General features: G+C 65.8%; 47 protein-coding genes, 1 other RNA gene, 1 pseudogene and 1 riboswitch (2 of these 50 running past the window's edge). Of the genes and pseudogenes, 11 read left to right on the top strand and 38 right to left on the bottom strand.

Annotation, left to right across the window (positions count from 1 at the left end; genetic code table 11):
* Both rsmH and mraZ read right to left on the bottom strand, forming a co-directional pair.
* Window positions 1-902, bottom strand: the 5' portion of a protein-coding gene (gene rsmH / locus ACCQ06_RS04650) for a 16S rRNA (cytosine(1402)-N(4))-methyltransferase RsmH (RefSeq protein WP_316692499.1). It extends 154 nt beyond the left edge of the window; the window shows 902 of its 1,056 coding nt (coding positions 1-902); its start codon is at window positions 900-902; its stop codon lies off the left edge, out of view.
* Window positions 903-916: 14 nt separating this feature from the next.
* Window positions 917-1,363 carry a division/cell wall cluster transcriptional repressor MraZ gene (mraZ, locus tag ACCQ06_RS04645; protein ID WP_033006748.1) on the bottom strand — a complete coding sequence of 149 codons (447 nt, stop codon included), beginning with the start codon at window positions 1,361-1,363 and terminating at the stop codon, window positions 917-919.
* A 323-nt stretch (window positions 1,364-1,686) separates the two neighbouring features.
* Between mraZ and ACCQ06_RS04640 the strand changes: the two genes are divergently transcribed.
* From ACCQ06_RS04640 to ACCQ06_RS04630, 3 genes are read left to right on the top strand one after another with little or no spacing between them, the layout of a single operon-like run.
* The gene (locus ACCQ06_RS04640) at window positions 1,687-2,454 is read left to right on the top strand and encodes an NRDE family protein (RefSeq protein ID WP_316690475.1); all 768 of its coding nucleotides are present in this window, start codon (window positions 1,687-1,689) and stop codon (window positions 2,452-2,454) included.
* 50 nt (window positions 2,455-2,504) lie between these two features.
* Complete coding sequence (locus tag ACCQ06_RS04635) at window positions 2,505-2,756, top strand: type II toxin-antitoxin system CcdA family antitoxin (RefSeq protein ID WP_055850909.1); 252 nt, start codon at window positions 2,505-2,507, stop codon at window positions 2,754-2,756.
* Window positions 2,753-3,070: a CcdB family protein gene (locus ACCQ06_RS04630; protein WP_316690472.1), complete on the top strand. Its 318-nt coding sequence runs from the start codon at window positions 2,753-2,755 to the stop codon at window positions 3,068-3,070. The genes ACCQ06_RS04635 and ACCQ06_RS04630 overlap by 4 nt, the downstream gene beginning before the upstream one ends.
* Window positions 3,071-3,475: 405 nt before the next feature.
* Here the strand turns inward: ACCQ06_RS04630 and rnpB are convergent.
* Together rnpB and rsmI are read right to left on the bottom strand one after the other, a co-directional pair.
* Window positions 3,476-3,828, bottom strand: an RNA gene (gene rnpB / locus ACCQ06_RS04625) — RNase P RNA component class A.
* Between the two features lie 144 nt (window positions 3,829-3,972).
* A complete protein-coding gene (gene rsmI / locus ACCQ06_RS04620) occupies window positions 3,973-4,794 on the bottom strand; it encodes a 16S rRNA (cytidine(1402)-2'-O)-methyltransferase (RefSeq protein WP_228324420.1) in 822 nt (273 codons plus the stop codon).
* A gap of 82 nt (window positions 4,795-4,876) precedes the next feature.
* Here rsmI and ACCQ06_RS04615 point away from each other — a divergent pair, with 82 nt between their 5' ends.
* From ACCQ06_RS04615 to ACCQ06_RS04600, 4 genes are read left to right on the top strand one after another with little or no spacing between them, the layout of a single operon-like run.
* Entirely contained in the window at window positions 4,877-6,607 is a 1,731-nt protein-coding gene (locus ACCQ06_RS04615) for a penicillin-binding protein activator (RefSeq protein WP_228324421.1), read from the top strand.
* A 3-nt stretch (window positions 6,608-6,610) separates the two neighbouring features.
* Window positions 6,611-6,979, top strand: a complete 369-nt coding sequence (locus tag ACCQ06_RS04610; RefSeq protein WP_104615830.1) for a YraN family protein — start codon at window positions 6,611-6,613, stop codon at window positions 6,977-6,979.
* A gap of 29 nt (window positions 6,980-7,008) precedes the next feature.
* Window positions 7,009-7,548, top strand: a complete 540-nt coding sequence (locus tag ACCQ06_RS04605) for a metal-dependent hydrolase (RefSeq protein ID WP_372365142.1) — start codon at window positions 7,009-7,011, stop codon at window positions 7,546-7,548.
* Window positions 7,545-8,930 (top strand): FAD-binding oxidoreductase, encoded by a 1,386-nt coding sequence (locus tag ACCQ06_RS04600; protein ID WP_316690464.1) that lies wholly within the window; start codon window positions 7,545-7,547, stop codon window positions 8,928-8,930. Before ACCQ06_RS04605 ends, ACCQ06_RS04600 begins: the two co-directional genes overlap by 4 nt.
* 13 nt (window positions 8,931-8,943) lie before the next feature.
* Here ACCQ06_RS04600 and ACCQ06_RS04595 read toward each other — a convergent pair whose 3' ends face one another.
* From ACCQ06_RS04595 to ACCQ06_RS04540, 12 genes are all read right to left on the bottom strand, one after another.
* Complete coding sequence (locus tag ACCQ06_RS04595; protein WP_228324425.1) at window positions 8,944-9,660, bottom strand: response regulator; 717 nt, start codon at window positions 9,658-9,660, stop codon at window positions 8,944-8,946.
* Complete coding sequence (locus ACCQ06_RS04590) at window positions 9,650-12,310, bottom strand: DUF4118 domain-containing protein (protein WP_316690461.1); 2,661 nt, start codon at window positions 12,308-12,310, stop codon at window positions 9,650-9,652. Before ACCQ06_RS04590 ends, ACCQ06_RS04595 begins: the two co-directional genes overlap by 11 nt.
* A 90-nt stretch (window positions 12,311-12,400) precedes the next feature.
* On the bottom strand, window positions 12,401-13,054 hold the full coding sequence (kdpC, locus tag ACCQ06_RS04585) for a potassium-transporting ATPase subunit KdpC (protein WP_316690459.1): 654 nt from the start codon (window positions 13,052-13,054) through the stop codon (window positions 12,401-12,403).
* 3 nt (window positions 13,055-13,057) lie between these two features.
* Window positions 13,058-15,106, bottom strand: a complete 2,049-nt coding sequence (gene kdpB, locus ACCQ06_RS04580; protein ID WP_104615860.1) for a potassium-transporting ATPase subunit KdpB — start codon at window positions 15,104-15,106, stop codon at window positions 13,058-13,060.
* An 8-nt stretch (window positions 15,107-15,114) separates the two neighbouring features.
* On the bottom strand, window positions 15,115-16,929 hold the full coding sequence (gene kdpA, locus ACCQ06_RS04575; RefSeq protein ID WP_316690458.1) for a potassium-transporting ATPase subunit KdpA: 1,815 nt from the start codon (window positions 16,927-16,929) through the stop codon (window positions 15,115-15,117).
* A gap of 15 nt (window positions 16,930-16,944) precedes the next feature.
* Entirely contained in the window at window positions 16,945-17,037 is a 93-nt protein-coding gene (locus tag ACCQ06_RS04570; protein WP_006452907.1) for a potassium-transporting ATPase subunit F, read from the bottom strand.
* A 1,163-nt stretch (window positions 17,038-18,200) separates the two neighbouring features.
* Entirely contained in the window at window positions 18,201-19,781 is a 1,581-nt protein-coding gene (locus tag ACCQ06_RS04565; protein ID WP_316690368.1) for a CocE/NonD family hydrolase, read from the bottom strand.
* Between the two features lie 215 nt (window positions 19,782-19,996).
* Entirely contained in the window at window positions 19,997-20,971 is a 975-nt protein-coding gene (gene thiL, locus ACCQ06_RS04560; protein WP_316690366.1) for a thiamine-phosphate kinase, read from the bottom strand.
* Between the two features lie 109 nt (window positions 20,972-21,080).
* Window positions 21,081-21,563, bottom strand: coding sequence for a transcription antitermination factor NusB (nusB, locus tag ACCQ06_RS04555; protein WP_316690364.1), 483 nt, complete (start codon window positions 21,561-21,563; stop codon window positions 21,081-21,083).
* Window positions 21,560-22,024 carry a 6,7-dimethyl-8-ribityllumazine synthase gene (ribH, locus tag ACCQ06_RS04550; RefSeq protein WP_055850871.1) on the bottom strand — a complete coding sequence of 155 codons (465 nt, stop codon included), beginning with the start codon at window positions 22,022-22,024 and terminating at the stop codon, window positions 21,560-21,562. Before ribH ends, nusB begins: the two co-directional genes overlap by 4 nt.
* Window positions 22,025-22,265: 241 nt before the next feature.
* Window positions 22,266-23,405: a 3,4-dihydroxy-2-butanone-4-phosphate synthase gene (ribB, locus tag ACCQ06_RS04545; RefSeq protein ID WP_228324139.1), complete on the bottom strand. Its 1,140-nt coding sequence runs from the start codon at window positions 23,403-23,405 to the stop codon at window positions 22,266-22,268.
* Window positions 23,402-24,004: a riboflavin synthase gene (locus ACCQ06_RS04540; RefSeq protein ID WP_316690362.1), complete on the bottom strand. Its 603-nt coding sequence runs from the start codon at window positions 24,002-24,004 to the stop codon at window positions 23,402-23,404. The genes ribB and ACCQ06_RS04540 overlap by 4 nt, the downstream gene beginning before the upstream one ends.
* Window positions 24,005-24,172: 168 nt before the next feature.
* Window positions 24,173-24,346: riboswitch (FMN riboswitch) on the bottom strand.
* Between the two features lie 221 nt (window positions 24,347-24,567).
* Here ACCQ06_RS04540 and ACCQ06_RS04535 point away from each other — a divergent pair.
* Window positions 24,568-25,194 (top strand): outer membrane beta-barrel protein, encoded by a 627-nt coding sequence (locus ACCQ06_RS04535; RefSeq protein WP_316690360.1) that lies wholly within the window; start codon window positions 24,568-24,570, stop codon window positions 25,192-25,194.
* A gap of 199 nt (window positions 25,195-25,393) precedes the next feature.
* On the opposite strand, the gene ACCQ06_RS04530 is transcribed toward ACCQ06_RS04535, so the two are convergent.
* The 8 genes from ACCQ06_RS04530 to ACCQ06_RS04495 all read right to left on the bottom strand — a co-directional run bounded on the left by ACCQ06_RS04530 (window position 25,394) and on the right by ACCQ06_RS04495 (window position 32,036).
* A complete protein-coding gene (locus ACCQ06_RS04530) occupies window positions 25,394-26,374 on the bottom strand; it encodes an IS5 family transposase (RefSeq protein WP_316689989.1) in 981 nt (326 codons plus the stop codon).
* Between the two features lie 313 nt (window positions 26,375-26,687).
* The gene (locus tag ACCQ06_RS04525) at window positions 26,688-27,137 is read right to left on the bottom strand and encodes a methyltransferase family protein (RefSeq protein ID WP_316690359.1); all 450 of its coding nucleotides are present in this window, start codon (window positions 27,135-27,137) and stop codon (window positions 26,688-26,690) included.
* Between the two features lie 84 nt (window positions 27,138-27,221).
* The gene (locus ACCQ06_RS04520; RefSeq protein WP_316690357.1) at window positions 27,222-27,653 is read right to left on the bottom strand and encodes a hypothetical protein; all 432 of its coding nucleotides are present in this window, start codon (window positions 27,651-27,653) and stop codon (window positions 27,222-27,224) included.
* Between the two features lie 189 nt (window positions 27,654-27,842).
* Window positions 27,843-28,937, bottom strand: a complete 1,095-nt coding sequence (ribD, locus tag ACCQ06_RS04515; protein ID WP_316690355.1) for a bifunctional diaminohydroxyphosphoribosylaminopyrimidine deaminase/5-amino-6-(5-phosphoribosylamino)uracil reductase RibD — start codon at window positions 28,935-28,937, stop codon at window positions 27,843-27,845.
* Window positions 28,934-29,410 (bottom strand): GNAT family N-acetyltransferase, encoded by a 477-nt coding sequence (locus ACCQ06_RS04510; protein WP_316690352.1) that lies wholly within the window; start codon window positions 29,408-29,410, stop codon window positions 28,934-28,936. Before ACCQ06_RS04510 ends, ribD begins: the two co-directional genes overlap by 4 nt.
* Before the next feature lie 4 nt (window positions 29,411-29,414).
* Window positions 29,415-29,939: a transcriptional regulator NrdR gene (nrdR, locus tag ACCQ06_RS04505; protein WP_005997276.1), complete on the bottom strand. Its 525-nt coding sequence runs from the start codon at window positions 29,937-29,939 to the stop codon at window positions 29,415-29,417.
* A 144-nt stretch (window positions 29,940-30,083) separates the two neighbouring features.
* Window positions 30,084-31,337: a serine hydroxymethyltransferase gene (gene glyA, locus ACCQ06_RS04500; protein ID WP_316690345.1), complete on the bottom strand. Its 1,254-nt coding sequence runs from the start codon at window positions 31,335-31,337 to the stop codon at window positions 30,084-30,086.
* A gap of 192 nt (window positions 31,338-31,529) precedes the next feature.
* Window positions 31,530-32,036 carry an RcnB family protein gene (locus ACCQ06_RS04495; protein ID WP_316690344.1) on the bottom strand — a complete coding sequence of 169 codons (507 nt, stop codon included), beginning with the start codon at window positions 32,034-32,036 and terminating at the stop codon, window positions 31,530-31,532.
* 226 nt (window positions 32,037-32,262) lie between these two features.
* Here ACCQ06_RS04495 and ettA point away from each other — a divergent pair, with 226 nt between their 5' ends.
* Window positions 32,263-33,924 (top strand): energy-dependent translational throttle protein EttA, encoded by a 1,662-nt coding sequence (ettA, locus tag ACCQ06_RS04490; protein ID WP_104615807.1) that lies wholly within the window; start codon window positions 32,263-32,265, stop codon window positions 33,922-33,924.
* A 555-nt stretch (window positions 33,925-34,479) separates the two neighbouring features.
* Here ettA and def read toward each other — a convergent pair.
* Window positions 34,480-34,995, bottom strand: a complete 516-nt coding sequence (gene def / locus ACCQ06_RS04485; protein ID WP_104615806.1) for a peptide deformylase — start codon at window positions 34,993-34,995, stop codon at window positions 34,480-34,482.
* Between the two features lie 353 nt (window positions 34,996-35,348).
* Window positions 35,349-35,770, bottom strand: a pseudogene (arsC, locus tag ACCQ06_RS04480) (arsenate reductase (glutaredoxin)).
* A gap of 726 nt (window positions 35,771-36,496) precedes the next feature.
* Here arsC and ACCQ06_RS04475 point away from each other — a divergent pair.
* Both ACCQ06_RS04475 and ACCQ06_RS04470 read left to right on the top strand, forming a co-directional pair.
* Complete coding sequence (locus ACCQ06_RS04475) at window positions 36,497-36,907, top strand: post-PEP-CTERM-1 domain-containing protein (RefSeq protein ID WP_104615804.1); 411 nt, start codon at window positions 36,497-36,499, stop codon at window positions 36,905-36,907.
* On the top strand, window positions 36,900-38,558 hold the full coding sequence (locus ACCQ06_RS04470; RefSeq protein WP_104615803.1) for a PA domain-containing protein: 1,659 nt from the start codon (window positions 36,900-36,902) through the stop codon (window positions 38,556-38,558). Before ACCQ06_RS04475 ends, ACCQ06_RS04470 begins: the two co-directional genes overlap by 8 nt.
* Window positions 38,559-38,914: 356 nt before the next feature.
* Here ACCQ06_RS04470 and ACCQ06_RS04465 read toward each other — a convergent pair whose 3' ends face one another.
* The 12 genes from ACCQ06_RS04465 to ACCQ06_RS04410 all read right to left on the bottom strand — a co-directional run.
* Complete coding sequence (locus ACCQ06_RS04465) at window positions 38,915-43,429, bottom strand: cellulose biosynthesis protein BcsC (RefSeq protein ID WP_316690341.1); 4,515 nt, start codon at window positions 43,427-43,429, stop codon at window positions 38,915-38,917.
* Window positions 43,411-44,592, bottom strand: coding sequence for a cellulose synthase complex periplasmic endoglucanase BcsZ (gene bcsZ, locus ACCQ06_RS04460; protein ID WP_104615801.1), 1,182 nt, complete (start codon window positions 44,590-44,592; stop codon window positions 43,411-43,413). Before bcsZ ends, ACCQ06_RS04465 begins: the two co-directional genes overlap by 19 nt.
* Window positions 44,589-46,889, bottom strand: coding sequence for a cellulose biosynthesis cyclic di-GMP-binding regulatory protein BcsB (gene bcsB / locus ACCQ06_RS04455; protein ID WP_316690337.1), 2,301 nt, complete (start codon window positions 46,887-46,889; stop codon window positions 44,589-44,591). Before bcsB ends, bcsZ begins: the two co-directional genes overlap by 4 nt.
* Window positions 46,890-46,933: 44 nt before the next feature.
* Window positions 46,934-49,078, bottom strand: a complete 2,145-nt coding sequence (gene bcsA, locus ACCQ06_RS04450; protein ID WP_316690335.1) for a UDP-forming cellulose synthase catalytic subunit — start codon at window positions 49,076-49,078, stop codon at window positions 46,934-46,936.
* Between the two features lie 85 nt (window positions 49,079-49,163).
* Window positions 49,164-49,682 (bottom strand): hypothetical protein, encoded by a 519-nt coding sequence (locus tag ACCQ06_RS04445; RefSeq protein WP_316690333.1) that lies wholly within the window; start codon window positions 49,680-49,682, stop codon window positions 49,164-49,166.
* A gap of 28 nt (window positions 49,683-49,710) precedes the next feature.
* Window positions 49,711-50,166 carry a cellulose biosynthesis protein BcsD gene (bcsD, locus tag ACCQ06_RS04440; protein WP_104615797.1) on the bottom strand — a complete coding sequence of 152 codons (456 nt, stop codon included), beginning with the start codon at window positions 50,164-50,166 and terminating at the stop codon, window positions 49,711-49,713.
* Window positions 50,167-50,356: 190 nt separating this feature from the next.
* Window positions 50,357-51,538, bottom strand: coding sequence for a nicotinate phosphoribosyltransferase (gene pncB, locus ACCQ06_RS04435; protein WP_316690331.1), 1,182 nt, complete (start codon window positions 51,536-51,538; stop codon window positions 50,357-50,359).
* A 261-nt stretch (window positions 51,539-51,799) separates the two neighbouring features.
* Window positions 51,800-52,768 carry a glycoside hydrolase family 113 gene (locus tag ACCQ06_RS04430; protein WP_316690330.1) on the bottom strand — a complete coding sequence of 323 codons (969 nt, stop codon included), beginning with the start codon at window positions 52,766-52,768 and terminating at the stop codon, window positions 51,800-51,802.
* Window positions 52,750-54,045 (bottom strand): hypothetical protein, encoded by a 1,296-nt coding sequence (locus ACCQ06_RS04425; protein ID WP_316692498.1) that lies wholly within the window; start codon window positions 54,043-54,045, stop codon window positions 52,750-52,752. Before ACCQ06_RS04425 ends, ACCQ06_RS04430 begins: the two co-directional genes overlap by 19 nt.
* 46 nt (window positions 54,046-54,091) lie before the next feature.
* Entirely contained in the window at window positions 54,092-56,002 is a 1,911-nt protein-coding gene (locus ACCQ06_RS04420) for a glycosyltransferase family 2 protein (RefSeq protein WP_104615793.1), read from the bottom strand.
* A gap of 13 nt (window positions 56,003-56,015) precedes the next feature.
* Window positions 56,016-57,050 carry a hypothetical protein gene (locus ACCQ06_RS04415; RefSeq protein WP_316690328.1) on the bottom strand — a complete coding sequence of 345 codons (1,035 nt, stop codon included), beginning with the start codon at window positions 57,048-57,050 and terminating at the stop codon, window positions 56,016-56,018.
* Between the two features lie 130 nt (window positions 57,051-57,180).
* Window positions 57,181-57,671, bottom strand: the 3' portion of a protein-coding gene (locus tag ACCQ06_RS04410; RefSeq protein WP_316690326.1) for a glycosyltransferase family 2 protein. It continues 349 nt past the right edge of the window; the window shows 491 of its 840 coding nt (coding positions 350-840); the start codon falls outside the window, past its right edge; its stop codon occupies window positions 57,181-57,183.

The following is a 57,671-nucleotide window of genomic DNA, read 5'->3' as shown; positions in this document are numbered from 1 at the left end:
ATGTTCAACTCGGCGTCGTCGGCCTTGACCGCGCCGCTGATCAGCTGCAGCGTCGGCACGAACGGCTGCGCTTCGGGCAGGCGGCGATTGCTCGGCGGGGCCTTCGCGTAGCGGGCCATGAACTGCTTGACGATGCGGTCTTCCAGCGAGTGGAAGCTGATCACCGCCAGCCGGCCGCCCGGCTTGAGCGCGCCCAAAGCGGCCTCCAGCCCAGCTTCCAGATCGGCCAGCTCGCGGTTGATGTGGATGCGGATGGCCTGGAAGCTGCGTGTGGCCGGATGGGTCTTGCTGTCGCCGCGCGGCATCACCGAGGCGATCAGGTCGGCCAGCTGCGCGGTGCGCAGCAGCGGTTGCTCGGTACGGCGCGCCACGATGGCGCGCGCGATGCGGCGGCTCTGGCGCTCTTCGCCATAGGTCCACAACACATCGGCGATCTCGCGGTCGCTGGCGTGGGCCAGCCACTGCGCAGCGCTCTGGCCGCTGTCCGGATCCATGCGCATGTCCAGCGGGCCGTCCTTGCCGAAACTGAAACCGCGGCCGGCCACGTCCAGCTGCGGCGAGGACACGCCCAGGTCGAGCAGGATGCCGTCGACGGTCGCAGCGGCGACCACCTGACCGAGCCCGGCGAAGCTGCCGCGATGGATGGACACGCGCGCATCGCCGCCGAACGTCTGTTCGGCCACCGCGATCGCTTCAGGGTCCTTATCCATCACCAGCAGTCGACCTCCCGGGCCAAGGTGTTCCAGCACGCCGCGTGCGTGTCCGCCACGCCCGAACGTGCCATCGAGATAGGTTCCGCCTTCGGTCACCTGCAGGCCATCCAGAACCTGCGTGTACAGCACCGGCACATGGGCCGCCGGCGGCTGCGACACCGGGTGACCGGGCTGCGCTTCACCGCGCATCCGGGCACCCCGGCTCACAACCTGAGATCGAGCAATTCATCGCCCAGATCCCCGTCAGACAATGTCTGCTGGATCAGTGCGCGATGTGCCTGCTCGCTCCAGAGTTCGAATTTGTCGCCCATGCCAAGCAGCACGGCCTTCTTCTCGATGCCGACCGCGTTGCGGTGGCTGGCCGGAATGCTCAGACGGCCATTGGCGTCCAACTCAAGCACGGCAGAGGAACCCACCAGTTTTTGCTGCAGCGTGCGGACCACGCGCTGGGTGTTGGGCTTGGACATCACATCGTCGCGCACCCGCTCCCACTCCTTCTCCGCATACAGCCACAGGCAACCGGCTTCGAACGGGTTGTAGGTGAGCACCAGGCGGTTGCCGCTCACACGCGTGACCAGGTCGCGATACGCGGTTGGTACCGCCATGCGCCCTTTGTCGTCCACCGTGATGGCAGTCTCGCCCTGAAACACCGAATGCAACCTCGAATACCCGCTGGGGGATCATTGAACCACGAAAAACCACAAAACACCTGGTTTTCCCTCCGATGCCCACCTTAGCAGCGCGCCAAAGGTTGTCAACAGTTTTCAAGGTCGTAAATCGCCAGTCGCATCAATGAGTTGCAGCACTCTTTAGAGACTTGTTCAAAGCTTATCCACAAGTTGCTGTTTCGTCTCAGATTTTGAGATTGAACAAAAATTCAGGGGCGTGAAGGCCGCGTAAACTCGACCCGCGTCTCACTTCACACTGCGCCAGCAGCACCCTGCGACTGCGCAGACGGGCGACAATCGCCGGCATGTGCTTAGTCGCTCTTGCCTGGAAAACTCACCCGCGTTGGCGCCTGCTGCTGGTAGGCAACCGCGATGAATTCCACGAACGCCCCACCGCACCGCTCGCGCAGTGGGCGGCGCCTTCCGACAGCGTGCTGGCTGGGCGCGACCTGCGCTCGGGCGGAAGTTGGGTCGGACTGGGCAGCGACGGCCGAGTCGCCGTGGTCACCAACGTGCGCGACCCGATGGCCACCATGTCCGGGCGCTCGCGCGGTCATCTGATTGCCGACTATCTATCCGGCAGTTCCGACGCTACTGCCTATGCCCAGGAACTGGCCGCGGACGGACACGCGTTCCCACCGTTCAACCTGCTGCTGTGCGACGCCGAGCGCTGCGAACACCTCAGCAATCACCCGCCGCTGGCACGCACGCTGGCTCCCGGCATCCATGGAATGTCCAACGGCCCGCTGGACGCGCCCTGGCCCAAGACCGTTGCGCTAACTGCGGTCTTGCATGACTGGTGCGCCACAGGCAGCGAGGACCTGCAACCGCTGTGGACCGCCTTGGGTAACGCTGCCGTCGCTTCCGACGATGCCCTGCCTCACACCGGCGTCGATCTACCCACCGAACGCCTGCTCTCGGCCGCCTTCATCGCCGGCCAGAGCTACGGCACCCGCGCCAGCACCATCGTGGCGGTGGATCATGAAGGCAGCGGCTTCATCCACGAACGCCGCTTCGGCCCCGGTGGAACATTCCAGGGCGAAACACGGCTGGACATTTTCGGTACGCGTTGACACTGGGCAATCATGCGCATAGCGTGCGCATGAACGACAGGAGGCCGACCATGAGCCGTTACTACGACAGTTCCGCGCAAAAGAAACCGCTGAACCTGACCATCAACTCGGACCTGGCCGCACAGGCACGGGCGATGACCGGCAACCTGTCGGCAAAGGTCGAAGAACTGCTGGCCGACTACGTCACCAAAGAGCGCGACAGCCATAGCGCCAGAGCGATGGAGTTGCAGCGCGCCGCAAGCGAATGGAAGACCTTCACCGACACGCACGGCTCCTTTGCCGACGAGTTCTCCACCTTATGACCGACCAGTTCGATGTCTACGCAAACGTCGGACAGAACAAGAACATTCCCTACGTGGTCGTGGTCCAGTCGAAGATCTTCGACGCCGCCCCCCGTCGCGTCGTCGTGCCCTTGGTGATCAAATCCAAGCACTCGCCGACCCCGTCTCGCTTCACCCCGGAATTCACCGTCGCCGGCCAACGCGTCATCCTGCAACCCCTGGAAATGACCTCGGTGCCGCTCGCAGTGCTCAACAACCCTGCCGGCTCCCTCAAGGACCAAGGCCAGACCATCATCGACGCCCTGGACGAGCTGTTCACCCGCTCCTTCGGCTAGCCATCTCGCCAATACGGGCAAGCGAGCGCAGCGCGCAAGCGCCTCGACCAACTACCTAACTGCAAGCCCCCTTGAGTCAAGGGGGCGCGGCGACAGCCGCGGGGTTCTGGCATGCCCATCAAATCGCTGGACGCGCCATTCAACCAGTCACTCGGCTAACCATTCCGCAATTGGGGCAAGCGAGCGCATCGCGCCAGCGCCTCGACCAACCACCTAACTGCAAGCCCCCTTGAGTCAAGGGGGCGCGGCGACAGCCGCGGGGTTCTGGCATGCCCGGAGCGGGGCCCGCGTTTTGTACTGCCGCAGGCGGTACGAAACGTGGGTGTCTTCTTGGGGCGAACGCCCAAAGAAGGCAGCGACACAGCCGCGGGGTTCTGGCATGCCCGGAGCGGGGCCCGCGTGAGGCGGCGGAGCCGGCCGATAAGCCGGGTTCTGTCGTGGACAGTCATTCGTCTAGGCGCTACGTCACCGCAGCGCTCAAGCAACCTACCCGGATCCAGCGCGGGCCACGCCAATGGATCCCTATTTGGTCTTGCTCCAGGTGGGGTTTGCCGTGCCGGTCCGTTACCGGACTCGCGGTGCGCTCTTACCGCACCATTTCACCCTTACCACGCGCCTCTTGCGAGACCGTTCGGCGGTATCTCTCTGTTGCACTTTCCGTCGGCTTGCGCCGCCCAGGCGTTACCTGGCACCTTGCCCTATGGAGCCCGGACTTTCCTCGGCACCCTTGCGAGTGACGCGACTGTCTGGCCGACTCCGCCGGGGCGCATTCTACGCTATCGCCACAAGCCAGAACGGCGCAGCGTTTCCAACCTGCCATTGACCGTAGGAGCGCACCCGGGCGCGAGCAGCGTTACCGATAACGCGTCATCGCCGATCACAGTGCGCTCGCGACGACCACCCTAGCCGCCATACAACGCCTTGCGCGGCGCACCGGTCAGCTCGGCGGCGAGCTTGGCGGCGGTGGAGGGCGGCAGGTGTTCGGCGAGTTTGGCGTAGACACGGCGGCCTTCGGCGAGTTGGCCTTCGGCGGCGTCGGCGGCGCCCTGCACCATCACCACAAACTCGCCCTTGCGCTGGTTGTCGTCGGCTTCGACCTTGGCCTGCAACTCGGCCAGGCTGCCGTCGAGCACGGTTTCGAACAGTTTGGTCAGCTCGCGGGCGATCACCGCCGGGCGGTCCTCGCCGAAGGCCAAGCGCAGGTCGGCCAGCGAATCGACGATGCGGTGCGCCGATTCGTAAAACACCAGGGTGCGGGTCTCGCCAGCCAGGTGCGCCAGGCGCTCCCGGCGCGCAGCGCTCTTGGCCGGCAAAAACCCCTCGAAGCTGAAGCGGTCGCTGGGCAGACCGGCCACGCTGAGCGCGGCAATCGCCGCGCAGGCGCCCGGCACCGGGCTGACCTTGATGCCGGCGACGCGGGCGGCGCGCACCAGCTTGAAGCCGGGGTCGCTGACCAGCGGGGTGCCGGCGTCGCTGACGATGGCCAGCGACTCGCCCTCGCGCAGGCGCGCCACGATGCGCTCGGACATCGCCTCTTCGTTGTGGTCGTGCAGGGCCAACAGCGGGCGGTCGATGCCGAAATGGCTGAGCAATTGGCGGGTGTGGCGGGTGTCTTCGGCGCAGATCGCGGCCACGCCACGCAACACCTCCTGCGCGCGCGGCGACAGGTCGGCCAGATTGCCGATCGGCGTGGCGACCACGTGCAGGGTTCCAGGGGACATCATCAGCGGTCTTCCGGGGGCAAAGGGTAGAATCGTAGCGGTTTTCAACGGACCGCCCTGGCGGCCCCTGTCCAATGGATCTGAAATGAACAAGCGTGTTGCAAGGATCTCCGCCCTGTCGTTGCTGGTCATGCTGGCGGCCGGCTGCGCCACCAGCAGCATCACCCAAACTGCCTCGCCGACGCAGAGCGCGGCGCTGGCGTTGCTGGACCAGGGCAAGCCGCGCGAAGCGGCGCAGCAGCTGGAAGCCGAAGCCGCCGGTGCCAGCGGTGCGCAGCGCAGCCGTCTGCTGGCCGCGGCCGCATTCGGCTGGCACGACGCCGGCGACGATGCCCGTGCACGCACGCTGCTGGCGCAGGTCAACCCGCGCCATCTGAGCGGCGAAGAGCGCGCCCGCTTCGCGCTGCTCACCGGCGAGCTGGCGGTGATCGACAAGCAGGGTGCGCAGGCGCTGCAGGCGCTGGGCGACAGCCCGCAGGGGCTGACCCAGCCGCTGCAGACGCGCTGGCTGGTGGCACGCGCCGCCGCACTGGAAGCCACCGGCGACCTGTTCGGCGCCGCCGCCGACCGGGCACGCGCCGATGCCAGCCTGACCGGCACGCCGCGCAGCGACAACCAGCGCGCCATCGTGCGTCTGCTGGCGGCGCTGGACGATGCCACGCTCAAAGGCCGCACCGCCGCGCTACCGGCCGGCGACCCGCTGTACAACTTTGCCGGCCGCGCGTTGATCAGCCGCGGCCTGGCGTTGCCGCGCGCATTCGATCGCGATGCGCAATGGGGCTTCGACACCAGCAAGCGTCCGCCGGCCGAGCGCGACGGTTACCGCCCGCCGGTCAAACTCGCAGTGCTGTTGCCGCTCACCGGCAATCTGGCCACCGCCGCCGCGCCGGTGCGCGATGGGCTGCTGGCTGGCTACTACGCCGAAACCCGCCGCCGCCCGGAGGTGCAGTTCTTCGACACCGCCGGCACCGCTGCCGGTGCCAACGCCGCCTACGACAAAGCCGTGGGCGCCGGTGTCGATTACGTGGTCGGCCCGCTCGGTCGCGACGAAGTCAGCGCGTTGTTCGCGCGCGGCCAGCTCGCCGTGCCGGTGCTGGCGCTCAACCGCCCCACCGACAACAAGGCGCCGCCCGCTGGCAGCGCGGGTTTCTCGCTGGCGCCGGAAGACGACGGCATCATGGCCGCCGAATATCTGCTCTCGCGCGAACGCCGCAACGTGCTGATCGTGGGCACCGGCGACGACAACGGCAAGCGCACCATCAAGGCCTTCCGCGACCGCTTCACCGAGCGCGGCGGCAAGGTCGCCGGCAGCATCAGCGTGGCCGATGCACCGGGCGACATCGGTGCGCAGCTGCGCAACTACGGCACTGCCGATGCGGTGTTCCTGGCGGTGCGCGGCAATACCGCGCGCGCGCTGGCGCCGCAGCTGGCCTTGAGCGGGTTTGCCGGCAAGTCGCGCGTGGGCACCTCGCAGCTGGTGGCCGGCACCGGCAAGGTCGAAGACGACCTGGCGCTGGACGGCATCATCTACCCCAGCGAAACCTGGACCGCGCTCGGCGTCTCCGGCCTGCCGGCGGCCAGCCAGGTCGCCAGCACCCTGCCCAGCGCACGCGGCCCGGCCGCACGCCTGTTCGCGTTCGGCTACGACGCCTGGAAGATCAGCGCATACCTGGAAAAACTCGCCACCGGCACCGACGGCGGCCTGCGCGGCGCCACCGGCACCTTGCATCTGGACGGCTTCGGCAATGTGCTGCGCACGCCGGCATGGTCCACCTTCAACGGTGGCCGCCCGGTGCCGATCGCCGACGGTCGCTGAGCCATGCCGGCAGCGCGCCAGCAACGTGGTGCGGCAGTGGAAGCGGCCGCACGCGTGATGCTGGAGCAGGCCGGCTTGCGCCTGGTGGTGAGCAATGCCAACTACCGCGGCGGCGAGCTGGATCTGGTGATGCGCGACGGGCCGGCGCTGGTGTTCGTGGAAGTGCGTTACCGCCGCGACATCCGCTTCGGCGGCGGCGCGACTTCGGTGGATGTGCGCAAGCGCCGCAAGCTGGTGTTGGCGGCGCAGTTGTTTCTTGTCTCTCACCCCGCGCTGGCAGCGCTGCCGTGTCGCTTCGACGTGGTCGAGGCCAGCGGCGAACCACCGGTGCTGCACTGGATCCGCGACGCTTTCCGCGCCGACGATTGCTGATGCTTCAGAAGTTCGACTAACGACGTTCGATGCCGACCATCATGACCCACGCCGCAGTGCCGTTGGCACTTTGGTACGCCAGCGACCGCGGACGCATTTCGCCGCGTCTGCTCGGTGCCGGCATCGTGGCGGCGATGTTGCCCGACGCGGACGTGCTGGCGTTTGCGTTGCACGTTCCGTATGCCGATGCATTTGGTCACCGCGGTGCCAGCCATTCGTTATTGTTCGCCAGCGTCATCGCACTGCTAGGCGCGGTGGCACATCGCAGCCTGCGTGCGGATGTCGTGCAGGCAGCGGTGTGGCTGTTTGTCTGCAGCGCATCGCACCCGATCCTGGATGCGATGACCTCCGGCGGGCTCGGCGTGGTGTTGGCCTGGCCGTGGAGCGAAACGCGCTGGTTCGCGCCGTGGCGGCCGATTCGCGTCTCGCCGTTCGCCAACGGGTTTTTCAATGCGCGCGGCTTGAACACGCTGCTCTCCGAGCTGCGTTGGGTCTGGCTACCGCTCACCGTCGCCGCACTGGGGTTTCGATGCATCCAGCGCGCCGCACCACAGGATCACCCGCAATGACCGATGTACTTCCCACCGCGCTAGCCGAGCTGTTGGCCGCGCGACTTGGACCCGATGGCTGGTTGACCGGTGCTGATGCGCGCCGCCGTTATGGCGAAGACGATTCGCATCGCTGGGCACTGCCCGCCGCGGTGGCGTTGCCGCGCGATACCGACGATGTGGTGGCGATCGTGCAGGCATGCCGCGCGCATGGCGTGCCGATCGTGGCGCGCGGTGCGGGCACCGGCACCACCGGCGCGGCGGTGCCGTTTTCCGGCGGCGTGGTGGTGTCGATGGCGCGCATGAATCTCATCGTGGCATTGCGCCCGGAAGACCGCTGCGCCGTGGTGCAGCCTGGCGTGCTCAATGGCGATCTGCAGCAGGCCTTGCAGCCGCATGGTTTGTTCTGGCCGCCGGACCCGTCCAGCGCGGAGATCTGCAGCATCGGCGGAAATTTATCCACCAACGCCGGCGGACCGCGCGCGGTGAAGTACGGCGCCACCCGCGACAACGTGCTCGGACTGGTCGCGGTGACCGGCACCGGCGATGTCATCCGCTGCGGCGGTGCGTACACCAAGAACTCCACCGGCTACGACCTCACCCATTTACTGGTTGGCAGCGAAGGCACGCTGGCGATCATCGTCGAAGCGACCTTGAAGCTGACCCCGCGCGCAGTTGCGCAAGCCGGGCTGCGCGCGTTGTACCGCGATGCTGCCAGCGCTGCGGCCGCGGTGTCGCGGCTGATGGCGCAACCCACCACGCCGACCATGCTGGAATTCATGGATGCCAGTGCGATCGCGTTACTGCGCCGCAATGGCAGCGACGTGCCCGAGGCTGGCGCCATGTTGTTGATCGAAGCCGATGGCGATCACGACACGCTGCCTTACGCATTGCAGGCCTTGCACGATGCCGCCGATGGCGATGGCGTGCTCAGCCTGGACATCGCCGCCGATGGCAGCGCGCGCGACAAACTGTGGGCGGCACGCCGTGCGTTGTCTCCCGCATTGCGCACCATCAAGCCCGGCAAGATCAACGAAGACGTGGTGGTGCCGGTCTCGCGCATCCCGGAGCTGGTTGCAGGCGTGGAAGCGCTGGCGGCGGAATTCGCGCTGCCGATCGTCGCCTTCGGCCATGCCGGCAACGGCAACCTGCACGTCAACATCATGTACGACCCGGACGATGCCTACGAAGACGCGCGCGCGCATGCGGCATTACCGCGGGTCTTCGCGCTGGTGCTGTCGCTGGAAGGCACGCTCTCCGGCGAGCACGGTATTGGCGTGGCCAAGCGCGATTTCATGGCCCAGGCCTTCAGCGCACCGACGCTGGCGGCGATGCGCGCGATCAAGGCCGCGCTGGATCCGGATGGGATCTTGAATCCGGGCAAGGTGCTGCCGCCGGCCTAGTGCGGGTATTGCTTCAACGCGTCACACCGATAAAGCGCAGCCCCACACCCGGTTCGGTGACGATGTAATGCGGGTCGGCAGCGTCGTCGTGCAGTTTCTGGCGTAGCTTGCCGACCAGGATGCGCAGGTAGTGGGTGTCTTCTTCGTGGGTGGGTCCCCACACTTCGCGCAGCAATTGCGGTTGCGTCACCACGCGGCCGGCATGTTTGAGCAGCAACGCGAGCAAGGCGTATTCCTTGCGACTCAGCGGGATGGCTTCGCCATTGAGGGTGACTTCGCGCAGGCCCAGATGGATATGCAGGCGGCCATCGTCGAAGACGCTTTCTTCCACCGTGGTGCCGGCGCCGGCCTGACGCAACAGCGAGCGGATGCGCGCCATCAGTTCCTGCACGCCGAACGGTTTGGTGACGTAGTCGTTGGCGCCGGCATCGAGGGCGGCGACCTTTTCGGTTTCGCCGGCGCGCACGGTAAGCATGATCACCGGCACGTTGGACCATTGACGGATCTCGCGCAGCACTTCATGGCCGTCGCGATCGGGCAGGCCGATATCCAGCACCACCAGTTCGGCGCCCTGCCCGGCCAACAGCGCCAGCCCTTCTTCGCCGGTGCCGGCCTGCAGCACGCGGTATCCCTGCGCGCGCAGGCTGATATCGAGAAAACGGCGGATCTGCGGCTCGTCGTCGACGATCAGCACGCGGGCGGGCGGGATGGCAGGGGTGTCAGTCGGCATCGGGGCGAGGCGGCGCGGCAGGAACGAGCAACGGCAGCGTAATGCGGATCGTGGTGCCGTGACCATGTCCCCCGGCCAGCGCCTCGACGCTGCCACCGTGCGCGCCGATCATGCCTTGGCAGATGGTCAGCCCCAGGCCGGTGCCGTGACGGCCGCGGTCGCCGCGTTCGACGCTGTAAAACATGTCGAAGATGCGCGCGCGCTCGTCTTCGGGAATGCCCGGCCCCTGGTCGCCGATATCGATCTGCAAGGCGCCGCTGCGCAGCTGCGCCTGCACGGTGACGGCCATGCCCGGTGGCGAAAACTTCGCCGCATTTTCCAGCACGTTGAAGATGGCTTGTTCCACCAGCGCCGGGTGCACCCAGATCGCCGGCAGGTCGGCGGCCAGGTCCAGTTGCAGGCGCACATCCGGTTGGTAGCGCTGCAGGCGGCGGGTGGCCGAGCCGATCAACTCGTCCACGCCGATCCAGTCGCGATTCAAGGTCAGCCCGGTGTGGCCGAGCTTGGTCATGTCGAGCAGGTTCTGGATATAGCGATCCAGCCGCTCGCCTTCGAGCTGGATGGTGTCGAGCAAGGCATGGCGATCCTGCGCATCCATCGCATCGCCATAGCTGGCCAGGCTGCTGGCCGAACCGATCATCGAGGCCAGCGGCGAGCGCAGGTCGTGCGAGACGGACGACAGCAGCGCCGAGCGCAGGCGCTCGGTTTCGCCGCTCACGCGTGCGCCTTCCAGATCCGCGACCAGCCGCGTGCGCAGCGCGGCCTGGCCGATGTCGTCCACCATCGCTTCGGCCAGCCGACGTTGCTCCAGGCCAGGACGCTGCACGGCCTGCCGGAAGCGCAGCGCCGCCACACCCAGGCTGCCGCGCTCGTGGCGTACCGGCAGGCACCACCATTGCGCACCGGCCAGCGTATCGGTGAAGCGGCCCGCAGGTTGCCCATGCCGCTGCGTCCACTCCGCCGCGCTGCGGTCGAGTCCGCCGAAGCTGGCCGGTGCGTCGCTTTCGCGCTGCTCCAGGCGCAGCCAGACCTCGGCATCCAGTGCGGTGGTCAATGCACGGCGGCCGGCTTCCAACACCTGGCCAAGATCGGCGGCCGTGCTGAGCTGGCGGCCCAGCGCCTGCAGCGCGTTGGCATGCGCATTGGCCGCACGCAGCGCCAATACCTGGCTACGCAGCCGCGAGGCCAGGCGCCCGGCAACCAGTGCGGCAATCAGGAACAGACACACCGTTACCACGCCCTGGCGCGCACTGATGTGCAAGGTGAAGCGCGGTTCGATGAAGAAGAAGTTGTAGGCGACAAAACTCAGCAATGCCGCGATCACCGCAGCGGCCATGCGCGTGCGCGAGGCGACCAGCACCACGGCGACGATGAACACCATCGACAGATCGTCGATATCGGTCCAGCGCTGCAACAGCCACGCCACAGCCACCGCACCGGCGGCGGCGATGGCGGCAAAAGCCAGGTCGTAGCCCTGCAGCCAATGGCGTGGATTGCGCCAGCGCTGACGCGCACGTGCACGCGCATCGGCGGAGCTGACGATGACCAGTTCGTAATGCGCGCCACGTTGCAGCAATTGCTGGGTCAAGGTGCGGTTGAACATGCGCGCCAACGGACGCTCGCGGGTCCGCCCGAGCACCAGGGTCGAGATGCCGTTTTGCGATGCGAAATCCAGCAAGGCCTCGGCGACATTGGCGCCATGCAGCAACGCGGTGTCGCCACCCAGGCGACGCGTCAGTGCGAAGGCGCGGTCGATCTCCAACTGCCAGCCGGCATCGGCCACGGTGCGCGTCTGCACGGTGACCACGGTCCACGGTGCATCGCGGCGTTCGGACAATCGCCGCGCCACCCGCACCAGATACTCCGAGCTGCCACGCCCATCGATGGCCACCACCACACGGCGGCGCAGTGCGGCGGTACCGGGCAACCCACGCGCGGCCTGGGTATCGCGCAGATCGCTGTCGACGCGGTCGGCGGCGGTCTGCATCGCCAACTCGCGCAGTGCGGTCAGATTGGATGGCGAAAAAAACGCCTGCAAGGCCTGCGTCGCCTGTTCCGGCAAATAGACCTTGCCCTGCTGCAGGCGCTCGATCAGTTCGCGTGGCGGCAGATCCACCAGCACGATGTCGCGCAAGCGATCGAACACCGCATCGGGCACCGTTTCGGACACGCGCACGCCGGTGATGCGCAGCACGATGTCGTTGAGACTTTCCAGATGCTGGATGTTGACCGTGGTGTAGACATCGATGCCGGCATCCAGCAGCTCGACGATGTCCTGCCATCGCCGCTCGTGACGGCTGCCGGGCACGTTGCGATGGGCCAGCTCGTCGATCAGTGCCAGGCGCGGTTTGCGCGCCAGCAGCGCATCCAGATCGAGTTCTTCCAGTGTGCGGCCCTGGTAGCTCACGCGTGTGCGCGGTAGCAGCGGCAAGCCGTCCAGCAGCGCGGCGGTTTCGCTACGCCCGTGGGTTTCCACAATGCCGGCCACTACGTCCATTCCCTGCCGCAAGCGCTCGCGCGCCCGTGACAGCATGGCGTAGGTCTTGCCCACGCCGGGCGCCGCGCCCAAAAACACCGTCAGGCGCCCGCCGTGTTCGCGTTGCAGTTCGCCGATCAGCGCGTCGGCTTGTTGGGTGCGGGCGTCAATCATCGGGAATGGGGAATCGGGAATCGGGAATCGGGAATCGGGAATCGGGAATCGGGAATCGGGAATCGCAAAGCCTACAGTGGCCTGATGCGCTTAGCGCTTTTGCTTCACCCCATTCTCTATTCCCGTTTCTCCATTCCCAGCCTGATCCAACGCAAGATTCAACGCCAGCACATTCACCCGCGGCTGGCCAAGCAGACCGAACTGTGGCGCTTCGGTGGCGCTTTGCAGCAGTGCGGCGACGCGTTGCTCTGGCCAGCCGCGCGCGGCGGCGACGCGGCGCACCTGCACCTGCGCGCCCGCAGGGCTCAGATGCGGGTCCAGGCCGCTACCGGATTGGGTGAGCAACTCGCTCGGCACCGCATCCGGTGCAATCCCGTCGCGTGCGGCGACCTCCGCGCGCGTGGCGGCGATGCGTGCCTGCAGGTCGGGATTGGAGCGCGCCTGGTTGCTGCCGGCGGCCGCAGTGAGGTCGTACTTGGCGGCCGATGGACGCGGCTGGAAATAGCGCGCAGCGGTGAACGGCTGCGCGACCAAGGCCGAGCCGACCACGCGCGTGTCCTGGCGCAGCAACGAGCCGTGCGCCTGGGCCGGAAACAACGTGCCGGTGATGCCGGTGGCGATCAGCGAATACGACAGGCCCAAACCGAACAGGATGAACAGCGCGAGGATCACCGAGGCGCGTAACGCACCGTCGTCGCGCAACGGCAGCGCAGTGGAACGCGTATGAGTAGAAGACGTGGTCATGACTCAGGCACCCAGGGTGGCGACAAGCGCCAGATCGATCAATTTGATGGCGGCAAACGGCAGCACGATGCCGCCCAGCCCGTAGATCAGCATGTTTCGGCGCAACAAGGCGGTGGCGCTGGACGGACGAAACCGCACGCCGCGCAAGGCCAGCGGAATCAACGCCGGAATGATCAGCGCATTGAAGATCAGCGCCGCCAGCACCGCATGGCGCGGGCTGGACAACTGCATCACGTTGAGCGCGGCCATCGAGGGAATCGCCGCGGCAAACAACGCCGGCAGGATCGCGAAATACTTCGACACGTCGTTGGCCAACGAGAAAGTGGTCAACGCACCGCGCGTGATCAACTGCTGCTTACCCACTTCGACCACCGCCAGCAGCTTGGCCGGATCCGAATCCAGATCCACCATGTTGCCGGCTTCCTTGGCCGCCTGCGTCCCGGAGTTCATCGCCAGGCCCACATCGGCCTGCGCCAGCGCTGGAGCATCGTTGGTGCCGTCGCCCACCATCGCGACTAGCCGCCCGCCGGCTTGCTCGGCACGGATGCGTGCCAGCTTGTCTTCCGGGCGCGCCTGCGCGATGTAGTCGTCCACGCCGGCTTCTGCGGCAATGGCGGCAGCGGTGAGCGGGTTGTCGCCGGTGATCATCACCGTCTTGATGCCCATCGCGCGCAACTGCGCGAACTTTTCCTTGATGCCCTGCTTGACCACGTCGCTCAATTCGACCACGCCGAGCACATGCCGGCCTTCGGCGACCACCAGCGGTGTGGCGCCGCCGCGTGCCACTTCTTCGATACGCCCGTTCAACTCCGGCGACACCGTGGCGCCCTGTGCCTGCACATACGCCACGATTGCATCGCCGGCACCTTTACGAATTGCGCGACCGGCCAGATCGACCCCCGACATGCGCGTCTGCGCGGTGAAAGCGATGAAATGCGCAGCTTCCGGTTCGACGGCCACGGCACCTTGTTGGCGCGCGAGCTTGACGATGGATTTGCCTTCCGGCGTGGGGTCGGCCAGAGAGGCCAGCATCGCGGCATCGCGCAGCTGCGCACGATCGATACCGGCCAACGGATGAAACGCGGTGGCCTGGCGGTCGCCGTAGGTGATGGTGCCGGTCTTGTCGAGCAGCAGCACGTCCACATCGCCAGCCACTTCCACCGCCTTGCCGGATTTAGCCAGCACATTGGCCGACAACGCGCGGTTCATGCCGGCAATGCCGATCGCCGGCAACAGGCCGCCGATGGTGGTCGGGATCAGGCACACCAGCAATGCGATCAGCAGCAGCGGATCCAGCGTGACGCCGACAAAGCCTGCGATCGCCGGCAGCGACGCCACCACGATCAGGAAGGTCAATGTCATTGCGGCCAGCAACAAGGTCAGCGCGATTTCGTTCGGCGTCTTCTGTCGATTGGCGCCTTCCACCAGCGCGATCATGCGATCCAGAAAGCTGTGGCCGGGTTCGGCCGTGACCTTGAATACGATCTCGTCGGACAGCACCCGTGTGCCGCCGATCACGCCACTGCGATCGGTGCCGGCTTCGCGCAGCACCGGTGCCGATTCGCCGGTCACCGCCGCTTCGTTGATGGTGGCAAGGCCGCGCACGATCTCGCCATCGGCCGGGACGAATTCGCCTTCGGACACCATCACGTAATCGCCCGGACGCAGCTCGGCCGCCGGCACGCGGGTTTCGCGCCCACCCAATGCGGTTTCGACGCGGCGCGCGATCAGGTCCTTGCGCGCACGGCGCAACGATGCCGCCTGCCCACGGCCACGCGCTTCGGCAATGGCTTCGGCAAAATTGCCGAACAGCACGGTGACAAACAAGATCACCGTCACTGCCCAGCCAAAACCGGCATTGCCATAGCCACTGGCGGTGATCACCGCTGCCAGCAGCGTGCCGCCCATCACCACCGCCATCACCGGGCTACGCAGCAGATGCCGGGGCGAAAGCTTGATAAAGGCCGCACGCATCGCTGCGATCAGCACCGCAGCATCGAACAACGCTGCGTCACCGCGCTCGCGTTTTTCAGTTGTATCGATCGTAGACATGCTCATTCTCAGGACGCCGCCAGGGCGAGGTGTTCAGCGATGGGACCCAGCACCAGTGCCGGCATGAACTGCAGCACGGTCAGCACCAGCACGATCGCCATCAAGGTCAGCGCAAAGGTGGGTGTTTCCACCTGCAGGCTGCCGGCCGATTCGGGCGCGCGCCGCTTTGCCGCCATGCGCGCGGCCACCATCAACGGCAGGATCAAGGCCGGGTAGCGGCCCAATGCCAGCACCACCGAGCAACTCAGATTCCACCAATAGGTGGCATCGCCCAGCCCTTCAAAACCCGAGCCGTTGTTGGCGAAAGCCGAGGTGTACTCGTAGAACACCTGGCTGATGCCGTGGAAGCCCGGATTGGAATTACCGGTCAATGCCGGCACCGCAAATGCCACCGCGGTAAAGCCCAGTACCACCAGCGGCTGCAACAAAATCAGCAGTGCCAGCAACTGCACTTCGCGCGCTTCGATCTTGCGGCCGAACAATTCGGGCGTGCGCCCGGTCATCAAACCGGCCAGAAACACGCTCAATAACAGGTACACCACAAATTGCTGCAGGCCACAGCCGATGCCGCCCCAGATGGCGTTGATCAGCATATCCACCAACGTGACCAGACCACTCAGCGGCGCCAGCGAGTCGTGCATTGCATTGACCGAGCCATTGGACGTCTGCGTGGTCAACGCCGCCCAGAGCGCGGAAGCATCGGCGCCGATGCGTACTTCCTTGCCTTCCATCAGGGCTGGCGAGGCGGCACTTGCCGAATGCGCTTCGGACCACACCAACAAGGCCGTGGATGCCGCCGACATCGTCAGCATGGTGCCGAACACCAAGGCCGTGAGTCGCTTGCGCCCGGTCAGATAGCCGACCATGAACACCACGCTCATCGGCAGCAGCACCAGTGCCAGGGTTTCAAGCACGTTGCTCAATGGCGTGGGGTTTTCCAGCGCCACCGAACTATTGGGGCCATACCAGCCACCGCCATTGGTGCCGAGCTGCTTGACCGCCACCATCGCCGCCACCGGTCCCACCGGAATGGTCTGCGTGGTCATGCCGGCGCTGCTGTCCAGCGGTGCGGCAGTGGCCGCGCCTTGCAGCGTGGATGGCACGCCTTGCCAGCCGAGCAACAACGCCCACAGCAGAGACAGCGGTAACAGCACGCGCACGCTGGCACGGATGACGTCGGCCCAGTAGTTGCCGACGTCGGCCTCGGGTAGCGCCTCTGCGCTTGACGTTGGCGGGTGCCCTGCATGGCGCGCCAGCGCCGTCTCCAGCTCGTCCTGGCCGGCCACCAATGGCCGGGCGCTCGCCGTCGCGTCCGATAGCAACGCGGCATCGGACACGCGTGCAGCGGCGCGCCCACCGAACAACGCGCGCAAGGTCGCCACCGCCAACGCCAGACCCATCATCGGCGTTACCACCTGCAGGCCGACGATGCCGGTCATCTGCGCCAGATACGACAGCTGCGCCTGGCCGGAATAATGCTGTTGATTAGTATTGGTGAGGAACGACACCGTGGTGTGCAACGCGGTATCCCAACGCATGTTGGGGATGCCATCGGGATTGAACGGCAGCCACGCCTGAGTCATGAACACGCCCCAGGTCAACAGCCCGATCACCAGATTGCTGAGCAAAAACGCGATGGTGTAGCCGCGCCACGACATGCCCTGTTGCGGGCGGGTGCCGAGCAATGCGTACAACGGCCGTTCGACCCAGCCGAACAACGCATCGCCCCGCATCGGCGCACCACGCATCACCGCCGCCAGATAACGACCCAGGGGCCACGCCAGCACGATGGCCAGCGCATAAACAAGAAAGGTTTCACTCATTGGAGCGCACTCGCATCAGAAGTCTTCGGGCCGCAGCACCACGTACAGCAGGTAGGCGGCGGCAACGAGTACGGCCACGCCGCACAGCAGGGACAACCAGGCAGGCATGTCGGCTACTCCCCGTGGTGCGCACAAGGGCGCAAGGCCGCTGCGCTGCGCGAGGGCGCATGCGGCAGCTGCATGACAACAAGGCAAGGCGCTGCCGCACCGCGCGCGCAGCGCCGATGGAGCAGACAGGTCAAGGGATGCATCAGGATCGTCCACGGCGGAACCGCTCCGCCACTGCGCGCAGTCTCGTCCCGAGCTGCGTAAAGTCGCTATGGACGTGCCATGGGCGTCGCGTAAATTCCGCATAAAAGCGGTCGAGCGGTGGTTGGTCGATGCCTGGAGTGTTTGCTTGCCTTGGTGCGGTTACGGCTTGGAAGCTGGCGATTGGTTGGTTTGGCTGAGGGTGGGTGATCGAGCGGGGGTTAGTCGAGGCGGTTGGTCGAGGGCGCACTGCCCTGGCCGGTTCCGGGACACGCCGTGAATCCGTCCGTGGAGGCTCGGTGGCGGCATCCATGCCGCCACACGGTCCCGGAACCGGCCAGGGCAGTGCGCCTGTCGAGTTGGTTGCGTGCGGACGGAATGGCGTGCAGCGGTGAAGAAAGGTGAGGCTGGCGGATTCATCAAACTGGCACCACTGTAGTTCAAACAGCGCTATAGGCGGCGCCGTCTTTGCTTATGCGTAGCGTTATTCAATGACAAGAACGCGGTGAGTAAATTCATCTGCGCGCACAGCATCCACACGCGAACGATGCACTGCTTTTTAACCATGCATGCCTAGATCTCGAATGGCCCTTGCCCGCCCACCGTCGCAGGACCTTATGCGGCATGGATGCCGCATAAGAGCCTACAGGGACGTACTTGCGGCGTGTCCTGCGATGGTGGGCGGGCAAGGGCCCTGCAGCGACCGCACAGATCAGCGGCTTCTCGCCGTCGCTCATCGAACGCAACGACATGCAAAAGTGCGAGCACGCTTTGGCAGCATCTGAAAACCCAAGCCAGCGTGATCGCAGGGCGCGTTGCCCTACCCGCTTGCGAAGTACGCCATCAACCGATTACTCAGAGCTCCCTAGCGGCATCCATGCCGCATTAAGGCCAACGGGAAAATCCCACTTGTTCGCAATCTGCACAGCAGTCACGCAAGTGCAATGGCAAGGCGAACACAGGTCATGGCAATCATCCACCGCTGATGTAAGCAAACGAAGGCTCGGTATTTCCCTGATGCACTACCGCAGCGGTACGTTCAACACCGATGGCGTTGCCACCGGCGAGGTAAACGTCACCGTGCCGCCACCATCGCTTGCGTCGGTGTAGCGCGCATCGTGCGTATCGATGACCAGCACCAATCGCTGACCTGCTGGGATTTCGGCGGCGGCGGCCTGCAGCGACCAGTCCAGGGTCACCGCGCGGCCGGGCGTTGCATCGCGCAGCGAGTACGGCGCATGCGTGATCAACGAGGCAACGCCCAACGCGTCCATGCGGTACAGATACGCAAACAGGCTCACCTTCGATTGCGTGGGCACCACCGTGATGCGTAACGATGGACTGCCCGCCAGCTGACGCACACCGCTAGCCGGCGACCCGACCCACACCGCCGCGCCAGCGCGCGTGACCAGCGGAATCGAGGTGGTCACCGGCAAGCCGATGCCTTGCAACAGGCCGCTGACCAGCACCACGCCCGAGTCGGCCAGGGTCGGCACGTCGGTGGCAATGCGCGATTGCCACCCGCTGGCCGTGCCAGCGATCAATCCGCCGGTAGGGCTGAGCAGCCCGGCCGGTGCAGACAGACCCAGGCGCGTGGTGCCTTGCTGCACCGATGCCCAATCCGGATACGTCAGCCATTGCCCGGCGCGCGGCGATAGCCGCACCGGCGCTTCGGCATCCACGCCATTGCGCACTTGCTTCAGATAGCGATCGAACCAACGCGTGGCCGCGGTGTAAACCTCGTTGGGCAGGCCCAAAGCGCCGGGCAGTTCCGTGGTGGCGTGATCGCCCTGGCTCAGCAACAGTTGCTTGGGCCCGCGCAGCTGATTGAAGAAGGCAATGGTCTGATTCGGCGGGAACAAGCCGTCGTTGAAGGCATTACCCAGCAGCACTGCGGTGCCGCGCGCGTTGAGCGCGGCCACGTCGGTGACCGGGCTGCGCGAGGCCGCCTGCGGCAGGAAGCCCTGCACCGCACCATCGAAATCGCCCTGCGCCACCTTCGTACCGATCTGCGCCAGATCCGGGCCAGCGCGTCCGGTCAATGCGCCCGCCCCGACCAGCAACCCGACGCCCTGCTGGCTGACAGTGCGATTGGAATACAGCGAGGCCTCCAGATCGGCCCAGCCACTGAGCGCAGCCACTGCCTTGATGCGCGGGTCGCGTTCGGCGGCCAGCAGGCTGATGCCCGCGCCATAGGAGATGCCGGACGCGCCGATCGCATTCGGGTTGGCCGGCGTATGCGCCAGCGCCCAATCGATGACCGCACTGACGTCTTCCACGGTGTCCGGCCCGGCGATGTCGATCTGCCCGGCCGAATCCCAGAACCCGCGCGAGGTGTAACTGACGACAACGTAGCCATCGCTGGCCAGCTGAGTGGCGCGGCCCAGATATTCCAGATTGGGCAACGACCAACTGGCCGGCATCACGATCAGCGGAAACGGTCCGCTTCCCTGCCCCTGCGGCACCAGCACCAGCGCCCCCATCAGCGCGCCATCCCAGCCGGGGATGCGCTCATAGGTCTTGCTGAAGGCGCCTGCCACGGCCGATGCCGACGACACCAGCAACGCCACCGCGGCGATGCCACGGATCCAAACCTTGTTCATGCTGCCTCTCCCACGCAAGGCCGGGCTGGGATAGCCCAGCGGCAATTGCCATGCATCCGTGGTTCGGGGGGAGAACGCCGCGAACGTACCAGACGGTACGGTATGGGTTCAAGGTCGGGAGTCGGGAGTCGGCGGCTGGCGTTGAAAAACCGCGTACAGCGTCCAAGCACCAGTCGTCGAGGACCGTCAGCGCAGCAGCACCAGCCGCCACACCCTCAACCGACGAAGTGCTGATACCCACGCTGTGGGGGTTGCCAGGGATGGCCGTCGGCGTCGTGTACCACCACGCCCGGTGCGGCAACGATCTGGCCGATGCGCGTGGCAGCCACGCCGGCAAACGCCATCGCCTGCAGCACCGCATCGCGGTGCTGTGGGGCAGCGGTGAAACACAGTTCGTAGTCGTCGCCGCCGCCCAATTGCCAGCCGATGCACTGCAACGCGCTGATTCCGTCGCTGCACGGCATCCGCGGCAAGTCAGTCAACGTCAGGTGGCCGCCCACACCGCTGCGCTCGCACAGATGGCCAAGATCCGCTAGCAGGCCGTCGGAGACATCCACGCAGGCATGGGCAAGCCCACGCAGCCGCAATCCTGCCTGCACGCGTGGCTGCGGACGCAGCAGCCGGCCGCGCCATGCTTCATGCAGCGGATCCGCCGCCACATGCGTGACATCCAACGCGCCGGCCTGCCACAGCGACAACGCCGCCGCCGCTTCGCCCAGCTGGCCGGTCACCCACACGTCATCGCCCACGCGCGCGCCATCGCGTCGCAACGCAGCCCCCGGCGGCACGCTGCCGATCGCGGTGACCGCGCACGACAATGGCCCGCGCGTGGTGTCGCCGCCGACCAACGCGATGCCATGCGCATCGGCAAGCGCGAAGAATCCATCGGCAAATGCGTCCACCCACGCCAGATCGTCGTGCGGCAAGGACAGCGACAAGGTGCACCAGCGCGGCTGCGCGCCCATCGCGGCAAGGTCGGACAGGTTGACCGCCAGCGTCTTCCAGCCCAGATCGTCGGCGCGCGTTTCGTGCGGAAAATGCACACCGGCATTGAGCGTGTCGGCCGTGATGGCCAACTGCTCGCCAGCCGGCGGCTGCAGCAACGCCGCGTCGTCGCCGATGCCCAGCGGCACATCGGCACGCGCGGCGATGCGCGTGCGCAGACGCGCAATCAGATCGAATTCGGGCATGGCAACTGGAATCGGGAATGGAGAATGGAGAATCGCAAATGCGGCGGGTGGTCGCGAGCAGCGGGGCTCTTTACGATTCCCCATTCCCGACTCCCGATTCCCGCGGCGCTCAGGCGCCGCTGACGCCGCCCAACTCGACCTTGCGCCACTCCACTGCAGCGCGATCCAGCACGCCGTTGACGTAGGTGTGCCCGTGTTCGGAGCCAAAGCGCTTGGCGGTTTCGATCGCTTCGTTGATCACCACGCGGTATGGCACGTCCTGCCGATGCAGCAGCTCAAAGGCGGCCAGACGCAGCACCGCACGCTCGATCGCATCGACCTCTTCCACGCCGCGATCCAGATACGGCGTCAACGCAGTATCCAGCTCGGCGCGATGGGTGAGCACGCCTTCCACCAGGCTTTCGAAGTACGCCAGGTCGGCCACTTCGTGCGCCTGCTCATGCGCAAACTGGCCGATCACCTGCCTGGCGAAACCACCCGAGATCTGCCAGGCATACACCGCCTGCAAGGCGCGGCGGCGCGCGCGCGAGCGCAGCACCGGGTCGATGCCGTCGCGACGGCCGTGGCGGGCATGTCCACCGGACTTGCTCATGGCAACAACTCCATCAAATTCACCAGTTCCAGAGCGGCAAGCGCGCATTCCTCGCCCTTGTTGCCATGGCTGCCGCCGGCACGCGCCTCGGCATCTTCCACCCGCTCGACCGCCAGCACGCCATTGAGCACCGGCACGCCGGTCTGCAATTGCACGCTCATCAGGCCTTCGGCACACAGGTCGGCCACATGTTCGTAGTGGCGGGTATCGCCACGGATCACGCAGCCCAGCGCGATGATCGCGCCGTGCTGGCCGGACTGCGCCACGCGGTTGGCAGCGATCGGAATTTCCCAGGCGCCCGGCACGCGGATCACGTCGATGGCGTCCTCGCCGACGCCGTTGCCGGCCAGGCTCTGGCGCGCGCCGGCAACCAGCACGTCGGTGATACGGGCATTCCAGCGGCTGGCGATGATCGCAAAGCGCGCGGTGGTGGGGCGAAGATCGCCTTCGTAGTGGGTCATGCGGGTCGGCAACTCGAGGGGGCGGGAAGTTTAACAGCTGCCGGGCCCAGGCCCGGCCGACATCTGAGGCAGCGGCCCGCCGAAGCAGGCACTGCCGGGCGTCCTGGACGACAGGGCGCGCCACCTGCAGCGCGGTGTGCCATCGGCATGCGGTTGCCGATGAGCCACGGGAGACATCACCGCCGCCCGCTCCTTCGACGCCCGCACGCCCTGCAACCACGCGCTACCCGGACTGGATGCGCTACGGCACCGCTGTCGGCAGCACCGAATGCACTGCTTGGCCCGCGTGGCATTCCAGATACTCCACCACCTCCAGCCCGAAGCCGGCCAGGCCGACCTGGCGGCGCGGGGTTCCCAGCACGCGCAGCTTGCCCAGGCCCAGCTCGGCCAGGATCTGCGCGCCGGCGCCATTGCGACGCCACTGGCTGACGTCCTTGGCATTGGTGGCGGCCTCGGGCTGCTGGCGCAACCGCGCCAACAACGATTCGCTGTCGCGCGGTGCCGACAGCACCACCATCACGCCCTGCCCTTCGGCGGCGATCGCACGCAAGGCATCGGTGGCGGCCACGCCGAAATCATCGCGCTGCCAATGCAGCAGATCGGCCAACGGGTTTTCCACCTGCACACGCACCAGGGTAGGCGTGTGCGGCTCAGCGGCGCCGCGCACCAAGGCAAAGTGCAGATCGTGGGCGATGCGGTCGCGGTAGGTCACCAGTTTGAACGGGCCGAACTCGGTGGTGATCTCGCGCTCGTCCACACGCTCGACCGTGTGCTCGTTGGCCAACCGATAGGCGATCAGATCGGCGATCGAGCCCATCTTCAGCCCATGCTCGCGGGCGAACACTTCCAGCTGCGGGCGGCGCGCCATGCTGCCGTCCGGGTTGAGCACTTCCACCAGCACGCCGGCCGGTTCCAGCCCGGCCAGCATCGGCAGATCGCTGGCGGCTTCGGTGTGCCCGGCGCGGGTCAGCACGCCACCGGGCTGCGAAATCAGCGGGAAGATGTGACCCGGCTGACTCAGGTCCTGCGGCTTGGCATCCGGGCGCACCGCGGTCCGCACCGTGTGCGCACGGTCGTACGCCGAGATACCGGTGGTGACGCCCTCGGCCGCCTCGATGCTGACGGTGAAGTTGGTCTGAAACTGCGCGGTGTTATTGCGCACCATCGGCGCCAGGCCGAGTTGCGCGCACCGCTCGCGGGTCAGCGACAGGCACACCAGCCCGCGCGCGTGGGTCACCATAAAATTGATGTCCGACGGCTTGACCAGCTCGGCGGCCATAATCAGATCACCCTCGTTTTCGCGCTCTTCGTCATCGACGATCACCACCATGCGCCCGGCACGCAACTCTTCGATCAGCTCGGGAATCGGCGCGAAATTCATGCCGCACCCCGCGTGCCGAGCAGGCGTTCGACATAGCGCGCGACCAGATCGATTTCCAGATTCACCGCAGCGCCCACCGCAGTGGCCGCAAACGCGGTATTGGCGACCGTGTGCGGAATCAACGCCACTTCAAAGCCGACCAGGTCCACGTCGTTGACCGTGAGGCTGACACCATCCACGCAGATCGAGCCCTTCTTGGCCACGTAGCGCAACACCGCCGGTGGCGCCGCAAACCGCCAGCGCTGCGCACGCGCATCCTCGTGCACCGATTGCACCTGACCCAGCCCATCGACGTGGCCGCTGACGAGATGCCCGCCAAGGCGATCGGTCGGGCGCATCGCACGTTCCAGATTGATCACCGCGCCTTCCGGCAACGCGCCCAAGGTGGTCAGCGACAGGGTTTCGGTGGACGCATCGGCCTGAAAACTGGCCGCGTCGAACGCGATCACGGTCAGGCAGACACCGTTGACGGCGATACTTTCGCCGAGCTGCACCGCCTCGAACGGCAAGTTGCCGACAGCGAAGGTAAACCGCACATCGCCACCCTGCGGTTGGCGCGCCGCCAGACGGCCGACGCCTTCGATAATTCCGGTAAACATCAGCGCGCCCCCGTGTGCAGCAACGATCGGAGAGATTCAGCGCGGTAAAAGGTCGCGATGCAACGCGACAGGTGATGCAAAGACATAGTCGTTTCTCGCAGGAGTTGAGCGAAAAACGCCGCAAGGCAAAGCAAACAGGCGCGCGCACAGCCGCAAGGGCTGCGCGTTGGCCGTCTTCTTTCATCCGGACTATACCGTCGGCTCCGGCATCGGACCGGATCTGCTGACCTTCGCATCACGCCAGCAATGACATGCCGGACACCGCTGCGAAGCGCTCGCGGGCTCGCACGCTTGCACGTGCCTACCGCCGGTGGGGAATCGCACCCCGCCCTGAAGACGTTCGTAAGGACCGGCGAACCGGCCGGCGCAGTTTAACAGCGCGCATCGGCGACATTGCTGACCACCAGCTAAGGCCAACAGGACGCTGTGTCGTGTCAGGAATTTCCCCATAGCCAGTTTTGTGAAGAGTCTGTTAAATTGCGCGCCGCGGCGGGAGACGTCGCGCTTTTTTCCAGCCTGCAACAGGCCGGAAGACACGGACATCAATTCGGAGAGAACATCTAATGCGCACCACCCTGATTCTGGCTGCCCTGTTGGCCGCCACCCCGTTTGCAGTCGCTGCTGAAGGCCTGAGCTACAGCTACGTCGAAGGCGGCTGGAACCGCACTGAAATCAACGTCAACGGCGATTCCGACGACATTGATGGCGGCTACATTCGCGGCTCGTGGCAGATTGCCGAGCCGGTTTACCTGTTTGCGGGCTACCAGCGTGCGTCAAACGACTACGGCTTTCCAAACGACATCACTCTGGAAGCGACACTGCAACAGGCCAATTTGGGTATCGGCTACCGTCAGGAAATGACCGAGCGCGTCGATTTCATCGCAGATGCCAGTGTGCTACGTACGAAGATCGAAGCTGAAGCGAAACAGGCAGGCAGCCGCATCTACTCGGCTTCATCCGCCGACAGGAACTTCGGCATGGTCAGTGTTGGTCTACGCGGCAAGCCTTCGCCGCGCACGGAGGCATGGATCAAGGCTGGCTATATCGATGGCAATGATCTCGACCAAGGCGAATTTGCCGGCACCCTGGGCGGCCAGGTCAACTTCACCCCGACCTGGGGCCTGGTCGGCGAGGTCGAATTCATCGACGATGCCAACCAATATAAGGTCGGCGTGCGCGCAAGCTTCTGATCGATGCGCTGCAGCTCTAGAAAGGCTCCGCTTGCGGAGCCTTTTTTGTGTCCTCGACTGCTGGCGGGATCAGCTTGTCCCTTAAGGAAGGTCTGAACAATGAGGCCTGAGAGTGCGGGATGTCGCGTCGTTCCGGAGAGTCGCGTTTGGATCTTCGGAGTTTCGCCATTTCTGGCGCTTTCCGTGGGAATTCCACGGATCACAGGCGCACGCTCCCCATCGCAGGCAGTAATTGCTTTCGCTTCATCCACAGGTTTGACAGCGCAAACAAGGTCAGCACGTGTGCGGTGTTCTTGGCCAGGCCGCGATAGCGGACCTTGGTGTAACCGAACTGGCGCTTGATCACCCGGAATGGATGCTCCACCTTCGCGCGCACGCTGGCCTTGACGTGTTCCAAACGCTGTGCCCGAGCACGCTCGCGCTTCTTGCCGATGGCTTGGATCGTCCAGGGCCTGGCGGCGATGAAGAATGCAGCGTCGCACGCCTGCAGTTCGTCGCGTTTGTCCGCGCCGGTGTAACCGCTGTCGCCGAACACGCTGTCTTCTTTGCCATGCAGCAACGTGTGCATCACCGTGACATCGGCGACATTGGCCGCTGTGCAATGGACGTGGTGCACCAACCCGGAAAACTCATCCACGCCGATGTGCGCCTTCATCCCGAAATACCACTGATTGCCCTTCCTGGTCTGATGCATCTCAGGGTCGCGCGCATGGTCGGCATTCTTGGTCGAGCTGGGTGCAGCGATCAGGGTCGCATCGACGATCGTGCCGGAGCGCAGGCTCTGGCCCTTGCGCGCCAGATGTGCGTTGACCGCTTCCAGCATCCGTGCGGCAAGGCCATGGGTCTCCAGCAGGCGCCGAAAGTTGAGAATCGTGGTCTCATCCGGAATGTCGTCCAACCCACCGAGCTGGGCAAAGCGCCGCAAGGTCGGAATCTCGTGCAGCGCTTCTTCCATCGCCGGATCGCTCAACGCATACCACTGCTGCAGCAGATGAATCCGCAACATCGTCGCCAGTGCGTACGGCTGCCGACCTGGCCGTCCCGACACCGGATAGTGTGCAGCGATCAGACCGAGCAATTGCTGCCACGGAACGACCTGCTCCATCTCGGCCAGGAAGATCTCGCGCCGGGTCTGCTTGCGCTTGCCCAGGCCCTCAGCGTCACCGAACGTCAGTTGCATGGATGATTCCTCAACACGAGGCGGGTAGTGTCGCGCATCTGCCGTGCTTTGTTCAGAGGTTCCTTAAGGCAAAAGCGCTTCGCCACGCTAGATCCATACCGATAGCGTGCTGCCAGATGGGAACGCCGCTTGCGCACCGTTCGCAGCATGGCCAGCGCACCCCGAGGGAATTCCACAAATCAGGTTCGCAGCTGAAACAATCTCCGACACCTCAGCAGCAGCCTTATGTGCCAGTAGCTAACGAGCAGGACAGACACAGCAAATCAGAGGGCGCCAGGCCAAGTACACCATCCATCGACTTGCGGGAAGCGATTCAAAGCCAGCGGCGCACCGCCGCGCGGTACACCGCATACTGAGCCTGGAAGCGTGCCGACAGGCAGCGCTCCTCGGGCAGTATCTGAAAAACCGTTATGTAGCCGATAAACAGCGCAACTGCGAACAGGCCAAGCACCTGACCACGGCACATGACCCAGCCCAGCAATACCAGGGCATAGCCCAGGTACATCGGGTTACGCGAGTAGCGATACAGCCCGGATGTCACCAACGCAGAGGACCGTTCCGGGTGCAGTGGATTGACCGTGGTATGCGCAGACCGAAACATGACTTTCGACCATGCATTGATTGAAAGGCCAAGCGCAAGGCACAGCACGCCAACGGTAATGCACACACGCGAGTAGAACGCTCCGGGCAATAGCCACACCACGGCTGCAAGCACAACCAGCAGAATGGGCGATGGAAACCGCGTCTCTAGCGCCTGCAACATCGCACGCACGCCTGCTGCGATTTGCATCCAGAAACGTCCAGAAGCCGGAGCATGCCGCCGACCACGACACCACACCGCATCCTGCTATTGATTGAGCGTGGTTTCGATGACATCGACGATCTCACTGACGGGGATCGTGAAAACTCCAGCATTGCCCTCTTCAAAAGCAGTCCGCCAGGTTGTGTAGCCCTCCAGATACTCCGGGTTCACCGCGGCCTGGCCGACAAGCGTCGTCACCGAGCTTTCGAGTGTCGTTCTGGACACCGGAGAGTGCGGCAACTCCGTTGAGATGGCGTTGGGCGCACGCGCATTTTTTACCCGAACGTCGCGAATGCTGATATGGAACACTTCGCCAATCTTCGGTTCGATCTCGATCCTGTTGATCTGCAGCGTCGAACCTGGCTCTTCGGCCCTGTTGCGATACTCCCAGACTTGCCCTTCCGCAAACTGCCGGGCGTGTGCAGTGTCCATGGTCATAGTGAGAAATCCGATGACAAGAAGGGAAGTGAGCTTCATCTAAAGAGGCTTAAGAGCACGTGTCGGTCGGTAGTGTCTAACCGTCACCTGCATCGCTGGTCACTTCGGACCCGCCCTGCCCCGGCAGGCGATGCATTCGGTAAGGTCACCCTCAGGCCTCAAGGCTTACAGAACACGTGAGTTACAGAATCAGCAGCCTGCAACGTTCTCTTGTACCAAAGCCAGCGCTCATTCAACGGCACCAGGCAGATAGCGCAGCCGCAGGTCCTGGCCAAGTTGGCGCACATCGGCCAGATGCAGCGTGCGACGCTGCGCCATGGTGTCGATGCCAAGCCCGGCCAACAGCGGTCTGGCGGCATCGCCCAGCACCACCGGCGCCAGATAGACCAGCAGTTCATCGACCAGACCGGCTTGCAGCAGCGCACCGCTCAGGGTTGCGCCGGCTTCGGCGTGCACTTCGTTGATACCGCGCTCGGCCAGCAGCGCCAATACCGATCCCAGATCGGAGCGACCGTCGTGCAGTGGCATCCCGACGAACTCGGCGTTGTGCAGCGACGGCGCTGGTGCAGCGTTGCCATGTAGATAGAGCGTCGGTGCATCGCCCTGACGAATGTTCCCGCATTCCAGGGTGCGCAAGCGCACATCCAAGACGACCCGCAACGGCGGCTCAAAAGGTGTGTCATCGCCCAATCGCACGGTCATCGCCGGATCGTCGGCAAGCACCGTGCCGGCACCGGTCAGGATGGCACCGGCACGCGCGCGCCAGCGTTGCACGTCGGCACGTGCGTCTGCACCGGTGATCCACTTGGACTCGCCGCTGGCCAGCGCAGTGCGCCCATCCAGGCTGGCGCCCAGCTTGACCCGCAGCCACGGACGGCCACGCTCCACCCGCGCCAGAAATCCGCGATTGAGTTCGCGCGCCTGCGCCTGCAGCACGCCGCTGACCACCTCGATCCCCGCCTCGCGCAGCAGCGCGAAACCACCGCCGTTGACCTGCGGAAACGGGTCGGCCATCGCCGCGACCACGCGCGCCACGCCCGCCTCGATCAAGGCCAATGCGCACGGCGGCGTGCGCCCGTAATGCGCGCACGGCTCCAACGTGACGTACGCGGTCGCTGCGCGTGCACGCTCGCCGGCAGCGCGCAGTGCGAACACTTCGGCATGCGGGCCACCGGCGCGTTGATGGAAGCCTTCGCCCACGCACACGCCATCGCGCACGATCACGCAGCCCACCATTGGATTGGGGCGCGTGGTGTAGGCACCACGTTCTGCCAGGCGCAGTGCCTGCGCCATCCAGCGGTGGTCGTCGGCCGTCACGTTCATTGCGTTGCTCCTTGCGGCGCGATGGCCATCACCACGATCTGCATCGGGCCTAATAACAGCTCGGCATGCGCGTGCCAGCCAAGTCGCTGATAAAACGGCACCAGCGCCGGTTGGCAATACAGATACAGCAACGGCACCTTCAATTGCGCAGCCGCCCGCACGCAGTGCGCCACCAGTGCTTCGCCGATGCCCTGCCCGCGCGCCTGCGGCTGCACGTACAGCGATGCCAGCCAGGGCGACCATTGCCGGATGCGCCCATCGTCGTTCTCCAGCAGGCTGACCGACCCGAGCCAGTACGACTGATCGAGCGCGACCCAGGTGGTGGGAATCACGCCATCGCGGGTATGGCTGCGCAGTTCGCTCAACGCTTCGTCGATGTTCCAGTCCGGTAACAGACTGCAGAAGGCCTGCAGATGCGCCTGCGCGATGGCAGGCAAATGTTCTGGCGTGTCCGCTACGCAGGCGATGCGCATGCGCTCAGCGCTTGCCGGGTTTGCCAGCACGTTCCAGCGCCGCTTCCAGCAGCGGCAATTGCTCGCTGCCGACCGGGAGCTCGCGCTCGAGCTTTTCGATTTCTTCGCGGAAGTCGGCCACGTCCTGAAAACTACGATACACCGAGGCAAAGCGCACATAGCCCACATGGTCGAGTTTGCGCAGCTCGACCATCACATATTCGCCCACGCGCAGCGAGCCCACTTCACGCTCGCCGGACATGCGCAGCTGATGCACCACCGCGCGCACCGCCGCTTCTATCTGTTCCTCGGACACCGGGCGTTTCTGCAGCGCGCGGTCGAAGCTGGTGCGCAGCTTGCGCGCGTCGAACGCCTCGCGCCCGCCATCGCTCTTGACCACCGTCGGCAGTTTCAGTTCGATGGTTTCCAGCGTACTGAAACGCTCGCCGCACGCCTCGCACTCGCGGCGCCGACGAATCGTCGTACCGTCTTCGGACACCCGCGAATCGATCACGCGGGTGTCGTTGTGCTGGCAAAAGGGGCAGTGCATCAGCGGAGCCGGGACCGGGGACCCGGGACGCGGGACGCGGGGAAAAGCCAGGAGCGCCCGTTATCCAGTTGGACAGGCGCACGCGCAGACACGGGAAACACGGCTTTCCCGTGTCCCCAGTCCCCGGTCCCCGGTCCCGGCATCTCAGCCATACACCGGATACTTCTTGCACTGCGCGGTCACTGCATCGCGCACCTTGGCCAGCACTGCGTCGTCGGCCGGTGCATCCAGCACGTCGGCGATCCAGTTGGCCAGGTCGATGCTGTCCTGCTCCTTGTAACCGCGCGTGGTGATGGCCGGGGTGCCCAGGCGCAGGCCCGAGGTCACGAACGGCGAGCGCGGGTCGTTGGGCACCGAGTTCTTGTTGACGGTGATGTGCGCCTTGCCGAGCGCGGCCTCTGCATCCTTGCCGGAGACATCGCGGCCGATCATATCCACCAGCATCAGATGATTTTCGGTGCCGCCGGAGACGATCTTGTAGCCGCGCGCGATCAGCGTGTTGGCCATGGCCTGGGCGTTCTTGACCACCTGCTGCTGGTAGGTCTTGAAGGCCGGCTCCAACGCTTCCTTGAACGCAACCGCCTTGGCCGCGATCACGTGCATCAACGGGCCACCCTGGATGCCGGGGAACACGATCGACTGCAGCTTCTTCTGCAGCTCTTCGCTGGCACCCTTGGCGACGATGATGCCGCCGCGCGGGCCGCGCAGGGTCTTGTGGGTGGTCGAGGTCACCACATGCGCGTGCTCCATCGGGCTGGGGTACACCCCGGCGGCGACCAGGCCGGCGACATGCGCCATATCCACGAAGAGATACGCACCGACGCTGTCGGCGATGGCGCGGAAGCGCGCCCAGTCGATCTTCTGCGAATACGCCGAGAAGCCGGCGATAACCATCTTCGGCTTGTGCTCGGTGGCCAGGCGCTGGACCTCGTCGTAATCAATCAGACCCTGCTCGTCGACGCCGTACTGCACCGCGTTGAACAACTTGCCCGACGCGTTGACCTTGGCACCGTGGGTCAGGTGGCCACCATGGGCCAGACTCATGCCCAGGATGGTGTCGCCTGGCTGCAGCAGCGCCAGATAGACCGCCTGGTTGGCCTGCGAGCCGCTGTGCGGCTGCACGTTTGCATAGTCGGCGCCAAACACCTGCTTGATGCGGTCGATCGCCAGTTGCTCGGCAATGTCGACGAACTCGCAACCACCGTAATAGCGCTTGCCCGGATAGCCTTCGGCGTACTTGTTGGTCAGCTGGCTGCCCTGTGCCTCCATCACCAGCGCGCTGCAGTAGTTCTCGCTGGCGATCAGTTCGACGTGATCCTCCTGGCGGCCGACTTCAGCGGCGATGGCCTTGGCCAGTTCGGGGTCGTAGGTTTCCAGTCGGGCGTCGCGCGAGAACATTCGAAACTCCGGGGCAGCTGCAGCCAGTAGGGCCGCCGATTGTAAGCCCCCGCCGCACGGGTGACCAATCGCGCTGCTGTTGCGGGCAATGCGCCCGGTCGGCCGGCGCGCGGCGCAAACGACAAAGGCGCACCGACGTGCGCCTTTGTGTGATGACCGGCCCGATTGCTCGGCGAGCAACCCGGTGCCTGCTCAGTTGTTGAGAACCAGGTCGGCGATGACGCCGGTGGCAATGGCGACCAGCAGCAGATTGCCGGTGTTGTCGCGCTGCCAACGGTAGCCGTACGGCGGGCGACGCAGGTTGTAGCGGTCGTAGTCGTTCACAACATAGACCGGACCGTGGTAACGCTGGCCGCGGGCCCAGTACGGGCGCGGCGGCGGGCCAGCGCGGTAGTAGGTGGGGCGATCGTAGACATAGACCCGGCTGCGGTCGTAGCGACGGTCCTGGTAGCGGGCATCGCGATATCCCTCGCGGTAGCCGCTGCTGTAATAGCGGCGGTCGTCGCGACGGTCGTCGTGCCAGTCGCGGCGGTCGTTGCGCCAGTTGCCATGATCGCGGCCGCGGTCGTGGCGATCGTCGCGGTCGTGACCACCGCGATCGTGGCCGCGGCCCCAGTCGTCGGCAAACGCTGCCGGGGCCACGGAGCCCAGCGCCAGGATGGAAGAAAGCACAACAGTGACAATGCGTTTGCGGTTCATGACGAACTCCTGTTTGCGATGTCGCAATTTCATTAAGACGCTGCCTGCCTTAATGCATTCTTGCTGGAATCGATTACCAAAATGCCTATTCAGGTAATAGGTAGGCTGCCGTTTAGCTCCCTCCCCGCCCGGCGCGGCCCTGGGCACTTGCCCGTATAATCGGCGCAATCCCTTTTCCGCTGCCTCCGGCCTCGGCCGGCGGACTGCCTGCGTCCACGGAGCCCCCATGTCGCAATATATCTACACCATGAACCGCGTCAGCAAGGTGGTCCCGCCCAAGCGGCAGATCATCAAGGACATCTCGCTGAGCTTTTTCCCGGGCGCTAAGATCGGCCTGCTGGGCCTGAACGGCGCGGGCAAGTCCACGGTGCTGAAGATCATGGCCGGCGTGGACACCGATTTCGAGGGCGAAGCCCGCCCGCAGGCCGGCATCAAGGTCGGCTACCTGGCCCAGGAACCGCAGCTCAACCCTGAGCACACCGTGCGCGAAGCTGTGGAAGAAGGTGTGGGCGATGTGCTGCAGGCCCAGGCCGCGCTGGATGCGGTGTATCTGGCCTACGCCGAAGAAGGCGCCGATTTCGACGCGCTGGCCAAGGAACAGGAACGCCTGGAGGCGATTCTGGCCGCCGGCGATGCGCACACCCTGGAAAACCAGCTGGACGTGGCCGCCGATGCGCTGCGCCTGCCGCCCTGGGAAGCCATCGTGGGCAAGCTGTCCGGTGGTGAAAAGCGCCGCGTGGCGCTGTGCCGCCTGCTGCTGCAGAAGCCGGACATGCTGCTGCTCGACGAACCGACCAACCACTTGGACGCCGAATCGGTGGAGTGGCTGGAACAGTTCCTGGCGCGCTACACCGGCACCGTGGTGGCGGTGACGCATGATCGCTACTTCCTGGACAACGCCGCCGAGTGGATCCTGGAACTGGACCGCGGCCGCGGCATTCCGTGGAAGGGCAACTACACCGACTGGCTGACCCAGAAGGACGAGCGCCTCAAGCAGGAAGACAACCAGGAAAAGTCACGCCAGAAGGCGATCCAGAAGGAACTGGAATGGTCGCGACAGAACGCCAAGGGCGGCCGCACCAAGGGCAAGGCGCGTCTGGCCCGCCTGGAAGAACTGCAGTCGGTGGATTACCAGCGCCGCAACGAGACCAACGAGATCTTCATCCCGCCGGGCGAGCGCCTGGGCAACTCGGTGATGGAGTTCAAGAACGTGTCCAAGAAGTTCGGCGACCGTCTGCTGATCGACAACCTGTCGATGATCGTGCCGCCCGGCGCCATCGTCGGCATCATCGGCCCCAACGGTGCCGGTAAGTCGACCCTGTTCAAGATGATCACCGGCCAGGAAAAGCCCGATTCCGGCGAAATCGTGGTCGGCCCCACCGTGCAGCTGTCCTACGTGGACCAGAGCCGCGATGCGCTGGAGGGCAACCACAACGTGTTCCAGGAAATCGCTGGCGGCCTGGATATCCTCAACATCAACGGTGTGGAGATTCAGTCGCGCGCCTACATCGGCCGCTTCAACTTCAAGGGCCAGGACCAGCAGAAGATGGTCGGGGCGCTCTCCGGTGGTGAGCGCGGCCGTCTGCACATGGCCAAGACGCTACTGCAGGGCGGCAACGTGCTGCTGCTCGACGAACCGTCCAACGATCTGGACATCGAAACGCTGCGTGCGCTGGAAGATGCGTTGCTGGAGTTCCCGGGCAACACCTTCGTGATTTCGCATGACCGCTGGTTCCTCGACCGTATCGCCACGCACATCCTGTCGTTCGAAGGCGACTCGCATGTGGAGTTCTTCCAGGGCAACTACCGCGAGTACGAAGAAGACAAGCGTCGCCGCATGGGCGATGACGCGGGCCCGAAGCGTCTGCGCTTCAAGGCGTTGAAGTAAGAGGTTTTACGTGTTCACGATCAGGGCGCCGCTAGGCGCCCTTTTTGTTTGTGGGGTTGGGGGCGGCGGGTGTGGATGAGTCGCATGGCGTGTGGCGTGTGGATGCGGTATGCGTTAGTGCACGCAACGTTTGGGGGTTACGGCGCGTCTGGGCGATTGAAGGTGCGTTCGCTATGATTGGGGCATCACTGGTGGTCGAGGGCGCGATGCCCTTGCCGCTTCCGGGACACGCCGTGAATCCGTCCGTGGAGGCTCGGTGGCGGCATCCATGCCGCCACACGGTCCCGAAACCGGCAAGCGCATCGTGCCTGTCGCGTCGGTCTAGGACTGGTCGAATCGAGTTGCGCAGCGCGACCAAAGGCCGCGGTGCGCGATGAGTATCTGCGCACTACGTTGGCGAAGCATAGCGATGCATGCGCTACACAACGTGCGTTAGCCACAGAACTACGCCTGGTCAACGCTGAGCAGGCAGCGGGCGTTGCCGCGCGTCATACGCGCGATCACTTCGGTCCGGCAGCGCCTACGTAGGTGCCCGCGCACGAATGACCCAACGCGCTACAGATCGTAGGACAACACGTCTTCGAAGCCGAAGGTGTCGAAGTTTTCGATACGCGAGGGATACAGGCGACCAACCAGGTGGTCGTATTCGTGCTGCACGACGCGTGCGTGGAAGCCTTCGGCCTCGCGTTCGATCGGGCTGCCGTCGGGGGCGAAGCCGCGGTAACGGATGTGGCGGTAACGCGGGATCACCGCGCGCAGGCCGGGAATCGACAGGCACCCTTCCCAGCCGTTTTCCATCTCGTCCGACAGTGGCTCGATCTGCGCATTCGCCAAGGCCGTGCGCGGTACCATGGGCGCGTCCGGATACCGCTCGCTGACTTCGAAGCCGAACACCATCAGTTGCAGGTCCACCGCGATCTGCGGAGCGGCCAGACCGACGCCGCGCGCGTCGTCCATGGTCTCGAACATGTCGGTCACCAAGGCATGCAACTCGGCACTGCCCAGGTTGGTCACCGGTGGCGCCACGCGCAGCAGGCGCTTGTCGCCCATGCGGATAATTTCGCGAATCATGTCGATGCTCCTCAAAACGATACGGCGATCTTAGAACGGCCAACACACGCTAGCGAGCCACCGTCAGTCAGGTATGGAAGGCGCTCACCCGAGGTTACGAGTGCCACGTGTCGCTTACTGGCACCGGCTGCGCCTGGCTGTGGTCAAACAGGCGCGTTGTTGGTCGCTCTCAGTACGGCAGACGCAGTGCGGGCAGCACTGCAGCATGACCACGATCGCTGTAGCGCCAAGGTGCCAATCCGACAGACCTGGTGGTCGCGCAACTGTTCATTGCATGTTTATTAGTGCGTGCTCTCAGCGCGGCAGGCGTGGTGCGGAAGCGGTGCGGTGCATGAGGGCGATCGCTGCGGCACTCAGGCACAGATCCGCCGACCGGTCTCGTCCAGCACGGCTTCGCCGTCTTCCTTGGCGAACGCACTGGTGGCCGGAGGCAACAGGTCGAGCACCTGCTCGGATGGGCGGCACAAGCGCGTCCCCAGCGGCGTCTGCACGAACGGGCGATTGATCAGATCGGGTGCGCAAGCATCGCGCTCAACAGTGCAGCGTCCTCCAGCGCGGGATTGTCCAATCCCAGTTCCAGATACGGCATGCCCTTCTGACGCATGGCATCGCGCACCGACAGGCCGGCATCGGCAATCAGCGATTGCAACGTCTGCCGGCTGGGCGGGTGCTGCAGGTAGTCGACGATCTGCGGTTCGATGCCGACATGCCGGATCAGCGCCAGCGTGTTGCGCGACGTGCCGCAGGCGGGGTTGTGATAGATGACGGCGTGCATGCGTGACCTGCTCGGTTCGATGGATGCGTGTTTCGCTGCGATCATTGACGATCGTAGCGCTGTGCAGGACGCGCAGTGTACGAGTGGACGTGTCGAGCCCGCACACGCACGCCTGCGCTTTCATGCGGGCCTGTCTGCTTGCCCGCTTCGGCCTATCGCGGTGCTGGCTGTTGGTTTCTCACTGCTGGTCGGTGGCTGCTGCTTGCCGCTCGCAGGCATTGGGTCGGCGGTGTCGACTGCGTCGTCGCGGCGAAATCCTGACCCACTCCCACGGAGCAGGAACGTACGGCGCGCGCGACTGACGCGACTTGCCTTGGTACGTCCGCGCCACCCGCACGGCCGAGGCGAGGAGCGAGATGGAGCTGCGCGCGCAACCATCTTGGTGAAGCGAGGTCCAGGAGGCGCGGCCCGCCCCTGCCCCCTCCCGGCCGCTTTCTCCCTGGGAAACAGGGAGCTCGGCGATCTGCCGCACACCGTCGCCAGGGCGTCAGATTTCTGGCCAAAACGTCCCAGGACCGCCACAGATTTCCGAAAAGCATCGTGACGCAAGCACGAGGCTGACGTTTTCAGGACATCTGTTCGCATTCAGCGCGCCAACTGTCAAAAGATTGACACACATCACGGATTCATGTTTCAGTCATGAACAGACTGAAACGGAAGTATCTCCCGAACTCCGGTGTGTCGCACGGCGTTCTTTCTGCGGTTGGACCCAAGGAAATCCCAACGATGATGAGCTTTCGCAAGCCCGGATGGATGCTGTCCGGTGTGCTGTGTGTTGCCTGCCTGCCGGCTGCTGCGGGGGCGCAGGACGTCGCCGCCAGCTCCAAGGTCGGCATCGATCCCGTCACCGGAAAGCTGCGCCCGCTGACTGACGCCGAGAGTGCGGCGCTGGACCAGCAGGCCGGCTCCGCCGCCCGCAGTGCGGCGACCCGCACGACCGTGCCGCAGACCGAGGCGGCCGCACGCGCCACCGAGCGTCGCCTGCCCAACGGCACCGTGGCGCGCAAGTTGCCGGCCACGCAAATGAGCTCGCTGACCGCGACCCGCCAGGCCGACGGCCGCATCGTGATCGAGCACAGCGACGACGCAGACACCCAACCCGCCCACGCCGAGCACGGAGCGCTGCCGCATGAATAAGCCCTTGTTGCTGTTATCCCTGGCCGTGGGCGCGGCGCTGGCGCCGCTGCATGCATCCGCTGCCAACGTCACGCTGATCAATGGCGATGCCGGCACCGTGGTCGGGTTGAACGACCCCACCGCCGCCGCCCCATTGGGTGGCAATCCCGGGCGGTCGGTCGGCGAACAACGTCGCATCGCCTACCAATACGCCATGGACCTGTGGGGCGCGGTGCTGCAGAGCAACGTCGAAATCAAGGTGTATGCCTCGTTCGCACGGCTGACCTGCACCGCCACCGGCGGCACCCTGGGGCAGGCCGGCCCGAACTGGATCGTCAACAACTTCCCCGGCGCCAAGGCAAATACGCTGTATCCGTCCGCGCTGGGCGATGCGATCGCCGGGCAGGACCTGGTGCCCGATCCGGCCGATCCGGCCGACGTGTTTTCGCAGTTCAACGGCGATCTGGGCAAGGACGACTGCCTGGCCGGTTCGGGCTGGTATCTGGGCCTGGACGGCAAAACCCCGGAAGGCCAGATCAACTTCCTCAACGTGGTGATGCACGAGATCGGCCACGGGCTGGGCGCTGCGGGCTTCCTCAACAAGACCACCGGCGTGCTCGGTTCGGGCAGCGGCCTGACCGACGTCTACACCTCGCAGGCCTTCGATAACGTGCAGAACAAGCGGTTCGACGACCCGACCATGACTGATGCCTTGCGCGCCGAAGCGATGCGCACGCCAGGCCGCACGGTGTGGGCCGGCACGCGCGTCAACCGCGAGGCGGCGTTGATCCTGGACCCGCGTACGCTGCTGCAGGTCAGCGCGCCAGCCGCTGCGGCTGGAAAGTTCGAAGTAGGTTTTGCCAGCTTCGGGCCGTTGGCCAGCGCCGGCAACTTCCCGGCGCGCGCAGTGGTGACGGTCAATGACGGCGTTGCCGCCGCATCGGCCACCGATGGCTGCGAAACCCCGTTCGTCAATGCGGCCGAGGTGGCCGGCAAGGTGGCGCTGATCGACCGCGGCACCTGCGCCTTCGCCATCAAGGTCAAGAACGCCCAGCTCAACGGTGCGGTGGGCGTGATCGTGGCCAACAACGCCGCCGGCGTGCAGACCATGGGCAATGCCGCGCCGCCGATCACCGACATCACCATTCCGGCGATCATGGTGTCGCAGGCCGATGGCGCACGACTCAAGGGCGCCACTGCGGTGGTGGCCGGCCTGTACGAAGACCCGGACCTGCTGCAAGGCACCGACAGCGCCGGCCGCACACGGTTGTATGCGCCCAGCGTGGTGGCCGGGGGGTCGACGTTCTCGCACTTCGACACCGATCTGCAGCCCAACGCGTTGATGGAACCGTTCGATACGCCGGAAGTGCAGGCGCATCTGAACGTCGACCTGACCCCGGCGCTGTTTGCCGATATCGGTTGGACCGTGAACCGTGGCCTGACCCGGCTGGGCAACTGCAGCACGCTGGTGCCGACGGTGGAAACCGGCGGTCTGATCGTCGGTGCGAACCTGACCGCCGAGAGCAGCCTGTGCAAGACGCAAAATGCCGGTAACCGCTTCGGTTATCTGACCTGCATGAACGATCACATCCGCGAACTGGAAGACCAGGGTGCGATCAGTCGCCTGCAGCAGGCCGCCACGTTTATCTGCGCGACCAAGGTACGCCCGTAATCCAGGCGTAGACGATCAGATGTCATGCGAACGGCGCCGCGAGGCGCCGTTCGTTTATGCGTAATCAGCTGTGTACTGGATGCAGCAATGTGCGTCGATGCAGTGCGCGCCATCGCACCTCGACGTGGCGCAGAGCGATGCACTGCGTCTGCGCAACGGCTACAGCCACTGGCCTCGTTAGGGAGGCTCTGCACAACGCGTCCGCGTGTTTTCGATCAACACCGTTGGCAATTTTCACTACGCGCACGTGTTAGATGTTCAGCAGGGAAGGCCGCCGCGTTTGAGCGACATCCCAGGCCTCGTCATGCCGCGCATTGTTCAGCCCTTCCTTCGCTCACACCACGCGTTGCCGTGCCTCACCGATCTGCGGCATACGGCGAGGTCAGCACCTGCGGGGCGCGGCCCAACGCGGCGCCCAGGCGATCCATCACAAAGCGCAGATAGAGATTGCTGCTGAACTGGTTGTAGTCGCGCGCATTGTTGAAGGTCATGCGCCCGCCCAGGAACAACTGCGGGGCCACCTGCCATTCGGCTGCGCCACTGAGGTTGTAGGACACGCCAGTGCGGCTTTCGCCGGCATACACCGGATCGGTGTAGCGGTCGACCAGGCCGAGCAGCGCCGCCAGCGATGCGGCATCGTAGGCGGCCTGTTGCAGGGTCGGGTCGGTGGGGAAATACGGCGTGGGGTCGGTCTTGAAATGCTGCACGCCGACGCTGGCATCGACCTTCCAGTTGACGCTCTGCCCGGCGCTGCGCCCGCTCCAATGCACCGGGAAACCGAGGTCCACATAGTCCTGCGGGCTGAAGTAACCGCCGTGGCCGTACGTAAATCCACTGAGGTTCTTGTCGTACTGCATGGCGGTCAGATTGACGCCGGCGGTCAGCGACTGATGCTGGGTTTCCAACGCATGTACGTAGAAGCCCAGGTCGGCCTGGCGGTGGTCGTTGTCGGCCACGTTGTTACCGATCAAGCGGTGCGCGGCAAGGTTGGCATACCCACCGAGCAGGCCGTTGTCGGCGGTGGCCGAGAGCACGATGCCGTTGCTGGTGACGCCGCCCCATTCGCGGCCGCTGCGCGCATCCTGCGCACCGGCGAACGACAGCACGCTGTCGGTGACCGCGCGCCGCGAGGCATCGGCCGACCAGCTCACCGTGTCGCCGATCTCGCCGCGATAGCCGACGCCACCGACGACGTTCTGCTCCTGGAACCCGATCGGCGTGCTGCCCACATCGGCGCTGAAACCACCATTGCGATAGCGCACGCCGACACCCACGCCGGTATCGTCCTGGCTGAGCCGGCGCGCACCGTTGCCGGTGGCGGCCATGCTGTTGAGCGTGGCGGCCAGCGAAGTGGGCGTCTGCTGCGCGGCAGCGGTGCTGCTGGCCAATGCCTGCAACGCGGCACCGTCGCCGGCGGCCAGCTGTTCGCTGATGGCGGTGTTGCTGAGGATGTCGCGCGCCAGCTGCGCGATCGGCGTGTTGGACGCGTTGACGCTGAGCAGATATGCCGGCAGCGGCTCGTTGGCCAGCGCGGCCAATGCCGCCGGCGTGCTGTTGTTGTTTTCGGTCAGCAGCTCGCCGAACAAGCCGGTATTCAAGGCATAACGGCGCAGGCGTTCGCGTGTGGCGACATTGTCGCCCTGGGTGGCGAGCAACTGATACACCGACGAGTTGGTCAGCGTGTCGATCGGGCTGCGGTCGGCGGCAAGCGCGTCGTTGACTGCCGTCTGCGGGCCGGCGCCGAAGCGGCTGGCGGTGGCGTAATCGGTGGTCAGCGTGCCGGCATCCACCACGGTGGGCGTCAGCGTGACGCCGAGCTTGCCTTCGCCCACCGCGAAATCGGCCTGTACCGGCATTTCGATGTCGTCCAGCCGGCCAAGGCCGTCCTCGCCATCGCGCGAACGATACAACGCGCCACCGGCGAGGTTGTCGCTGTTTTCCGATTGCACGGCGCGCAGTTCGTCGAGCACGCTGTTGCCGCTGCTGGGCGCGCGCGTTTCTTGCGCGGCAACGCTACGCGAAGGAGCGGTGTTGTCCGGCACGAACGCGGGAGCGCTGCGTGTGGGCAGGCGGGTGCGGCTGTTGGGCGCCGGCAACAACGAGGGTGCGGCGCTGGCGCTTACCGGCTGCGGCAGCGTATCGACCGGGTTGCCGGTGTAGGCATCGACGGCTGCGGCGGTGGCGAAGCGTGCAGTTGCCGGTTGGGTGGCGGCCGGCGAGTCGAGTGCGACATCGGCAAATGCGTTACCCGCCGGCATGCGCTCGGACAGCACCGCCGGCGAGCGCGGCATGGCGCCGGTCATGCCGGAGAACGGATTGAGCGGCCGGCCGGCCGAGGCGACTACCGCCGGGCCACGTGCGCCCGGCAGGCCGTTGTCGAGCTGACCGGCCTGGCGCTGCTGCGCGGCCAGCGATGCGCGGAAATACTGCTCGGCCTTGCGGTTCTTGCCTGCGCTGCGATACACGCGGCCGGCGGCGGCGAGCACGTCCGGCGATTCCGGCGCCTGCGCCAGCGCGCGCTGCAGATAACTCTCGGCGTTACGCAGATCCGATTGCGCGGCGGCGCTGTTAGCCGCGGCGGTGAGTGTGTCCAGATCGTTGGGGTGGCGCTGCAGGATCTGCTGATAGATCGCCAGCGCCTGGCGCTGATCGCCGGCGGCGGCATACAGCCGTGCCAATGCCGCCTGGGCGTCGCGGTTGTCCGGTTGCTGGGCCAGGATCGGCGACAACGCGTCGTAGGCACCTTCCAGATTGCCGAGCTCGCGCAAGGCATCCACCTGGCGCAGCGTGTAGGCGCTGCGCAAGTTTTGATAGCGACGCAATTGTTCCGGCGTCATGGTGGTGGATTGCAGCTGGCGCAGCACCGCCGACAACTCGGCGTCCTGACGCGCACGCAGTAGCACACCGGCATATTGCAGGCGGTCTTCGGTGCGCGGATTGGCGCCGGTGACCAGCCGCTGCGCCAGCACCAGCGCGCGCGAGGCATTGCCGGCGTCGGCATGCGCGCCGGCCAGGGCGGCCAGCAATTGCGGATCGTCGAGTTGGTTGCCCAGGGCGGTTTCGGTACGTGCGAGCAACTGCTGCGCCTCGCCCACCCTGCCCTGCTCCAACAGCAACCGCGCCTGACGCGCCTGCAGTTCGATCCAGGCGTTGGTGCGCAGCTGGGTCATCTCCGGCGTACGCGCTGCGGCAGGGATCCGATCCAGACTGTCGTACGCGACCTGCCAGTCGCCGCTTTCTTGTGCGAGCAAGGCGTTGGCGTGCAGCGCTTCGGGTTGGTCGCCGTGCACGGCAAGCAGGCCATCCATGACGCTGCGCGCCTGATCGGGGCGGCCGGCCTGTTGGTACAGGCGGGCCAGATCCAGGCGAATCCAGGCATCGCCGGGGCGTTCGACCATGGCCGCTTCCAGCTCGGCCTGCGCGCTGACCGTATCGCCGGCCTCCAGCGATTGCCGCGCGCGGGCGCGCTGCACATTGGAACGCAACAAGGCTTCGCCACCGGATTTGGCGCGCTCGGCGGCCGGCAGGCGATTGAACAATTCGCTGGCTTCGGACATGCGGCCCTGACGGCTGTATAGCCCGACCAGACCCTGCAAGGCGCCGGCATTATCGGCATCGCGCGACAGCGCCTTGCGATAACTGGCTTCGGCCGCAACCGGGTCGCTGGCGCTTTGCAGACCGCCCAGCGCGGCATGGCCGGCCGGCTCGTTGGGCAACAACTGCACCGACTGCTCCACCAGCTGGCGTGCCTGCGCGATGTCACCGCGTGCGCGTGCGGCCTCGGCCTGCTGCAGCTGTTGCCAGTAGCGCGCGCTGTCCAGCGCACCTTTCCATTTGCCATTGCTGGCAGCGGCCGGGCGCAGCAGTTCCTGCGCTTCGGCAAAGCGTTGCTGACGCAGCCGCACCGAGCCCAGGCCGCCTAATGCGTCCGGGTCGCGCGCACGGGCGCGCAGTACCTGTGTGAAGCGCTGTTCGGCCGCGCTCAGAGTGCCGGCATTGAGCGCGCGAAAGCCCTCGGCCAGCGCGATGCCGTTGGGATCGGCGGGCGCAGCGGCAGCGGCCGTGCGTTGTTCGCGCAATTGAGCGAGTTTGGCGGTCACTTCCGCATCGGCGGGGGTACCGGCCAGAAATGCCTGATACAGCGGTGCATCGGCGGTGCTGGCGTTGAGCCACAGCAGCGCCTGGCGCCAGCTGGTGCGCGCCGGGCCGCCCACATCGGCGCGTTGGGCCAGCGTGCGCAATTGCGCGATGCCTTCGCGACGGGTGGGTTCGCGATAGCTCAACACCTGGGCCAGCGCCAGCTGCACGGACGGGTTGGCCGGGTCGCTGGCCTGCAGCGTGCGCAGACCATCGCGCGCACGCTCCCAACCGGTCGGCGTGCCGGCCAGCGATTGGTAGTACTCCAGCGCAAGCGTCGGCGGCGGCGCCTTGCCGGCAAACACGGCCTCGTAGCTGCGCGCAGCTTCCACATAACGCCCGGCCGCGGCGGAGCGGCGTGCGTTGCGCAGGTTGGGATCTTCGCCGGCAGTGGCGCTGCCGCGCGCACCGATCGCCACGCGCAGGCGCTGCGCCTGCGGCGATTGCGGATGTGCGGCTTCGAGCTGCTGCAGACGCTTGCGCGCCTCCGACTGACGGCCCTGCGCCAGATCGATCTGCGCCAGGCCAAGCAAGGCGTCGGGCTGGTCCGGGTCGATGCCGAGCAGCTTTTTCCAGGTGTCGGCGGCCAGATCGTCGCGTCCCTGGTCGTGCCAGTAATTGCCCTGCCCGACCAGTTGCTGGGTCGCGCTGGTCTGCGCGTGCACCGGTGAGACGAGCAGGCACAGGTCGATCATGCCGGCGAGGTAGAGCGGGGTCAGGTTTTTGCGGAGCATGCAGGCGTTCTCCAGGCGGGCAGCAGGCGCCCGTCTGCGGCAAAGCGGTAGCGGTTCTCAAGCCAGCCCTGTCCGAACAGGGCCAGCGTGCGTTCGAAATACGGCAGCGCGGCGGCAGCCGGTGTGGCGGCGAGTGGAATCCGCTGCGCCTGCGCCTTGAGCAGCGCGGGCTGCCGCAGCGCGCTCAGGTACGGCAACAACGCGGCGGAAAAGCCCACCGGCACGGCGCCGGTGCCCACGCCGCGCGCGGTGTCGATCTTTTCGGCAAAGCCGGTGCCCGCGGCGAGCAGGTCGGACGGGCCGGACAAATCCTGCAGCAACTTGGCGCGCAGCGGCTCGCCGGCGTCCAGCATGCCGGCCCACAGATACACGCGGATGGCATCGTAACTGCCGAGATTGCCGCGCTTTGGATCGGCGCCGAAGGCCTTGCCGTCCCACAGCGTCCAATCCGGCGCAAAGCCGACCGGCGCACTGTCGTGCAGCACGCGCGCGGCGTTGGCGGCGATCGCCGCCCACGGCCCCTTAGGGTCGGCGTTGGCACAGCGCCGCAACACCTGGATCGGCAGATAACTGGGATTGAGCGTCCAGCGGCCCGGCTCGACAAATCCGCTGCGGCCGGGCAACAACATCGGCCCCAGGCCGGGCAGCGCCGCCACTTCCTGCGTGCGCATCAGTTGCAGGATCTGCTGGCCGGCCTTGCCGTAACCGGGGCGGTTCCACAGCCGGCCGGCTTCCAGCAAGGCGTAGGCGATCCACAGCTCGCCATCGCTGGCGGTGTTGGCATCGAGCACGCGCCACTCGCCGCTGCCATCGCGGCCCCACAACCAGGCCGGCAAATTGAGATCCGGGCGGCCGCCGCACAGGTTGTGCCTGGTCCAGCCCAGCACCTTGTCGAACAGCACCTGGTCGTTGGCCACCAGCGCGAAAAACAGCGCGTACGACTGGCCTTCGGAGGTGGAGCGTTGATCGGCGTTGAGGAAGTCCACCACCCGGCCATCGGGCTGGATGTGCTTGGACACGAACGCATTCCACAGCGGCCAGGCGCCGCACTGTGCCGGCGCTGCCGTCGCGCCGGCCGGCAACAGCGCGGCCAGCGATGCCAGTGCGCCTGCGCGCAGCAGGCGGCGGCGCGTCATGCCATTGCCGCGCGCGCGCGCGTTCATGCGCCGTGGCCGTCGTTGAGGCGCTCGGCGGTGTGCCGGCGCAACAGCACGCGCGCGGCCAGGGCCAGCAGCAATGCCAGCAGCACCACGGTCAGGGCCAGCCACACCGGGTGATGCGAGAAGTACCAGCGCAGCCAGGTCGGCAGCGGCAAGTGGCCCACGTAATAGGTCTGGTTACCGACCAGGCTGGTGACCTTCTTCTGCTGCAGCAACACCACGCTGCCCTGGAAATCCTTGAGCAAGGCCGGGTCGAACCAGGCATTGAACAGGCGATTCATGTTGGCCGGGTCTTCGGTCTGAAACGCGACCACGCTGCGGCCGGATTTCAACGGCGATTCGAAGCCCATCAGCAGCACGTCGTCGGGCTGCGGCTGCAACGCGATGTCGGTGGTGGTCGGCAGGTCGGTACGGCGCGCGTCGAAGGACAGGAAGCCGGGCAGTTTTCCGAACAGCCAATCGGTCAGGCCGATGCGGCGGTTCTGCCCATCCTGGCCCACCGGCAGCTGCGCACGCCATTGCTTGAACAGCGGCTGCGACTCGGCGCTGCCCAGCAGCAACAGATCGCGATCGGCGTGTTGCTGCACCGCGCTGGCGGCGATGATCTGCGCATGCAACGCCGGGTAGCCGGTGGACGCACCGAACCGGCCGAGCAAGGTCAGCACATTGCCCAGATCCTGGTCGCCTGGATTATTGGGCAGCACGATCGCCGATTCGGACAGATCGGCCAGCCGCGTGAACGGGTAGCCGGCATTGGCGAACGCAGCCAGATTCGGCATCGCCATGTAGTGGTCGAAACCGCTCAGGTCGATGGTGGAATCGGCATCGATGGCGCCGGACACATCCGGGAAGGTGTTCTTGCAGGCCTCGCCTTGCGGGCGATCGAAAAAGAAGTGGAAGCGCAGCTGGCTATTGGCCGAAAACGCGCCCACCGGCAGTTTCAGATCCTGATGCACCGGCATGCTGCCGCGCGTGCCCAGGCTGTTCCACCAGCGCATCGGCGTGGACTCGGCGAACGGGCGGCCGGTCAGCGGCAAGGTGGTCACGAACGATTCGTTGATGCTGACGTTGAGCGCGGACTTGTTGTCCTCTTCCGGCAGCGTATAGCGGTATTTCAGCGCCACCGGAATGCCGTCGCGCTCCCACACGAACAGGTCCGGCGGCAGCTGCAGACCGACCCGGATCAGGTCCGGGTGATAACCGGTGACGTTGAGCGCGCCGGCCTGGGTGACCAGGTCGCCGAAACGCACCGGATGCTCGCTGGAAATCCATTTGGGCGCGTCGTAGGGCCGACGCGGCGTCGGCGCGGACATCTCGCCGATCCGCGCCACCGCACCGGTCAGCGGCGCGCGCAGCGCCAGCGCGGTGGCCGCGCGTTGCAGATCGTCGGTGTTGCGGCCGAGCACCAGCAGCAGCTTGCCGTTGGGATCGGTCGGGTTGACCACCACCGCAACCGTCGGCCCGCGGATATCGGCCACGCCGCTGTCGGCAGTGGCGAACTGCGCAGGCAAGGTAGTGGGCGTGGCGAACACCACGGCATTGCCGGTCGCCGGCAAGCTGCTGGTCGAGGCAGGGAACACCGCGCCGCGATAGCCGGCCAGGGTGCCAAACCACGACGCCACCGTGCCGGCCGCCTGCAACGTGGCCATGTCCGGCTGCTGCGGGAAATAGAACGGCAGCTCCAGCCGCCGCGTATCGCGCACATCGAAAAACGGCACCGGCAGCAGCGCCAGGTTATTGGCCAGCGCCAGCGGCGTGGTGGTCAACGACAGGCTGGTGGCCGCATCCACATTCGCCCACAGGCTGCTGTGGTCAGGGTCTTCGCACTCGCGCGTGTAATGCCCGATGAGTTGCAGGTTGAGCTGGTTGTAGTCGGTGATCAGCCGCGGGTCGACCGGCAGATCGGCCGACAACAACTTGCCGGCGTTGGCTTTGTCGGTGGGCAAGGTCGCAACGGTCACGCCGTTGATGGTGACTTTGACGTGCGACAGGTCCGGCAGCAGCGACGGCGAGTAGCTGTATTTCAGATTGAGCGTGGCAGCGGTGACGATCTCGTCGCTGCGCACACTGAAGGGCACGCCGGCACTGCCCTGCACGCCGCGCAAGGTGATTTCGTAATCGATCCCCAGATCGCGCAGCGTGGCCACGCGCGCACTGCCAGCCGGCAGCGGTGCGGGCGTGGCAGGTGCCATTGCGGTTGCAGCGGCGTCGGCAGGCGCGGCGGGCGCGGTCTGTTGCGCCTGCGCCAGACCGGCCAGAAGCGTGAGCGCGCAGGTCAACACGGCCGGGGACATTCGCATCAGTTGCTTCTTGGCAGAGAAAAGGGAAACACCATGCATCACGCTCACGACTCCAGATCCACCGCGCGCGCCGGGCGGAAGCCCTGGCGCGTGCTGTCCACCATATGCCGACCCAGGCGCCCGAATCCGCGCGCACTGGCGGCCAGCACCTGGCCCATCGAGCGCCAGAACGAATCGCGATCGTGCTGGCCCCATTGCGACAACCAGATATCGGCACGCGCAAAGGTGGACGCCACCAGCCAGCGTTCCTGTTCCATCGACATCTGCGTGAACTGGATGCTGACCTGACCATCGCGGTCCTGCCGCACCACGGCCGGCAAGGTCTGCTCCACACCGCGATGACTGAGCCCGATCTGCACCGCCGAGCCGGGTTCGATCGGCTGCGGTTGCGCGAGCTTGATCGCCATGCCGCCGGTGGAAAAATTCACCGAGCGGCAGGCCAGCGCGCCGCCGTCGGGCAGGTACAGAGTGACCGGGACATCCAGCGGCACCCGGTGCGCGCTGCGCACCTGGCGGGTTTCGCTGGCGGTGGCGATCGTGGCGCCCAGCAGCACCATGTTGTAGAGCGTCCAGGCCAGGTTGAACCAGATCGTCTGCTGCTCGCCGCTGCCGCCGACATAGACCAGCCGCAGCACGCCGGCCACCACGCCGGCCACGTTGAGTAGCAGCAGGAACAGATACGGCTTGGCGATCTGCGCATCGAAATAACTGCGCGCCACCAGCCCGCCCTTGGGCGTAACGTTGAACTTGCCGAGCTTGGGATTGAGCAAGGCCACCAGCGTCGGGCGGAAGATGTACCAGGCCAGCGTGGTCTCGTAGACCTCGTTCCACAGCAAATGCCGGAAGCGGCTCTGCACACGCAGATTGGTCAGATTGGCCTGCAGGATGTGCGGCAGCGCGTAGGCCAGGATCATCAATGCCGACGCCTGGATCACATGCGCGCCGAAGAACAGATACGCCAGCGGTGCGGTGAGATAGATGATGCGCGGCAAGCCGTAGAAGAAATGCAGCATCGCGTTGAGATAGCACAGCCGCTGCGACAGCTTGAGCCCGCGGCCGAGCAACGGATTGTCGATGCGCGCGATCTGCGCCATGCCGCGCGCCCAGCGGATGCGCTGCGCCACATGCCCGGACAGGCTCTCGGTGGCCAGACCCGCTGCCTGCGGCACTGCCAGATATGCGGTGCGATAGCCGCGACGCTGCAACTTGAGCGCGGTGTGCGCATCTTCGGTGACGGTTTCCACCGCCACCCCGCCAACCTCTTCCAGCGCGGTGCGCTTGATCACCGCGCACGAACCGCAGAAGAACGTGGCATTCCATTGGTCGTTGCCATCCTGCAACAGGCCGTAGAACAGCTCGCCTTCGTTGGGCACCTTGCCATGCGTATCGAGGTTGCGCTCGAACGGGTCCGGCGAAAAGAAATAGTGCGGCATCTGCACCAGCGCCAGCTTGGTATCGCGCAAAAACCAGCCCATCGCCACCTGCAGGAACGAGCGGGTCGGGATGTGGTCGCAATCGAAGATGGCCACGTATTCGCCGCTGCATTTTTTCAAGGCGGCGTTGATGTTGCCGGCCTTGGCGTGCGCGTTGTTGGTGCGGGTGACGTAGTTGATGCCGACCTCTGCACAGAACTCGCGAAACTCGTCGCGGCGGCCGTCATCGAGCAGATGGATGGTGATCTTGCCGGCCGGCCAATCGATCACGCTGGCGGCCAGCACGGTGGTGCGCACCACCGACAACGGCTCGTTGTAGGTGGGAATGAACACGTCCACGCTCGGCCACAGGCTCTGATCGGCTGGCAACGGCACCGGCTTGCGATTGAGCGGCCACAGCACCTGAAAATAGCCCAGTACCAGGATCACGAACGCATACAGCTCCGCACCGAGCAGGCCCAGGCCGAGGATGAAATCCACCGCGCTGCCCACGCCCATGGTCTGGGTCATGCGCCACCAGATGTAGCGGCACGACACTGCCAGCGACATCCCCATCATCATCAGGATGACCACCCGCCCGCCACGGTTGCGCACCGCCAGCGCCACTGCGAACAGCACGCCGGAGAACACCAGCTGCTGGGTGACATCCATCGGCACTGCCACCACGAACACCAGCAGCAACGCGCCCAGCAACCACAGCGCCCAGGTTGCCAGCGTGGGCAATGGTGATGCGGAACGAAGGCGGGAAGTGGTCATCGGGCAATCCTGGGAACGTGGCAGACGTGCGGCAACGCAGCGGCAAACGCATCACGCGCTTGCCGGGCCTCACGGAAGGGAGCGCTCAACGCGAGCGCAGGCGCTGCAGCGGGCTGTGCGCAGCGCTGCGCGCGTCGGCCTGCAGCAGGCGCTGGAACAGCTGTTCCAGCGGCGTCTGCGCCGGCCGCTCCAGCGACGGCAGCCCGCGCGTGCCAGGCTCATCGCGCTGGCGCAATTTGCGTAGCGGCGCCAGCGCATCGTCGAGCGATACGTTCGCTGTCTGGTCGGTAAGCGCTGCTGCGTGCATGGCGGACGACGGCTGGGCAGCAGACGACGCGCCTGATGTGGCCGCTGCAGCTGACGTTGCTATTGCTGAGGTTGCTGCCACTGCCACTACCTGCACCGGCGCGACCACAGCCTCCAGCGCAACCGGCGCGGTCTGCAGCGTTGCCGGCGCCTCGGCGGGCGTCACGCCCGGTTGGCGCGGCGGCAGCTGGGTGTAGGCAAAATCGTGATATCCCTCGCTCGCCTGCGTCCCCAGACGCGCGAACAGGCCCGAGACATCGTCGTGCCCCGGCGCGTTCTTGGTGTTCTTCGGTGCCATCACACTCCCCTTGCCCGATCGCACATGGTCATGCCGTCCGCGCCAAGACAAACAGGCGCAGATCGACGGTATCGGCCGGCGCGGTCTGCACCGCCAGGCCTGCCAGCATCCCCAATTGCTGGAACCACCCTTCGTAGACCCCTTGCAGGAACCCGTCGCTCCAGGCAGCCCCGTCCAGCGCCAGACTCAACGGCGCACCGCCGTGCCGGATCTGCACATGGTCGGCGTGTTCGTCCATCGTGCACTGGCCCCAGTCGCAGCTATCCCAGATCGCATTGGCGGCCTGTTGCACCTCGTCCAGCGCGGTGCAGGACGTCAGCCTGTGCTCGCGCGCGAAGCGGCGGCCGATCCGGGCCATCAAGGTGGCCAGGTCGTGCTCGGGCAGCTCGGCGCCGAACTCCTCGGCCATCGCCCGCACAAAACCCAGCCACTGCCGGGAGCAGCTCCGCGTGCGGTACAGCGACAAGGGGTCCAGTGCAGGCATTCAACAGGCTTCGCGAGAGAGGGACGTCACAGACGACGGTTGCACTAAAAGTGATGCAAGCGTGATGCCAATGTTAACGTTTGCCAACTAGCGATTGAGCGATGTCTCTCACTTTTCCGGGCATTCCCTGACAGCTGCCCGCACTTTTCGGCAGCTACTGCCGGCCTGCGTCAATCACTACCGCCACCGGTCACGCGCCTTCAGGCATCGGCGGCAGACCGAACACATCGCGCAGATAACGCAGGTAGCCGACGTCCTCGCACATGCTCTTGCCCGGCGAATCGCTGAGCTTGGCCACCGGCTGGCCGTTGCAGCGGACCATCTTGATGACGATCTGCAGCGGCGTCGGCCCCAGATCGTTGGTGAGGCTGGTGCCCACCCCGAAGGCCAGCCGGCAGCGGGTGTGGAAGTGCGCGTACAGGCGCATCACCTTGTCGATGTTGAGGCCGTCGCTGAAGACCAGCACCTTGGTCCTGGGATCGATGCGGTGGGCTTCCAGATGCGCGATCACCCGCTCGCCCCATTCGAACGGGTCGCCGGAGTCGTGCCGCATGCCGTCGAACAGCTTGCAGAAATACAGGTCGAAATCGCGCAGGAATGCGTCCAGTCCCACGATGTCCGATAGCGCAATGCCCAGATCGCCGCGGTATTCGCGCGCCCACGATTCCAGCGCGGCGACCTGGCTGTCGCGCAGCCGCGGCCCCAGCGCCTGGAACGCCTGCAGGTATTCGTGCGCCATGGTGCCGAGCGGGGTCAGCCCGTAGTGCTTGGCGAAATACACGTTGCTGGTGCCCACGAATTGGTCGCCCAGGCCATCGCGCAGCAGCGGCAGCAGCTCGCCATGCCAGTGCCGCGAATAGCGGCGACGGGTGCCGTAGTCGGCGATCTTGCAGCCGGCCGGCATGTCGCGCAGGCTGCTCACCTTGGCGTGCAGACGGCTGCGGCCCTCTTCGAAATCCGGCTCGGAAGTATTGCGGAACCACACCTCGTTGATGATCGCCAGCAGCGGCACTTCGAACAGGATGGTGTGTAGCCACGGGCCGCGGATGGTCAGCTCGATCTCGCCCGGTTGGGTGGTCGATGCCGACAGCTGGACGTACTTGCGGTCCAGATGGAACAGCCCCAGAAAGTCGGCGAAGTCCGGTTTGATGAAACGCAGGCTGCGCAGATAGTCCACCTCGTCCTCGCGCAAGCGCAGCCGGCACAGGGCATCGATCTCGCGCGAGATCTCATCGATGAACTGCGCCAGATCCACGCCGGGCGTGCGGCACTTGAAGCGGTAATCGACCTGCGCGGCCGGGTGCTGATGCAGCACCGCCTGCATCATGGTGAATTTGTACAGGTCGGTGTCGAGCAGGGAATGGATGATCATGCCGCCGGATTATGCCCGCAGCGGCAGTGGCCGCGCGTGCAAGTGGGCGTGACCCGGCCGCCGGCCGCGGCTCTGGCCCTGCGCTCAAGCGCGGGGGCCTCGTCGAATTTTTGCGGGCATCTGCAGTGGCCGCAACGCCGCAGAGCGCAGATCCCCGACCACAGATGCAACACCTGAGCACACGCAACGAGTGGTGACCACCCACACAACGGCCGTGCTGCCATGGCGCCGAGCACGGCCGCACGGCCACGCGTCAGCGCATCAACGCGCCAGCACCTGCTGTGCCGGCTTGCCCTGCACGGTGAAGTCGCTATCGCCCGGGCCACCGGCGGCGGGGTCGGTGTACCAGCACCACAGCCCGATGCCGTCCACGCCGTGCGCCTGTAACACCTTTCGCCACTGCTGCAGCACCTGCAGCTGCAGGCGGGTATCCACCGCGGCGGTGCGTTGCTCCGGGCTTTCCCACGGTGCGGCCAGGCTGCCGCGTGCCGAGCGCAGGCCCAGCTCGGCCACCCACACCGGCTTGCCCACGCGCTGCCCCAGGTCCTGCAGACGTTGCGCGGCGGCATTCATCTCGGTCGCGCGCGCGCCGGCAGCGTCGGACAGACGCGGGTACAGGCTGGTGCCGACCCCATCGAACAGCGACCAGTAATGGAAGGTTTCTGCATGCTCCATCCCATCGGCCACATACAACAGCTTGCCGCGATAGACCTTACGCACCGCCGCGACCAACGCAGGCCATTGCGGCGCGTCCTGCAGCTTGCGCAGTTCGGTACCGACCACCAACGCTTCGGCGTGTTCGTCTTCCGCCAGCTGTGCCAACGGCAGCAGCGCTTTTTGATATGCGGCAAACCAGGCTGCCTGGTCGGCGGGCGCCACCTCGCCGGCCCAGTGGCCAGGCACCCACACATGCACCTTGAGCGTGGGCTGCAGGCCGGACCGATGGCTCTGACGCAGCGCAGCGCGCATGGCCTCCAGGCTGCTGTCGCTGCCCAGCACCGGGTCGTTCGATTGCGGGTTCGCCTGCCAGACGAAGGCCACCAGCAGCGCCTTGCGCGCACCGGTGCCGGCCAACGCATCAAGCGACTGCGCAGCAGCAGCGCTTTCCCATGGCGCATTGGCCGAGACCTTGACGTTGGCACCCATCCACATCGGCGCGGCCGCGTTGCATCCGTTGGCCAGCAGGCACACGGCAAGCAACGCTGCGAGGATTAGAACGCGTTTGCACATGCGCCAGACACCTCGGTGGTCGACGCTGCCGTGCCCTGCACGCAGGTGCCGGTACGCAGCGCTGCGTTAGCCACGTCCGGCTGCAGCGCGGTCGCGGTTGCAGAGCCGGTTGACGTGGCGGCGGCGCGCATCTGCGCGGGCACGTGCGTCTTGATCGCGGCATCCGCCTCAACAAACGGCGTCAGCGTATCCGCCGCCGCAGGGGTCGCCACACGCGCGACCGGCAGCGACACCGGTGCGGCCATGACCACCGCGTCGCCCTGCAGCAGCGACTGCGCATCGGCAGGCGCTGTACGCATCCAGCTACCCCAGCCCTGCGGTTGTACCCAGGCCGCGCCGATCAGGCCGAGCAGCAACAACCCGGCTGCCTGGCTGCGCTGGTCGGCCTGCAAGGCGCGCAGCAACAAGGCTGCCGGCACCCACAGCAGCAGCAAGGCATCGAAGCCCGCCCAGCCGAACGCAAACGACAGCGCGGCCGCGCAGATCACCGTGCCGACGCTGGCCACCACGCCACGCGCCAGCGCACCGTTGCGCGCACGCATCACCAACGCCAACACCGGGAAGCAGGCCAGCGCCGCCACGCTCCAACGCACCGCCGGCAACCAGCCTTCGGCCTGTGCGGCCAGCGGCAACGGCAGCGGACTGGCCCCTTGCGAGATGCTCGACAGGGTCGGCCACGGCGCATTGAACACGGTCAGATTGACGTAGGCCCACATGCCGACCAGAAACGCGAACGGCAGATAGCACACCAGGTAGAACGAGCCCGGCGCCTTGCGCAACATCTGCGGCGGCATCACCAGCAGCAGCCACGGCGCGACCATGGTCGACAACGCCAATGTCTGCAGATCCAGGCACAGCAAGATGCACAACCACCCGGCGATACGCAGATAGGTGAAGGCCTCCACCGGCGCCTGCAGGCGGCGCAGCGTGCGGCACAAGCCGTAGAACGCCAGCAGGCCCACCGCCTGGCTGCCGCCGGCGGCGATCGGCAGCAGGAACAGCGGGTTGCAGCCCACCAGCAGGGTCAGCCCGCTGGCCCAGCCACGCCCGAACACGCCGGCCAGATCGCGCCATAGCAGCGACAGGAACAAGGCGTTGGCAGCCACCGCCAAAAACGGCCACACCTGAAACGGCAGATCCCAACGGTGCAACGCCAGATCGACGGCCCAGGCCAGCAGGCCGCTGGCCGGCACACCGACGCCGGGCGCGCTGGTCGGTGCAACACCGCCCATCGACTGCACCAACAACGGCTGGCTCAGCAGCGACAGCGCCACCACGGCCACCAGAAACGCCGGCAAGCCGCTGTCGCGACGCGCGACCGGCTCACTCTTCGAGTGCGGCGCGGCGTTCGTTTTCCGAATGCTTGCTGATGCCATGCGTGGTCTTCTCCCAATAGAACGGATTGTGGATCAGCTGCCAGAGACCCTTGTAGGCGGCGATCGATTGCAACGCCCAGTAAAACGGCACCGTCAGCGCGTACGGCGCCAACTTGAAGTAGTCGCGTTTGAACGCGGCCACCAGCGTGATGTAGATGAAGAACGCATTGGCCAGCAGCAGATTGACCAGCGAGACCGCGGCAAGCCACGGCGGGAAGAACCGTTCGAACATGGTGGTACCGGTGACCATCCACACCGCATACAGCGCCCACAAGACCGGCACGCCCAGCGCGGTGAAAAATCCGCCGCCGATAAAGAACTGAAAGCCCCAGAACCCCTTGAACCCGGTGCTGCGATACAGATGCACCGGGTCGCGCATATGCACCAGCCAGGTCTGCATGTAGCCCTTGAGCCAGCGCGAGCGCTGCCGGATCCAGTTGGGAATGCTGACGTTGGCTTCTTCGAACGTGGTGGAATTGACCACGTTGACGCGGTAGCCGTTCTGGATCAGCCGCACGCCCAGGTCGGCGTCTTCGGTGACGTTGTACGGGTCCCACGCGCGCACTTGGCGCAACACGTCCAGACGGAAGTGATTGGAGGTACCGCCCAGCGGAATCGGGATGCGCAGGTATTCCAGCGCCGGCAGGTAGAAGTCGAACCAGAGCGTGTACTCCAGCGTGAACATCCGCGTCAGCCAGTTTTCGTCGGCGTTGTAGTAGTTCAGCCGCGCCTGGATGCACACCACATCCTTTTCCGCCTTGCGGAAGGCGGCCACCACGCGCTTGAGCTGATCCGGCTCGGGCTTGTCTTCGGCGTCGTAGATGGTGAGCAGTTCGCCGCGCGCGAAATGCAGCGCGTAGTTGCAGGCCTTGGGCTTGGTCTTGGGCTGCGACGGCGGCACCCGAATGATTTCGAAGAACGCTTCCAGGCCGAGTTTCTTGGCCGCGTCGATGGTCTCGAAGTCGTCGGCTTCCAGCACCAGCTTCACGTCGAGCTTGCTGATCGGGTAATCCAGCTTGCGTAGCGCGTTGGCCAGGATCGGCAACACCTCCGGTTCCTTGTACATCGGCACCAGCACGGTGTAGACCGGCAAGTCGTCGTCGCGCAGCGCGGCTACTTCGTCTTCGGTCACCTTGATGTCGATGCGGTGGCGCGAACCGAACCACACCAGCAACAGCTTCAAACCGAACGTCGCCAAAAAGCCGAGCGCCACCAGCACGTTGACGGTGATCAGCGCAGGCACCGGGAACAGCACCATCGCGATCAGCAACACCGCCGCGATCGCCCACAAGGTGAACTTCTGCCCACGCGTGACCACCTGGCGCGCCGAGTAGGTCGGTGCGTGCGAGGCGAGCAGGTTCAGCGCGTTGTCGGTGAGCTGCTCGTCGGCGTAGCGCTGCAGGCTCCAGATCACATCGAACTTGGCGGTGCCGACAAAGCGCACGTCTTCGCCGTAGTGCGCGCGCGCCCAGGCGAACACCGCCGGGTCGGGATCGGCCACCGCCAGTACCAGCACACCGTCCTCGCGACGCCACGGCAGCAGCAGACGCTGCGCGTAGCTATCGAGATCGCCGGCGGTGAGCAGCTCGGCGTCCGGCGGCTGTTGCACCAGATCGATGAACTCCAGCCCGAAGTGCGCGGCAACGATGGCGTAGAAGCGCTGCGCCGGCACGCCGCGCTGGGCCAGGATCACATCGCCCAGACGCGAATTCCAGCGCTGCTGCAACGCCAGCGCCGAGCGCAGCTGTTCGTCGCTGATGACGCCTGCCGTCACCAGCGCGCGACCCAACAGACCGCGTTCGCGGCCGATGTCCGGCGCCCGTCCCAGCGCGTCCATTTCGTCGCAGGTGACCGTCATTGTCGTGGCGTCCTCAGAACCGCCACCAGGCGGCCACGAACGGCCCGCCTGCGGCACCGGTGTTGCGGCCCATCACCGGCTGCTGGTATCCCAGCTGCCACTGGCTGCCGCCCGGCGCGGTGTACAGCGTCGACAGCTGCAGCTTGGTGAGGTCGTAGTTGGTGCCGGTGGCGACGAAGCCAACGCCGCCAGCAGAGCCGGGGACATCAAAGTTGCTACGTCCGTTGCCCAGGCCCTGGATCACGTTGAGCTCGCCCAGCAGCAGCCAGCTCGGAGTCAGGCTCAGACCGGTGGACGCATCCACCCGCACTTCGTCGGAGGCAGCACTGCCGCGCAGGCGCACTGCGCCGCCCAGATCGACGTAGCCGTTGCGCCCGCCCAGCGTGTAACCGCGGCCGCGGCTGTAACGCAGCTCCAGGCCATAGTCGCCCAGGCCAAGCGCAGGATCGGAATTCGCCTCGGGATTATTCGGGTGATAGGTCTTGCTGCGGCCATACGCCGGGATGCTGACCAGCGCCTGCACCGAGCTGCGCCACACATCGTGCTGCGCGCTCGGCAGCGCATAGCGCAGGCCGATTTCCTGATCGGCAAAGCCGGTGGTCGTGGTCCGCTGCCGACCGTTGACGGCATCGTGGTTGCTGAAACCGATGTCGTTGAAATAGAAATTGCCGATGACGCTGAGCTTATCGGTCAGGCCATGCTCGACATAGACGTTGAGCTGGTCCTGGCGACTGCGACCGTTGCCATCGAATTGCTGGCCGTCGCCGAAGGTCGTGCGGTGGTGACTGTCGTCGAACCAGCCACGCCCATCGCTATGCAGCGCCTTGACGATCACTAACGTATCGCCCTGCGGCTGGGTCCAGGCACCGGCGATGGCGCTCCCCGGCAACGCGGCCAGCGCGCAACTCAAGGCGAGTGCAGACACCGCGGCCACCGACAGGCGGCGGGTGTTAGGGGGCGGAATAGACGATGTGGCAACCGGGCTGGACTGCACGCAGGTAAGGCACGACGGACGTACCCGCGAGCGCGGGTCGTTCTGTAAAGACATTTGTACGATTCCTGATGGGGGACCCGTTAGGGACAGGAAGCACGGACTAGGTCACACTTCGCGGCGAAACGTATCACAGTTTCGGCCGCTTCCCCATCACCGATTTATCACTAATTTAACGCCAGTCATTTCATTTCTGTCGTAACAATCGCGGCACCTGAGCGGCGGCGTGGGTCCAGATCGCCAGCCACACCCCGAGCTGGGTCAACGGCCCGCGCTGGCCGGCCTCGAACTTGCGAAAATACCGCCACAACCCGCGGTGCTTGTGCCATTCCACGAAGAACGGCCGCGAGCGGCTGGACACGCCGCGCACATGCACCACCTGCAGATCGTTGGCCACCGCGACCAGCGCACCGGCCTGGCGCGCGCGCCGGCACAGGTCCAGGTCCTCGGCGTGCAGACGGTAGCTGCCGTCCCAGCCGTCCAGGCGATCGAACAGGCTGCGCTGCATCAGCATCAAGGCACCGGAGATCGCATCCACCGGCTGCAGGGCAAGCGACGGATTGGCGGGCACCGCCAGCTGGGCAGCGGCCCGCGGGGCGCGCAGCATCGCGGCGAAGTCAGGGTCGCGGCGACGCACGGCTGCATCCGGCCGGCCGTGTTCGTCCACCTGCTCCACTC

The sequence above is a fragment of the Xanthomonas sp. NCPPB 4467 genome, from assembly GCF_041475665.2.
Lineage (GTDB): Bacteria > Pseudomonadota > Gammaproteobacteria > Xanthomonadales > Xanthomonadaceae > Xanthomonas > Xanthomonas dyei.
This window is presented reverse-complemented; position numbering and strand designations above follow the sequence as displayed.

Bases quoted from the DNA above. Each gene is read 5' to 3' on its own strand.
- ACCQ06_RS04640 (WP_316690475.1), top strand. From the start codon at position 1,687: ATGTGCTTAGTCGCTCTTGCCTGGAAAACTCACCCGCGTTGGCGCCTG.
- ACCQ06_RS04635 (WP_055850909.1), top strand. From the start codon at position 2,505: ATGAGCCGTTACTACGACAGTTCCGCGCAAAAGAAACCGCTGAACCTG.
- ACCQ06_RS04630 (WP_316690472.1), top strand. From the start codon at position 2,753: ATGACCGACCAGTTCGATGTCTACGCAAACGTCGGACAGAACAAGAAC.
- rsmI (WP_228324420.1), bottom strand. From the start codon at position 4,794: ATGATGTCCCCTGGAACCCTGCACGTGGTCGCCACGCCGATCGGCAAT.
- ACCQ06_RS04615 (WP_228324421.1), top strand. From the start codon at position 4,877: ATGAACAAGCGTGTTGCAAGGATCTCCGCCCTGTCGTTGCTGGTCATG.
- ACCQ06_RS04610 (WP_104615830.1), top strand. From the start codon at position 6,611: ATGCCGGCAGCGCGCCAGCAACGTGGTGCGGCAGTGGAAGCGGCCGCA.
- ACCQ06_RS04605 (WP_372365142.1), top strand. From the start codon at position 7,009: ATGCCGACCATCATGACCCACGCCGCAGTGCCGTTGGCACTTTGGTAC.
- ACCQ06_RS04600 (WP_316690464.1), top strand. From the start codon at position 7,545: ATGACCGATGTACTTCCCACCGCGCTAGCCGAGCTGTTGGCCGCGCGA.
- ACCQ06_RS04595 (WP_228324425.1), bottom strand. From the start codon at position 9,660: ATGCCGACTGACACCCCTGCCATCCCGCCCGCCCGCGTGCTGATCGTC.
- ACCQ06_RS04590 (WP_316690461.1), bottom strand. From the start codon at position 12,310: ATGATTGACGCCCGCACCCAACAAGCCGACGCGCTGATCGGCGAACTG.
- kdpC (WP_316690459.1), bottom strand. From the start codon at position 13,054: ATGACCACGTCTTCTACTCATACGCGTTCCACTGCGCTGCCGTTGCGC.
- kdpB (WP_104615860.1), bottom strand. From the start codon at position 15,106: ATGTCTACGATCGATACAACTGAAAAACGCGAGCGCGGTGACGCAGCG.
- kdpA (WP_316690458.1), bottom strand. From the start codon at position 16,929: ATGAGTGAAACCTTTCTTGTTTATGCGCTGGCCATCGTGCTGGCGTGG.
- ACCQ06_RS04570 (WP_006452907.1), bottom strand. From the start codon at position 17,037: ATGCCTGCCTGGTTGTCCCTGCTGTGCGGCGTGGCCGTACTCGTTGCC.
- ACCQ06_RS04565 (WP_316690368.1), bottom strand. From the start codon at position 19,781: ATGAACAAGGTTTGGATCCGTGGCATCGCCGCGGTGGCGTTGCTGGTG.
- thiL (WP_316690366.1), bottom strand. From the start codon at position 20,971: ATGCCCGAATTCGATCTGATTGCGCGTCTGCGCACGCGCATCGCCGCG.
- nusB (WP_316690364.1), bottom strand. From the start codon at position 21,563: ATGAGCAAGTCCGGTGGACATGCCCGCCACGGCCGTCGCGACGGCATC.
- ribH (WP_055850871.1), bottom strand. From the start codon at position 22,024: ATGACCCACTACGAAGGCGATCTTCGCCCCACCACCGCGCGCTTTGCG.
- ribB (WP_228324139.1), bottom strand. From the start codon at position 23,405: ATGAATTTCGCGCCGATTCCCGAGCTGATCGAAGAGTTGCGTGCCGGG.
- ACCQ06_RS04540 (WP_316690362.1), bottom strand. From the start codon at position 24,004: ATGTTTACCGGAATTATCGAAGGCGTCGGCCGTCTGGCGGCGCGCCAA.
- ACCQ06_RS04535 (WP_316690360.1), top strand. From the start codon at position 24,568: ATGCGCACCACCCTGATTCTGGCTGCCCTGTTGGCCGCCACCCCGTTT.
- ACCQ06_RS04530 (WP_316689989.1), bottom strand. From the start codon at position 26,374: ATGCAACTGACGTTCGGTGACGCTGAGGGCCTGGGCAAGCGCAAGCAG.
- ACCQ06_RS04525 (WP_316690359.1), bottom strand. From the start codon at position 27,137: ATGTTGCAGGCGCTAGAGACGCGGTTTCCATCGCCCATTCTGCTGGTT.
- ACCQ06_RS04520 (WP_316690357.1), bottom strand. From the start codon at position 27,653: ATGAAGCTCACTTCCCTTCTTGTCATCGGATTTCTCACTATGACCATG.
- ribD (WP_316690355.1), bottom strand. From the start codon at position 28,937: ATGAACGTGACGGCCGACGACCACCGCTGGATGGCGCAGGCACTGCGC.
- ACCQ06_RS04510 (WP_316690352.1), bottom strand. From the start codon at position 29,410: ATGCGCATCGCCTGCGTAGCGGACACGCCAGAACATTTGCCTGCCATC.
- nrdR (WP_005997276.1), bottom strand. From the start codon at position 29,939: ATGCACTGCCCCTTTTGCCAGCACAACGACACCCGCGTGATCGATTCG.
- glyA (WP_316690345.1), bottom strand. From the start codon at position 31,337: ATGTTCTCGCGCGACGCCCGACTGGAAACCTACGACCCCGAACTGGCC.
- ACCQ06_RS04495 (WP_316690344.1), bottom strand. From the start codon at position 32,036: ATGAACCGCAAACGCATTGTCACTGTTGTGCTTTCTTCCATCCTGGCG.
- ettA (WP_104615807.1), top strand. From the start codon at position 32,263: ATGTCGCAATATATCTACACCATGAACCGCGTCAGCAAGGTGGTCCCG.
- def (WP_104615806.1), bottom strand. From the start codon at position 34,995: ATGATTCGCGAAATTATCCGCATGGGCGACAAGCGCCTGCTGCGCGTG.
- ACCQ06_RS04475 (WP_104615804.1), top strand. From the start codon at position 36,497: ATGATGAGCTTTCGCAAGCCCGGATGGATGCTGTCCGGTGTGCTGTGT.
- ACCQ06_RS04470 (WP_104615803.1), top strand. From the start codon at position 36,900: ATGAATAAGCCCTTGTTGCTGTTATCCCTGGCCGTGGGCGCGGCGCTG.
- ACCQ06_RS04465 (WP_316690341.1), bottom strand. From the start codon at position 43,429: ATGCTCCGCAAAAACCTGACCCCGCTCTACCTCGCCGGCATGATCGAC.
- bcsZ (WP_104615801.1), bottom strand. From the start codon at position 44,592: ATGAACGCGCGCGCGCGCGGCAATGGCATGACGCGCCGCCGCCTGCTG.
- bcsB (WP_316690337.1), bottom strand. From the start codon at position 46,889: ATGCGAATGTCCCCGGCCGTGTTGACCTGCGCGCTCACGCTTCTGGCC.
- bcsA (WP_316690335.1), bottom strand. From the start codon at position 49,078: ATGACCACTTCCCGCCTTCGTTCCGCATCACCATTGCCCACGCTGGCA.
- ACCQ06_RS04445 (WP_316690333.1), bottom strand. From the start codon at position 49,682: ATGGCACCGAAGAACACCAAGAACGCGCCGGGGCACGACGATGTCTCG.
- bcsD (WP_104615797.1), bottom strand. From the start codon at position 50,166: ATGCCTGCACTGGACCCCTTGTCGCTGTACCGCACGCGGAGCTGCTCC.
- pncB (WP_316690331.1), bottom strand. From the start codon at position 51,538: ATGATCATCCATTCCCTGCTCGACACCGACCTGTACAAATTCACCATG.
- ACCQ06_RS04430 (WP_316690330.1), bottom strand. From the start codon at position 52,768: ATGTGCAAACGCGTTCTAATCCTCGCAGCGTTGCTTGCCGTGTGCCTG.
- ACCQ06_RS04420 (WP_104615793.1), bottom strand. From the start codon at position 56,002: ATGACGGTCACCTGCGACGAAATGGACGCGCTGGGACGGGCGCCGGAC.
- ACCQ06_RS04415 (WP_316690328.1), bottom strand. From the start codon at position 57,050: ATGTCTTTACAGAACGACCCGCGCTCGCGGGTACGTCCGTCGTGCCTT.